Origin of the sequence: Falsihalocynthiibacter sp. CO-5D18 (genome assembly GCF_041205445.1) — a bacterium.
Classification (GTDB): Bacteria; Pseudomonadota; Alphaproteobacteria; order Rhodobacterales; family Rhodobacteraceae; genus Falsihalocynthiibacter; species Falsihalocynthiibacter arcticus.
This window is the reverse complement of the sequence record NZ_JBGFCF010000001.1, coordinates 461,374-519,044: the sequence shown is the minus strand read 5'-3', so window position 1 is coordinate 519,044 and position 57,671 is coordinate 461,374. Positions and strand designations below refer to the sequence as shown.

The 57,671-nt window shown below is 54.7% G+C and carries 53 protein-coding genes, 1 tRNA gene and 1 pseudogene (2 of these 55 only partly in view); 20 read left to right on the top strand and 35 right to left on the bottom strand.

Annotated elements, in window-relative coordinates; genetic code table 11:
• The 3 genes from AB9F27_RS02450 to AB9F27_RS02440 all read right to left on the bottom strand — a co-directional run.
• A protein-coding gene (locus AB9F27_RS02450) for a hypothetical protein (RefSeq protein ID WP_335586729.1) crosses the window boundary here: on the bottom strand, nt 1–60 show its start. It extends 234 nt beyond the left edge of the window; the window shows 60 of its 294 coding nt (coding positions 1–60); the start codon lies at nt 58–60; the stop codon falls past the left edge of the window.
• 81 nt (nt 61–141) lie between these two features.
• Nucleotides 142–984, bottom strand: a complete 843-nt coding sequence (locus AB9F27_RS02445; RefSeq protein WP_335586730.1) for a hypothetical protein — start codon at nt 982–984, stop codon at nt 142–144.
• A gap of 9 nt (nt 985–993) precedes the next feature.
• Nucleotides 994–1,407, bottom strand: a complete 414-nt coding sequence (locus AB9F27_RS02440; protein WP_335586732.1) for a hypothetical protein — start codon at nt 1,405–1,407, stop codon at nt 994–996.
• Nucleotides 1,408–1,501: 94 nt separating this feature from the next.
• Between AB9F27_RS02440 and AB9F27_RS02435 the strand changes: the two genes are divergently transcribed.
• Complete coding sequence (locus AB9F27_RS02435; RefSeq protein ID WP_335586733.1) at nt 1,502–1,720, top strand: TIR domain-containing protein; 219 nt, start codon at nt 1,502–1,504, stop codon at nt 1,718–1,720.
• 544 nt (nt 1,721–2,264) lie between these two features.
• The gene (locus AB9F27_RS02430) at nt 2,265–2,876 is read left to right on the top strand and encodes a hypothetical protein (protein ID WP_335586734.1); all 612 of its coding nucleotides are present in this window, start codon (nt 2,265–2,267) and stop codon (nt 2,874–2,876) included.
• Between the two features lie 542 nt (nt 2,877–3,418).
• Here AB9F27_RS02430 and AB9F27_RS02425 read toward each other — a convergent pair.
• On the bottom strand, nt 3,419–4,693 hold the full coding sequence (locus tag AB9F27_RS02425; protein ID WP_335586735.1) for a hypothetical protein: 1,275 nt from the start codon (nt 4,691–4,693) through the stop codon (nt 3,419–3,421).
• 483 nt (nt 4,694–5,176) lie between these two features.
• Here AB9F27_RS02425 and AB9F27_RS02420 point away from each other — a divergent pair.
• Nucleotides 5,177–5,289 (top strand): annotated as a pseudogene (locus AB9F27_RS02420) (integrase); the annotation flags it as partial.
• Here AB9F27_RS02420 and AB9F27_RS02415 read toward each other — a convergent pair.
• The gene (locus AB9F27_RS02415; RefSeq protein WP_335586744.1) at nt 5,282–6,019 is read right to left on the bottom strand and encodes a hypothetical protein; all 738 of its coding nucleotides are present in this window, start codon (nt 6,017–6,019) and stop codon (nt 5,282–5,284) included. The pseudogene AB9F27_RS02420 and the gene AB9F27_RS02415 overlap by 8 nt on opposite strands.
• A 1,659-nt stretch (nt 6,020–7,678) precedes the next feature.
• Between AB9F27_RS02415 and AB9F27_RS02410 the strand changes: the two genes are divergently transcribed.
• The 3 genes from AB9F27_RS02410 (at nt 7,679) to AB9F27_RS02400 (ending at nt 10,486) form a co-directional block, all read left to right on the top strand.
• On the top strand, nt 7,679–8,200 hold the full coding sequence (locus AB9F27_RS02410) for a hypothetical protein (protein ID WP_335586737.1): 522 nt from the start codon (nt 7,679–7,681) through the stop codon (nt 8,198–8,200).
• A gap of 501 nt (nt 8,201–8,701) precedes the next feature.
• On the top strand, nt 8,702–9,619 hold the full coding sequence (locus AB9F27_RS02405; protein ID WP_335586738.1) for an acyltransferase family protein: 918 nt from the start codon (nt 8,702–8,704) through the stop codon (nt 9,617–9,619).
• 276 nt (nt 9,620–9,895) lie between these two features.
• Nucleotides 9,896–10,486 (top strand): transposase, encoded by a 591-nt coding sequence (locus AB9F27_RS02400; RefSeq protein ID WP_335586739.1) that lies wholly within the window; start codon nt 9,896–9,898, stop codon nt 10,484–10,486.
• A gap of 146 nt (nt 10,487–10,632) precedes the next feature.
• On the opposite strand, the gene AB9F27_RS02395 is transcribed toward AB9F27_RS02400, so the two are convergent.
• From AB9F27_RS02395 to AB9F27_RS02380, 4 genes are all read right to left on the bottom strand, one after another.
• Nucleotides 10,633–10,995, bottom strand: a complete 363-nt coding sequence (locus AB9F27_RS02395) for a hypothetical protein (RefSeq protein ID WP_335586740.1) — start codon at nt 10,993–10,995, stop codon at nt 10,633–10,635.
• Between the two features lie 1,119 nt (nt 10,996–12,114).
• Entirely contained in the window at nt 12,115–12,330 is a 216-nt protein-coding gene (locus AB9F27_RS02390; RefSeq protein ID WP_369757505.1) for a hypothetical protein, read from the bottom strand.
• Between the two features lie 36 nt (nt 12,331–12,366).
• A complete protein-coding gene (locus tag AB9F27_RS02385; RefSeq protein ID WP_335584846.1) occupies nt 12,367–12,609 on the bottom strand; it encodes a hypothetical protein in 243 nt (80 codons plus the stop codon).
• A 150-nt stretch (nt 12,610–12,759) separates the two neighbouring features.
• Nucleotides 12,760–12,843: transfer RNA gene (locus tag AB9F27_RS02380), tRNA-Leu, on the bottom strand.
• 240 nt (nt 12,844–13,083) lie between these two features.
• Here AB9F27_RS02380 and AB9F27_RS02375 point away from each other — a divergent pair.
• Entirely contained in the window at nt 13,084–13,611 is a 528-nt protein-coding gene (locus AB9F27_RS02375; protein ID WP_335584845.1) for a Hint domain-containing protein, read from the top strand.
• Here AB9F27_RS02375 and AB9F27_RS02370 read toward each other — a convergent pair.
• Nucleotides 13,592–15,112, bottom strand: a complete 1,521-nt coding sequence (locus AB9F27_RS02370) for an NAD(P)H-hydrate dehydratase (RefSeq protein WP_335584844.1) — start codon at nt 15,110–15,112, stop codon at nt 13,592–13,594. The two genes, AB9F27_RS02375 and AB9F27_RS02370, sit on opposite strands and share 20 nt — an antisense overlap.
• A gap of 246 nt (nt 15,113–15,358) precedes the next feature.
• Here AB9F27_RS02370 and AB9F27_RS02365 point away from each other — a divergent pair, with 246 nt between their 5' ends.
• Together AB9F27_RS02365 and glnA are read left to right on the top strand one after the other, a co-directional pair.
• Entirely contained in the window at nt 15,359–15,697 is a 339-nt protein-coding gene (locus tag AB9F27_RS02365) for a P-II family nitrogen regulator (protein ID WP_335584843.1), read from the top strand.
• 59 nt (nt 15,698–15,756) lie between these two features.
• Entirely contained in the window at nt 15,757–17,163 is a 1,407-nt protein-coding gene (gene glnA / locus AB9F27_RS02360; protein ID WP_335584842.1) for a type I glutamate--ammonia ligase, read from the top strand.
• Between the two features lie 20 nt (nt 17,164–17,183).
• Here glnA and AB9F27_RS02355 read toward each other — a convergent pair whose 3' ends face one another.
• Complete coding sequence (locus tag AB9F27_RS02355) at nt 17,184–17,444, bottom strand: hypothetical protein (RefSeq protein ID WP_369757504.1); 261 nt, start codon at nt 17,442–17,444, stop codon at nt 17,184–17,186.
• Nucleotides 17,445–17,596: 152 nt separating this feature from the next.
• Between AB9F27_RS02355 and AB9F27_RS02350 the strand changes: the two genes are divergently transcribed.
• Nucleotides 17,597–18,820, top strand: a complete 1,224-nt coding sequence (locus AB9F27_RS02350) for an alpha/beta fold hydrolase (RefSeq protein WP_369757503.1) — start codon at nt 17,597–17,599, stop codon at nt 18,818–18,820.
• On the opposite strand, the gene AB9F27_RS02345 is transcribed toward AB9F27_RS02350, so the two are convergent.
• Entirely contained in the window at nt 18,789–19,220 is a 432-nt protein-coding gene (locus tag AB9F27_RS02345) for a DUF6314 family protein (protein WP_335584839.1), read from the bottom strand. The genes AB9F27_RS02350 and AB9F27_RS02345 overlap by 32 nt on opposite strands.
• A 105-nt stretch (nt 19,221–19,325) precedes the next feature.
• Between AB9F27_RS02345 and purB the strand changes: the two genes are divergently transcribed.
• Both purB and AB9F27_RS02335 read left to right on the top strand, forming a co-directional pair.
• Nucleotides 19,326–20,633, top strand: a complete 1,308-nt coding sequence (purB, locus tag AB9F27_RS02340; protein ID WP_335584838.1) for an adenylosuccinate lyase — start codon at nt 19,326–19,328, stop codon at nt 20,631–20,633.
• 163 nt (nt 20,634–20,796) lie between these two features.
• On the top strand, nt 20,797–21,930 hold the full coding sequence (locus AB9F27_RS02335) for a FliG C-terminal domain-containing protein (protein WP_335584837.1): 1,134 nt from the start codon (nt 20,797–20,799) through the stop codon (nt 21,928–21,930).
• On the opposite strand, the gene AB9F27_RS02330 is transcribed toward AB9F27_RS02335, so the two are convergent.
• Nucleotides 21,927–22,634, bottom strand: coding sequence for a DUF1223 domain-containing protein (locus AB9F27_RS02330; protein ID WP_335584836.1), 708 nt, complete (start codon nt 22,632–22,634; stop codon nt 21,927–21,929). The genes AB9F27_RS02335 and AB9F27_RS02330 overlap by 4 nt on opposite strands.
• Nucleotides 22,635–22,874: 240 nt before the next feature.
• Between AB9F27_RS02330 and acnA the strand changes: the two genes are divergently transcribed.
• Entirely contained in the window at nt 22,875–25,559 is a 2,685-nt protein-coding gene (gene acnA / locus AB9F27_RS02325) for an aconitate hydratase AcnA (protein WP_335584835.1), read from the top strand.
• A 320-nt stretch (nt 25,560–25,879) separates the two neighbouring features.
• Here acnA and AB9F27_RS02320 read toward each other — a convergent pair whose 3' ends face one another.
• From AB9F27_RS02320 to yajC, 9 genes are all read right to left on the bottom strand, one after another.
• A complete protein-coding gene (locus AB9F27_RS02320) occupies nt 25,880–26,416 on the bottom strand; it encodes a DsbE family thiol:disulfide interchange protein (protein ID WP_335584834.1) in 537 nt (178 codons plus the stop codon).
• Nucleotides 26,409–26,585, bottom strand: coding sequence for a heme exporter protein CcmD (gene ccmD, locus AB9F27_RS02315; protein WP_179946740.1), 177 nt, complete (start codon nt 26,583–26,585; stop codon nt 26,409–26,411). The genes AB9F27_RS02320 and ccmD overlap by 8 nt, the downstream gene beginning before the upstream one ends.
• Nucleotides 26,582–27,310: a heme ABC transporter permease gene (locus AB9F27_RS02310; RefSeq protein ID WP_335584833.1), complete on the bottom strand. Its 729-nt coding sequence runs from the start codon at nt 27,308–27,310 to the stop codon at nt 26,582–26,584. Before AB9F27_RS02310 ends, ccmD begins: the two co-directional genes overlap by 4 nt.
• Nucleotides 27,311–27,365: 55 nt before the next feature.
• Nucleotides 27,366–28,022: a heme exporter protein CcmB gene (gene ccmB, locus AB9F27_RS02305; protein WP_039001272.1), complete on the bottom strand. Its 657-nt coding sequence runs from the start codon at nt 28,020–28,022 to the stop codon at nt 27,366–27,368.
• Nucleotides 28,019–28,639, bottom strand: a complete 621-nt coding sequence (gene ccmA / locus AB9F27_RS02300) for a heme ABC exporter ATP-binding protein CcmA (protein ID WP_369757502.1) — start codon at nt 28,637–28,639, stop codon at nt 28,019–28,021. The genes ccmB and ccmA overlap by 4 nt, the downstream gene beginning before the upstream one ends.
• A gap of 42 nt (nt 28,640–28,681) precedes the next feature.
• Nucleotides 28,682–29,035, bottom strand: a complete 354-nt coding sequence (locus tag AB9F27_RS02295) for an Mth938-like domain-containing protein (protein ID WP_039001270.1) — start codon at nt 29,033–29,035, stop codon at nt 28,682–28,684.
• A gap of 92 nt (nt 29,036–29,127) precedes the next feature.
• Nucleotides 29,128–30,087: a protein translocase subunit SecF gene (gene secF, locus AB9F27_RS02290; RefSeq protein ID WP_335584831.1), complete on the bottom strand. Its 960-nt coding sequence runs from the start codon at nt 30,085–30,087 to the stop codon at nt 29,128–29,130.
• 2 nt (nt 30,088–30,089) lie between these two features.
• The gene (secD, locus tag AB9F27_RS02285; RefSeq protein WP_335584830.1) at nt 30,090–31,754 is read right to left on the bottom strand and encodes a protein translocase subunit SecD; all 1,665 of its coding nucleotides are present in this window, start codon (nt 31,752–31,754) and stop codon (nt 30,090–30,092) included.
• A gap of 49 nt (nt 31,755–31,803) precedes the next feature.
• Nucleotides 31,804–32,124: a preprotein translocase subunit YajC gene (gene yajC, locus AB9F27_RS02280; RefSeq protein ID WP_052274717.1), complete on the bottom strand. Its 321-nt coding sequence runs from the start codon at nt 32,122–32,124 to the stop codon at nt 31,804–31,806.
• 174 nt (nt 32,125–32,298) lie between these two features.
• Here yajC and AB9F27_RS02275 point away from each other — a divergent pair, with 174 nt between their 5' ends.
• Together AB9F27_RS02275 and serS are read left to right on the top strand one after the other, a co-directional pair.
• Nucleotides 32,299–32,637 (top strand): hypothetical protein, encoded by a 339-nt coding sequence (locus AB9F27_RS02275; protein WP_335584829.1) that lies wholly within the window; start codon nt 32,299–32,301, stop codon nt 32,635–32,637.
• 47 nt (nt 32,638–32,684) lie between these two features.
• Nucleotides 32,685–33,977 (top strand): serine--tRNA ligase, encoded by a 1,293-nt coding sequence (gene serS / locus AB9F27_RS02270; RefSeq protein ID WP_335584828.1) that lies wholly within the window; start codon nt 32,685–32,687, stop codon nt 33,975–33,977.
• A gap of 115 nt (nt 33,978–34,092) precedes the next feature.
• On the opposite strand, the gene der is transcribed toward serS, so the two are convergent.
• From der to AB9F27_RS02255, 3 genes are all read right to left on the bottom strand, one after another.
• A complete protein-coding gene (gene der, locus AB9F27_RS02265; protein ID WP_335584827.1) occupies nt 34,093–35,559 on the bottom strand; it encodes a ribosome biogenesis GTPase Der in 1,467 nt (488 codons plus the stop codon).
• 100 nt (nt 35,560–35,659) lie between these two features.
• Complete coding sequence (locus AB9F27_RS02260; protein ID WP_335584826.1) at nt 35,660–37,081, bottom strand: PQQ-binding-like beta-propeller repeat protein; 1,422 nt, start codon at nt 37,079–37,081, stop codon at nt 35,660–35,662.
• 75 nt (nt 37,082–37,156) lie between these two features.
• Nucleotides 37,157–37,816 carry a hypothetical protein gene (locus tag AB9F27_RS02255; protein WP_335584825.1) on the bottom strand — a complete coding sequence of 220 codons (660 nt, stop codon included), beginning with the start codon at nt 37,814–37,816 and terminating at the stop codon, nt 37,157–37,159.
• Nucleotides 37,817–38,167: 351 nt separating this feature from the next.
• On the opposite strand from AB9F27_RS02255, the gene AB9F27_RS02250 reads away from it, so the two are divergent.
• Together AB9F27_RS02250 and AB9F27_RS02245 are read left to right on the top strand one after the other, a co-directional pair.
• Nucleotides 38,168–39,442: an efflux RND transporter periplasmic adaptor subunit gene (locus tag AB9F27_RS02250; RefSeq protein WP_335584824.1), complete on the top strand. Its 1,275-nt coding sequence runs from the start codon at nt 38,168–38,170 to the stop codon at nt 39,440–39,442.
• Nucleotides 39,442–43,311: an efflux RND transporter permease subunit gene (locus AB9F27_RS02245; RefSeq protein WP_335584823.1), complete on the top strand. Its 3,870-nt coding sequence runs from the start codon at nt 39,442–39,444 to the stop codon at nt 43,309–43,311. Before AB9F27_RS02250 ends, AB9F27_RS02245 begins: the two co-directional genes overlap by 1 nt.
• A 115-nt stretch (nt 43,312–43,426) precedes the next feature.
• Here AB9F27_RS02245 and AB9F27_RS02240 read toward each other — a convergent pair whose 3' ends face one another.
• Nucleotides 43,427–45,253 carry an ABC transporter ATP-binding protein/permease gene (locus AB9F27_RS02240; RefSeq protein WP_335584822.1) on the bottom strand — a complete coding sequence of 609 codons (1,827 nt, stop codon included), beginning with the start codon at nt 45,251–45,253 and terminating at the stop codon, nt 43,427–43,429.
• Between the two features lie 75 nt (nt 45,254–45,328).
• Entirely contained in the window at nt 45,329–47,023 is a 1,695-nt protein-coding gene (locus tag AB9F27_RS02235; protein WP_335584821.1) for a LysM peptidoglycan-binding domain-containing protein, read from the bottom strand.
• A 36-nt stretch (nt 47,024–47,059) separates the two neighbouring features.
• Here AB9F27_RS02235 and AB9F27_RS02230 point away from each other — a divergent pair, with 36 nt between their 5' ends.
• Nucleotides 47,060–47,641 carry a TIGR00730 family Rossman fold protein gene (locus AB9F27_RS02230; protein ID WP_335584820.1) on the top strand — a complete coding sequence of 194 codons (582 nt, stop codon included), beginning with the start codon at nt 47,060–47,062 and terminating at the stop codon, nt 47,639–47,641.
• Here the strand turns inward: AB9F27_RS02230 and rarD are convergent.
• The 8 genes from rarD to AB9F27_RS02190 all read right to left on the bottom strand — a co-directional run bounded on the left by rarD (nt 47,563) and on the right by AB9F27_RS02190 (nt 55,924).
• Entirely contained in the window at nt 47,563–48,501 is a 939-nt protein-coding gene (gene rarD / locus AB9F27_RS02225) for an EamA family transporter RarD (protein WP_335584819.1), read from the bottom strand. The two genes, AB9F27_RS02230 and rarD, sit on opposite strands and share 79 nt — an antisense overlap.
• 167 nt (nt 48,502–48,668) lie before the next feature.
• Nucleotides 48,669–49,271 (bottom strand): superoxide dismutase, encoded by a 603-nt coding sequence (locus tag AB9F27_RS02220; RefSeq protein WP_335584818.1) that lies wholly within the window; start codon nt 49,269–49,271, stop codon nt 48,669–48,671.
• 188 nt (nt 49,272–49,459) lie between these two features.
• On the bottom strand, nt 49,460–49,864 hold the full coding sequence (locus tag AB9F27_RS02215) for a hypothetical protein (protein ID WP_335584817.1): 405 nt from the start codon (nt 49,862–49,864) through the stop codon (nt 49,460–49,462).
• Nucleotides 49,865–50,086: 222 nt separating this feature from the next.
• A complete protein-coding gene (locus AB9F27_RS02210) occupies nt 50,087–50,530 on the bottom strand; it encodes a hypothetical protein (RefSeq protein WP_335584816.1) in 444 nt (147 codons plus the stop codon).
• Between the two features lie 164 nt (nt 50,531–50,694).
• Complete coding sequence (locus AB9F27_RS02205) at nt 50,695–51,288, bottom strand: sarcosine oxidase subunit gamma family protein (protein ID WP_335584815.1); 594 nt, start codon at nt 51,286–51,288, stop codon at nt 50,695–50,697.
• Nucleotides 51,281–54,292, bottom strand: coding sequence for a sarcosine oxidase subunit alpha family protein (locus AB9F27_RS02200; protein ID WP_335584814.1), 3,012 nt, complete (start codon nt 54,290–54,292; stop codon nt 51,281–51,283). The genes AB9F27_RS02205 and AB9F27_RS02200 overlap by 8 nt, the downstream gene beginning before the upstream one ends.
• Entirely contained in the window at nt 54,289–54,642 is a 354-nt protein-coding gene (locus AB9F27_RS02195; RefSeq protein WP_039001253.1) for a sarcosine oxidase subunit delta, read from the bottom strand. Before AB9F27_RS02195 ends, AB9F27_RS02200 begins: the two co-directional genes overlap by 4 nt.
• Nucleotides 54,643–54,676: 34 nt before the next feature.
• Nucleotides 54,677–55,924, bottom strand: a complete 1,248-nt coding sequence (locus AB9F27_RS02190; protein WP_335584813.1) for a sarcosine oxidase subunit beta family protein — start codon at nt 55,922–55,924, stop codon at nt 54,677–54,679.
• A 240-nt stretch (nt 55,925–56,164) separates the two neighbouring features.
• On the opposite strand from AB9F27_RS02190, the gene ccmI reads away from it, so the two are divergent.
• On the top strand, nt 56,165–57,415 hold the full coding sequence (ccmI, locus tag AB9F27_RS02185; protein ID WP_335584812.1) for a c-type cytochrome biogenesis protein CcmI: 1,251 nt from the start codon (nt 56,165–56,167) through the stop codon (nt 57,413–57,415).
• A protein-coding gene (ruvX, locus tag AB9F27_RS02180) for a Holliday junction resolvase RuvX (protein ID WP_335584811.1) crosses the window boundary here: on the top strand, nt 57,412–57,671 show its 5' portion. 214 nt of this gene lie beyond the right edge of the window; only the first 260 of its 474 coding nucleotides appear in the window; its start codon is at nt 57,412–57,414; its stop codon lies beyond the right edge, outside the window. The genes ccmI and ruvX overlap by 4 nt, the downstream gene beginning before the upstream one ends.

The following is a 57,671-nucleotide window of genomic DNA, read 5'->3' as shown; positions in this document are numbered from 1 at the left end:
TTGCGCCAAGTAGGTTTTAGTCGGGCTTTGGCCCCGCTGGTCGCATAGGTCATCAGTCACATCGGCACTCCGTGTGTTCGGGCGCGCTCTAGCGCCAAGGTTGGTGTCAGGATTGGTTTGGGGGACTGGCCCCAGGCACGCCTAGAGCGTTTGCGCCTCGGCGACGGCCGTCGCGCTCTCGGCATAGGCCCAGTCGACGGCCTGCAGAACGTCATCGCATGTGGTCGCCGCCAGCATCCGCCGCTCGGCTTCCTGCCGGATGCCCTCGGAGCGCATCACCACCCAGTTTTCAAAGGCGACTTTTTGGCCAATCAGCGCCAACTCGTCCGCCGTGGAGGTGCCGGAATATTTCACCGCCTGCTCCAAGGCCACTTGATCGGAGGCGCTCAGCGTGCCGGCAAGCGCGCGGTCATAGATCGCCCGTTTCAACAGCCATCTTTGGCGGGTTGTATCATCCGGATTGCCCAGAACCGCCCGCGCGACCGCTTCGCTTTCCCCATAAAGCGCCGTGATAAAAGTGGCACGGAAGTCATTGATATCCGGCGCAATCACAAAGCCTTCAGGCAGAGAAATCCCTTCCGGCACCGCCGTCACTTCAAGCGTTACCGTCACCGATCGCAAGGGCCACGCCTGTTTGAGCGTCACCTCATAAACCCCAGGCTGGGCAAAGACGACCCGAGGGGCTGTGACGTTAAAACGCCCGTTCACATAGGTCGATTTGATCTCCAGCTCCAATGGATTGAGCGCGTCGACATCGGGCAAAATCACGCCAAACCAGCGGATCGCGAGGTCCGGAGGTGCCGGACGCGGCACCGGCTTGCCGTTGACAAAATACCATTCCTCGTCGCCATATTCCAAGGGGATCATCGCGTGATTTGTCGGCAAGTTGGCCATCATAGCCGAGATCGCGTCGGCCTGTGTTTCCCCAACTTCCAGACTTCGGCCCGCCGCGATGTCGTAAATTGTGTACCGAATGTTATCCATCGGAAGTCCTCACTTTTTTGTCTGTGTGATTGCGAGATATCGCTGTTTTGCGGCTATGTAGGGACCGTAGCCCTCAACGGTGTAGGTGGTTGAGCCGCCCGATGTATTTCCATCCTCATGAACCACATGCACCGTCGCGCTTTGGAGCGTGTTCGTTCCGGTGCCCGTTGGCGGAATGGTCACAGAAACCCCTGTGCGGATTTCCACGCCATCGCGCTTGATCTTGAAGGTTGCAATCCTTGCCGTCGGCCCAACCACACTCGTAATTGAGCAGTTGAATTCAAGGATGGATGTGTAGCCCGCAACACGGGTGATGGTTTTGGTGGCCACAGTGCTGTAGCTGCTGGCGATCGCGACCTCCCCAGAACTATAGGATCTCGCCGTCGTCGTGACCGCCGATCCCGCGATTTGCAGCGTATCCACGGCGAGATTGCCGATCTTGGCGGTGGTGATCGCATTCCTCGATGAAATGTTATCTTCATTTTCTTTTTACAAACATTTTTGGGGATCAGTGATTATGGCTAGGCACAGAGTTTTCATCAACTATCATCCTGCCAACGATCAATGGGCAAAAGACGAACTTCAGAAATGGAACGAACAAGGAAATTTGTTGGTAGATTTGTCCGTGAACAGTAAAGATGTCGATGACTCGCGGCCTACCGAAACTATTCGAAAAGTCATTCCAGACAACGCCCTTAGAGTTTCCAAGGTCACGATCGTTTTGGTTGGCATGTAAACTTGGGGACGCAGGCACGTGGATTGGGAGACTTACTCCAGTATGTTCGACGGATCTGTGAATAAAAAGTCAGGTTTACTCGTTGTGCAGCGACCTTCGGCGGACCCGAAATATATAATTGCAGCGCCTGAGATAGAGAAAAAGGCCATCTACCCCGAGTACACGAGTTGGACATTTTGAAGCGTGAACCATTTCAGGACGTGTTATGGCATCGTCTTTGCGCTTCTGACGTTATGGTCAATTTAGACACGCCAACATATTTTGACAGCAAGTGGACCCGTCAAGAAAACGGGTGCGCAGAAGCGAAAGACAATCACGTGCTGAGGGATATTTGACCTGAGTACAAACCAATTAGGATGACCAATCTTGCCGAAAAGGCGCTACGATCTGATCAGGCTGGAGCCCCAGTTCTGGTTTACGATCACATCGGTATTCGCGAAACTTGGGGTGCCCATTTTCAATGGTTAGATGATCACATTGCAGCCGTTCACTCGATTAAGGCGTCAGAGGCGGCTTGGTCACTGTCGGGTCGGGAGGCGTAATCTTGTCTGCTTCAATTTTCCTTTCCGCAGGGGTGCCTGATCCAAAACGTGGCCCAGAGCATGCAGCCACCGCAGACACAGTGGCCATTAATGCCGCCATCTCTGCGCTTGTCCACGTGACGCTTGGAAGGAGACCGTTTGTTGGGAGCGGCCATCCCGCTATTACACCCATGGTATTAGAAGTGGCAAAAAGCCCGGATGTCGATTACGGAAAGTGGGTCATGCGGGACCAATTGGGCTTTTTCAACGATGAATACCTTGAGGAAAACGAACTATTCAAAATCGTTGTTTACACGGACGGGGTCGACCGCAACTTGGGGGCAAGCCTGTTAGGAATGCGCCGTCGGATGTTCTCAGAGCATGAATTTAGCGACGCTGTATTCCTTGGTGGGATGGGCGGCATCCTAGAAGAATTTGACCTATTCAAAGAACTCCAGCCAAGAGCGTCTCTAGTACCAGTGATTTCAACGGGCGGCGCTGCAAAACTGTTAGCCGATCAACTGAGCAACGTCAGCAAGGATCTTTTTACGGGTTTGGACTACGTTGCATTGCTCCACCGCCATCTTGATATTTCTACGCGGGAAAGGATAGCACTCCTGACGAGCAACCTTTAGTGCAGGAAGACCGTTTTTGGGGGAACGACGGCGTTAATGATTGAGGCTCTAAAAACTAGGGTCCAATAATGCCCGCTTTTCACTACTGAATTGGCTGCGGCGCTAGTGGAGCGAAGGTCTCCATTCCGCCCTTTTTACCCGCGAGGCGAAGGGTTTAGCATCAAAGGCCTAGCGGTCCACGACAGTTGCCATTTCAAACTGGCGCCCGATCCCGTCGATCCTTTTTCGCTGAACTTCTGTCCAAGGTCGTCTGTGTAAAATAGCATCTACTGCATGTCGCACGCGATCTATAGGGTGCTGGGGGATGACTTTAAGAGACATCGCACACTGTATTTTTGAGCATATCCGAGCGGGTAAAAACAAAGAGCTCGGGCTCCTCGCTCTACACATCGTTAAGCTATCGGCAAGAGGCGGCGCCTTGTTCTACGCCGCCACCTACCTTTTATAGTTCCTAGGCGCTCAACTTGCAAAAATCGTGCTTTTCCACACGGTTTTCACGTACGGCCCAATCCGCGATGAACTTCCCCTTTTGAGGCAGATGTTTACCAAGCGCGCCCCAAACCTTTAGACATGGTCCACACGTTAAATCTTTGCATCCTAGAGCTTTGGTAAACGCCCTTGGCCGAGGCCATGCCAGGAATTTCAATTCTTGATTTTTCGATCAACTGTTGCGATTTTTTAATCACTGGATCAATTGCATATTTCAGGCGCAGCGCCTCTTGCTGCCAGTTCTGCTTGCCCATGTTCTCAAAGTTGAAATCCATGATGCTCGAATGGTCCTGAATCGAGACATAATAACAGCCCAAGATTGGGCAGGTCTCAAAGAGCTTTAGGTCGAATTCCTTGGCAGCGATAAGCTCGTTGGCCGCCTCCATTTCTCGGACGTCAGCAACAAAATCGGCCAGCTGGTTTAACAAAACAGCGACGGTTTCGCATGCCCCGGCCACCGTGTTTGTGGCAGCGCCACCATCGATTAGGAGGCCAAGACCTTTCGCAGCGAATGCGCCGGAGTGGATGCCGGCTTTTCTTGCTTTGTAACTGATTTGTCGGTCCAAAATTTGACTGATTGCCGTCAGAGCTTCGGAGGGGTCCCCCATGCGGATAGAGGGGCGAATCTTCATCATTTTTTCCGCGCTATCGATGGTTTTAATAACGTCATTCCAACCAAGTACAGCTTTTCCACCGGATGTAACCAGGCCAAAAAGTGGCGCCGCACTGATCGCGAATTCTTGGGCACTTGAACCGAACACGGCTCCGATGATCTCTTTTTTGGGGCCGTCGGAAATACCTGTGGTTATCAACTCGATCGTGTCCTCGATCTTACTTGCAAGGCTTCCAAACTTTTTAGTCGCTTTGGCTGCCTTATAGCTAACACCAGCTGAAGACTTAGCAACCGCCTCCGTTTTCGACCAGAAATCATCTTTTTTGGCTCGGGCCACGCCAAAAACGCTGTGTTTCAGTTCCAGCTTCTTCCCATCGAACATCTTCGCCTTGGCCGCGTTTTGGAGCTTGCGGATCTCGTTCTTGGCGAAAAAGTCTTCCCACTCATCCCCCAAACTATCAAAACTTACCTCAGAACCTAAAACGTTAAGCTGCTTGTAGAGGTCCGCCACCGCGCCTTTAGAATTCCTGACGCTTTTGTGCCAATTCTGTTTCTTTGAGTTCTGCGCATTTATCCAGCTAACCAGCGCAAATTTTGCCTGAGATTCATTTCGAACCATCAATGCTTGATCAATCGCTTTGAGCGCAGCACTCCGTGGACTCGTTAACGAATATGTATTCTTCATCCAATCGGCGTGCGACATAATCAATGCCATATTTCCTCCTAAACGTTTTAATTCTAAAGATTAGACGCTCCATTTTTTAAGAATTTTGCAGCCTAAAACTGAAGGAGTTCTGCATTTTCGGGCGGGAAATGGGTCGCTGACATGTCAATATGTAAATATTCATACTGTTTGGTTCTGTTGTGTCAAGGTGATGAATACTCTGTGATTTCTAGACACCTTATTTGAACGGCTTAGGCGAAGCGAACAGCAGAGTCTCCGGCGGCATTTGGATCAAAGAGGACACCAACGCGCCAGCCCTTGGTTTGCGAATGACAGAATTATTTACAACTGGCAGGTCTACGCAAATAGGCACAACGACAAGGCTGTAGATCGATACTTTGCCGCCATTCGTTATTGCGAAAACAAAACGCAAGGAAAAGACTTCAGCAGCGTCACGGTCGAAGATCTCTGCAAGGAGCGGAACGATTTAAAACGGCGCGCACGCGCAGATGCAGAGGATCAATTATGGTGGATTACGGCACGCATTCCATGCGGCGAACAAAAGTCACCCAGATTTACAAGAAAACGGGCATCCGGCGCGCCGTTCAGCTCTTGCTAGACAAACCAAAATGGGCAGCACTATTTGATTTCACGACCTGCCCACCACAGGCGATCATCGATCATGAAAAGGACTACGCTGTCTTTTTTCTCTGAGCGATCGAAAGCGATGCTGAGGACAGCGGTGTTCGTCCGCGCCCACTTTCGGGTTAGGTCTTCGCACTCACTTCGAGACCCATCTGTTTGCGCTCGGCACTCCAGAAATTTTTCACTTTGGGCCGCTTGAATGTTCGCATTATCGCGGGGAGTTATACCGAAATATGTTGGCCTTGAAAAAGCCATTCCCTCGACGGAAATTGTGGCTGAGCCAGCGTGGGTAATTCCGCCACCCATATCGTGTAGGAGTATGTATCCTCCGGTAGAAAACGGTCCTTCATCGTCGTCGGCGGGGGTTTCAACAAGAAAACCACACGCGCTTGGCGCATGCCAAAGCACATAACGATCTGTGTTTACTGTTTTAGAATTAGTTTCCCAAAGAGAAATATTTCCTTGCTCGGGACTCTCCTGAACATTCGCCAACCTCAGTCTGGGATATTCGTCCCCGCAGGTCTTTTGAATGCCAAAGGGAAAGTAGGGTTCCATTCGCAAAACTATACTCTTCGCAAAACGGGTATCTGGATAAAGGTCGGAATTATCTAGAGGTGCTTCTTTGGCGGGAGCTTCGGCCGCGTTTGGAACGCAAGCGCTCAGCACAGCCACGGCGATCACGGTCAGGGAGAGTCTTGCCCAAACTCCACGCGACCAAAGTATCCTCAACATAATGTCCCCCAACAAATTTATTCGCAAAAATCGTAAATATCAAATAACCGGCCCTAAAAATACCCACAATCGATTTAGTCTCAATAAGGATGGTTCCGCATCGATTTTTGTTAGCTTAATTCCGTTCGGACCTGCGGTAGTCTTGCAGTTTATAGCGAAGGTCCATAATCCGCCTTTGACGCTAATGCGAGGAAAATGCCAGCTCGATTCTTGTTTTTACGTCGCTGGAAAAGTCTGGCATTCAAGCGGTATAGAAAAATAATCCGTCAAATATATCAACGATCAATTTACGAAATTTTTCGCAACTCAATGAAATAATTGGCAAAACGTTGCCTCTCCTCCGCTCTATTTTGATTTTATTAGAAGAAATCTGACAAGTGCTGTTCGTATTTGTTCTGTTCCTCCGCTCCTGTCTGGTCTTGTTGAGTTCTTTCGGGTTGGCTTGGGCGCGATCCTTCTGAACCATCGTCAACACCTCACCTATAGTGCCGATTATCATGCCGAGGGGCCAATACCCCGAAGGCGTTCCAACCGCGCGATGGGACAAGCACAAGGCTGCTCGCCCTCCCCAAACAGTTCAAAAAATTTACAAGACCAGTGATCTGACCATCTCAACGAACCGCAACACAGGTTCGGTACACTTACGACCACAATGATGCCGACGGGGTACCCCTAAGTTTTCCCAACCTCATCATCACAACAATTCCTGTGTTCCTAGGCGGCTCTGAGCTCAAATCGGAAGTGGTGATTAGTTTGGCATTCCGTTAAATTGTATGAATGCCGTATTCAACTTATGCCATTTTCTTCAGCTTTTCTGCCTTGGACAATACATCAATTGACCCTGCCGCATATGAAGAGATGGCCAATGCTGTTATTTGATATTTGGACGCTTGGGCTCGGCCTCATTTTCGCGATATTTACTATTAGTATTTTGATCAGCGATGGCGCCATTCCAAAGAGATTTCGACCGTCAAGTCATTGGTGTTTAGTCCGCACAGCAGGACTTGACGTAGGTTGCAGCTAATGTCCGCCTTCCGCCCAAGTGAACACGTCTACTTCCAGTAGAGACCGACATTCACCTCTAGCGAGATACTGCACAGTAGTTCTACCGCAAGCGAAGATTCACCAAGTGGCGAACGAAATAAGGGAAAAATCGAAAATACTGGTGCGGGTGAGAGGCAACGCTTTGTGAATTATTTCAATTGGTTGCAAATAAATTTCGTGAAAAAATCGTAATTACGTTTGGCAAAATATTTCTGAAATGAACGAAATTCAATCCTGCCCCGCTATGAAACGTGCCCGCATTTACCCACAATTTACTCGATACGTTGCAAACGATGCGTATATAGCAGCACCAAAATTGCTGGCCGACACAAGAAATCCACCCCGCCCAAACAATCGAACTTGCGACCGACAGCTCCCAAAACCATCTGAAGGCTTGGCATGGCGACCTTCCCTTTATATAGATCAATGGGTTATGGATGGTGAAAGGTCATTGTTTTCATTTCTAATATTCAATCCTGTCTTCGAAGCTGGGCCACACGGGTTGAACTCTTAGAGTTTTTACACTTCGTCAAAAAAGAACAGAATACGAGCCGAGTTTAAGGACGCATAGTGAAGAAATTTTTACGCATAGTTGACCTCAACGATTGATTTGGCGTGCTGCTTCTCATGCTTGCTCCTGGACTAACCGTAGCGTTCCTCAATTTGCTGTCCCCATGGATCAATCTATTGCCGGTTCAGTCGGCAGCAAAGGCGAGAACGTGGCTTTCAAAATTTGATGCAGATTATGCGACAGTACAGCAGTATTACTCGGCAGAATTGGCGGAAAACTTTGTCCTGAATGAGGCGAACCTTATTGTCGTGATGATTGCCGTGACATTGAGCTTTACTTTGCTCAAATTTGCCCGACCTGGCGCTGATTTACCCTCCCCTGCAATGAAGGCACGTGGGAAACCGCCGATAAAAATCATTCCAGTAATGATAATAATGAATGCGCTTACAATTCATTTCGTGTTTTTTAACGAAGCCACATTTTACATAGAGCCAAGTAACCTTCGTATTTCCTTCACGCCTGGTATCTGGGGATTTATTCTCATGAGCCTCATGGTAAGTGGCTGCGGGTTTTTCTTATATATGGCAGTCACAATTTTTTTCCTAATGCTGAGTAAATGGGATTAGTGCGCTTGCCTGCCTAAGGTTTAGCACGCGCCTTGAAATTCAAAAAAACTGGTACTTAAAAGTATCTTCGATAAAGCACTGAATTAAGAGTTTCTTCAGGCGCTGTTGTCCCAAATGCAAACGCGTTCGGTCCAAGAATAACATTCTGCTAAACAGCTCTAAAGTCGCCTTCGGGCTCTGCCGCTGAATTCGCTACGCCAAACACGAACGGCTGTAATTTCAGTCCCAATGACAACGACTGTCGTTGGCAACGCAGGCAAGTGCTGGTCACGCAACGTTTTTCGGGATTCGACCGCAAATGGGCGCAACGGCAGGCATCATTTAGCTCTTTGAGCCCGGTGTGCAGCATCACCGCATGGCCGGTTTGAGCGCAAACTGCTGTCCCGACTGCAAGCTTTACCCACCATCTTTCATTCTGAAGCCATTAGGCAGGCTGTGGTCTTACTAGAATAGTCGGAAAGTTGTATGCTTTAAGAGCAGGAACTCAAAGAGGTGGAGCATTTGGAAGCGAGAAACAATCTGCCAGACATTGCACGCGGGTCACTCATTCTGTTGGTTGTTTGGGGACATCTGCTTGAGAGTGAGGGCTATGGCGGCAGTCTTTATTTTGCAATCTATACGTTTCACATCCCTGCTTTTGCGATGATCAGCGGCATGATGTCCAAGTCGAGCATGGATGCGAGAGGCTTGTTCAAAATTTGTAGGCGGCTACTCGTGCCTCTCCTCATTTTCCAAGTGGTCTACTTTATTGCGCTTGGATATTTCGCACCGGAAAGGGTAACCAACTTTTTATCGCCGGTTTGGATAGTCTGGTTTCTGTTCAGTCTGTTTATCTGGAAACTTCTATTGCCACTGGCAGTAAAACTACCATATCCACTCCTTCTCAGCGTCGCTTTCGCGTTAGCCGCAGGGTTTATTGACGAAATTGGATTGGAATTCGGCATGTCCAGAACTCTGGTTTTCTTTCCCGCATTCATATTTGGGCATCTATATGGCAAACGAATTTTTAGAGCCGTGCCGCAATACCGCGTTCCCCTCTGCATTCTGTTCGTCTCAATATTTTTGGTCGCTGTTTTCGTTTCTGACTACATTTCAATACGGTTGCTGTGGGGTTCCCATCCGTATTCGAATTTACCGCTCCACACACCTGGCATCGGTTACCGTGCGGTTATGATTGCCGTCGGGATCATTGCATCAATATCATTCCTTGCCATGCTGCCAACGCGTTCCAGACCATTGGCGTTGTTGGGCCAAGAGACAATGCCCGTCTATCTTTTGCACGGCCTCCCAGTCATGCTCTTTTGGGCCGGTGGGTTTCAGATGGATACCAGCTTCTTGTTTCTATCTGTCACGGCTTTGTTGTCATTGGTTATTTCGTTCTCGATTGCAATTTCTAGCATGTTGTCTTCGCGAGAATAATCCTTCCTGAGACAATTTGGCTAAAGGCAGCTTTGTCCGGAGGGTGTGTGAATTGACAAACTCATTCTTGCTGCGTCTTTCATGAATGGCTGGTTTTCCCGCTGCGCAGCAGTATCAGATTTCTCGCTCACGCGGCATTTCTCGTGCTGCGAACGCATGCAACGCAAAAATTCAATTCACAGTATGGGCCCAAAGCATGCGTAATTGGGCTACCCTCTGCTCTGAGGTCGAGCTCCCGATAAGATCACAGGATGATGTGAACAAGGGAGATGAGAAATGGAATATTTTGCCGGAATAGACGTATCGCTGCGATCCTGTGCGGTTTGCATTGTTGATGGCAAGGGTGCGGTGCAGCTTGAACGCGAGCTACCGTGTGAGATCAAGGACATAGCGGAATGCCTTGCCGCGTTTCCCTATCCGATTGAACGGGTAGGCTTTGAGGCGGGCACTCTGAGCCAACATCTGCTTTTTGGATTGAAGACAGAAGGTTTTAACGTCGTGTGTATGGAAGCACGTCAGGTCAATGCAGCGCTGTCGGCAATGCGGAACAAAACAGACAAGAATGATGCACGTGGCATCGCTCAAGTCCTGCGCACCGGTTGGTTTAGTCCGGTGCATATGAAGAGCCGAGAGGCGCACGGTGTGCGTGCTTTGCTCAGCACACGCAAGGCATTGCTGAAGAAAACGATGGATCTTGCCAACGAAGTCCGTGGGTTGCTGAAAATCTTCGGCATTCGTCTTCCGATGACCGTAAAGCACGGCGGCTTTGGCGGTGTCGTCAGACCGTTGATCGAGATGGATGACGTTCTGACACATGCGTGCAGCGGTGCCATCAAGGCATCAACTAGACTGCAAAGAGAAGCTTGACCCAGATGAGCGACGCGCCAATGGCCACTAGCGACTTCATATATCTATTGGCCTCAATTCGGGAGATCGGCCTTCAAGTCGAGATAATCCTGCCGTCCTCAACATGCACGGTGACCAATAATAATATTGGTCACCGCATTTTTTGATTATACTTCAGCCAATCGCTGCGCGCATTCTTCCGCAACTCCTGGTGTTGGCTCATCACTTCCCGAGAAGGTCGCCCAACCAGCGTCCTCCAGTAAATTGTCCCTTTTGTAGCTTGATTCAGCCAAAAGCTCCGTCATGTTGGCAGTTGCCTGAGAGTCGGCTTGGAAGTTTTTAACGCAAATCGGCGCCAGAGCGGCGACGACCGCAGCAGACGTTTCGGTCGCACTTTGCTCAGCGGCGGTGCTGCCCAAAGTCCAGCCACCCCAACCAAATCCGACACCTATTGCGACAACTGCACCAAGGCCGAAGCCCTGTAATAGTCGTGTAAGTGACTCGCCTTGGATCGCTGCTGGAAGTTCCATGTAATATACCTTTCGTCCGATTTCTCGGATCATCTGGAGAAGCAGCCGTAAAGCGTGCCAAACCAAATTTATTTGGAATTAGTCATGCGTGCCAGATACGACATCGCATCTCCAAACGCCTACCGCGAATGCTCGACAAAGTACACCACAGCGCGATTTTCGGAAAAATTGTTTAAGATACTGTTTCAAACGGAGCCAGCCATGATGCTGCGTGATGCACGAATGGCTGGTTTAGAAAAGCTGCGTCGCGGCATAAGATCTACTTGTGACAATGGTGCAGGTTTCAGCCCTCCTTCGAGATCATTGATTAGGGCTTTGCAAAGGGCGATTTCTGCGCATAGCAGACCTTGATGCCGAGTGCAGCGAATGGCGGCTCACCGCCCTTATTACCGAAATATGCGTGATGCAGCAATTAGGCCAACTCACTCGCACATCAATGTCGTGAACGGCCCAAACCGGACCTCGGTGCATTGTGCAGCGAACGGCGGGTCCGAGCCCACTTTACCAGTTTTCTACAATGCAGCGAATGTCAGCTCTTGCGACTTGCTCGCCCCCCCCCGGCAGCACGACATCAACCATGCCCCAAGAGGCAAAGCTGGCGCTCGGAAGCACGCTGGTTGCTCAATAGAAGCATCATGGCACCCCGATCAAATACAGCCCTGTTTCTTCGCCATGCCAATTTTCAAGGCCTCGGAGCACCTAACCAAGTCGGCATTTTTTGTAGGCCTAACAAAGAAACAAATCCAATTCTCTGGAAATTGCCCAGAACGCAAAATCCCCCCTTCGCCAGTTAAGGCGAAGGGGGGATGACACAGGAGGCAAAGATAATTGAGCCGCACTGGTAGCCTCAAAAATGTTTACAGGCCATTTTTCAATGCAGAGGCCATTGCTCTGCCTTATGTTCTGTTATTTTCAGCCGTTGCGTGCCCCCCGTCTTCTCCAACGCCGGCCACACGGCTGGCCGATCACATCCGGAAGCCGCAGGGAATTGTAAATCGCCTCTGCCTGGTCAGCCTTCTTACTATCGATCGGCAGATCACAAATCGGCGTTTCCCCCGCTTTGAGTTTTTCCTCCCAATCAAGGCAAGCAAAGGGAAAATCTATCGCCACCTCGGCCCCCTAATGTTTGAATTCTGAATAACTCGGCAAATGCGCCGCAACCCCGCCCTCGGCGGTGGTGGTGATCTCGCGCGCGTCTTTGCTTTGTTGCCCCTTTTTGCCCAGCGGTTTCCCCTTGGCTTTGCCGTCGCCGCGCGCTTTGCCCGCCAGACTTTCTAGCTCGCTGCGCTCTGCCTGCTTGAGCAGTTCTTTCATCGCGGCGACGTTTGCGCGCAATGCTAAACACGCCCGACAAGAGGGTCATTTCGCGATTTACAGTTCCGGCTCCCACTTCGCGCCCCGCTTTGACGGCGAGACTTCCCGCGCATATCGCAGCAATGCATCGCGCATGGTCTCAGTCGATCCCGAAACCTCCCCTTCTCGAATCAAAAACTCTTGGCGCGCCGCCCAGTCTTTAGCATCAACGCGCTTCTCAAATGACTTGGATTTTCGTATACCCTGCATGGCGACTTGCGCCTGCCATTTGCCGGTTTGCAGCTTTTTAATAGACGCCATTTCAAATTCTCCCGCTCGGAAAATTCGTAATTCGTCGTAATGACATGTCAATTTTAATGGATTTTAGCGCATTCCAGTACGAAACGCCCACCATAAACCCCTGTATAACCTTATATAAATAAGGGATATCACTGCATAAGGGAAAAATATTGGTGCGGGTGAGAGGACTCGAACCTCCACGCCTCGCGGCGCCAGAACCTAAATCTGGTGCGTCTACCATTCCGCCACACCCGCACTCATGGGGCCGAGGCCACCATTCGCGCCCTTCTAGCCTAGAGGTTTCCCCTATGCGAGTGGAAAATGCGCCATTATTAAAGTTTTTTCGCCGTCCTGCCAAAACAGCTGCCCCCAATGCGAGTCTTCGGGGCAACATCAATCAAATATTAACGAATTTCCGCCAAAAAAAACCTCAGTCTCCCCCTTTGTGCCCTAGGTTGAGGAAAACCTTGAGGCAGGTTAAAAGAGAGCACGTCTATGAAACCGAAAACGGTCCGGCGCGCGCAAACAGGGAACGCTCCCCAGGCGTGTCTTGTGATGAATCTTGCGCGGAAAATTGAAGACACTGGGCCAACTTTGCCGTCCGGCTTTGCGACGGGAAGTATTGTCCTGACGCTGAAGGGCGAAATGCTGGTCGAGCATCTGCGCGCGGGGGACCGCATTATCACGCGCGATATCGGCATGGCGCAGCTCAAAGCCGTCACCACAACCCGCTCCGACTCGGCCTACCGCATTCGCGCCAGCGTCTTGGGGCATGATCGTCCCGCAAGCGAACTTCTGGTCGCCGAAGGGCAACGCATTTTGTTGCGCGACTGGCGGGCAAAAGCGATGTTTGGCGAGGCCGAAGCTTTGGTGCCCGTAAGCCGCCTTGCGGACGGTCACTTCATTGCACGCGAAACCGCCACAGAGACTGTATTCTTTGTGCTTGAGTTTGAAACGCCGCATATTCTCTATGTGGACGGTCTCGAAGTCGCCAGCGCGCCGCCTATCCGTGTAAACGCTTAAGAACGCTCGGTAAAACCTCCGGCAAGTCCTCGGAAATCAACCCCGCTCCAAAAGTGCGGGCGCAGTCCACATGCAGCCAAGCTGCCGTCTGCGCCGCCTCATAGGGCGCAAATCCGCGCGCCAGAAGCCCTGTGATAAACCCCGCCAAAACATCTCCCGACCCCGCCGTTGCCAACCACGGCGCCGCGCGTTCATAGGCGGCTGCGTTAATACAAGCCCGCCCCTCTGGGGTCGCAATCACCGTATCCGCCCCTTTCAACAAAACCACACATCCCGCTCGTGCAGCAGCCTCTCGCACGGCATCAACCTTGGTACATTCTGCCGACAAATGCTCTGCGATATCCGGAAATAACCGTGCAAATTCGCCCGCATGGGGCGTCAAAACACATGCCTCATGCAACATCTCAAACAAATCCGCAGGGGCCGTTGCAAACGCCGACAAGCCATCGGCATCCACCACGCTCGCGCGCCGCGCCAAAAGCACCGCCCGAACCAGACCCCGCGTCTCGGCGCGGCTCCCGAGCCCCGGCCCCACACAAAGCGCGTTGATCCGGCTATCTTCAAGGATTTCCGTCAACCCCGCCCTATCCGCAACCCGCGCCAGCATCACCGCATTAAGCTGGCAGGCGTTTTCCAAAATCGCCGCCGGAGGGCACCCGAGCGTCACCAACCCCGCGCCAATCCGCAAAGCCCCGCGCGCCGCCAACCGCGCCGCGCCGCCGTGGCCAACACCCCCGCACAGCACAAACGCATGTCCATGGGAAAACTTATGCCCTTCGCCTCGTTTTTGGAGCCTTTCCGCATTCGGGCTCGCCAAACGGACTCCCTCCCCAGACACACAAAATCCGTCCAAACCAATATCCTTGACCACCAACCGCCCGCAGGCCGCAGGGCCATCCGCCAAGTAATGCCCCGTTTTGGCCCGATGAAAACTCACCGTCAGATCCGCAGAAATGCGCCCTTCAACGGCGATTTCCCCCACATAACGGCCACTATCCGCACTCAAACCACTTGGCACATCCACCGCGACAACCTTGGGACGCCCTGCTGCCCCCCTGTCCTTCATCGCCAATGCCGTTTTCTCAAGCCCTTCTAACTTCCGCGTAAGTCCCGTGCCAAACAGGGCATCCACCACCAACTCTGCCGCCTCAAATACCGGCTCCCCCAATGGATGCACCGCGCCAAGTTCACACCAACGCACATAGTTCGCCTTGGCGTCGGGCGGAAGCCGCGCAGGACCGCCCCACAAACAAACCTCCACCTCCCAGCCCCACTCCCGCAACAAACGCGCAATCACAAAGCCGTCGCCGCCATTATTTCCCGGCCCACAGAGCACAACTGCGCGCCCGCCGGACTGCGCAAATTCTGGCCATTCCTCAAAAATGGCCGCCACTACGCCGCGCCCTGCCCGCTCCATCAACTCAAGCCCTGTGACCGCGCCCGACGTGATCGCAGCTTGTTCGACACCGCGCATTTGCGCCGCTGTTATAAGGTCCGTCATAACTTCACTTTCAAACTTATTCCTGAGGAAATCAAAGTCACCAGTCCGAAACCTCTGGACCTGCATTGCCCCAAAAGTTTTCATACTGCCCTATTTTTAATCAAATCGCACAATTAACGAACTTAACGCCCAGATTCCCCGCCCCCACCGTGGATGCGTCAGCATAGCCAATTGTTCCCTGATTAGGAAAGTGTTCTGAACACTTCGACAGCGGAGATTCCCCGACCCATTCAAAGGAGACGCACAATGAAAAAAATTGAAGCCATTATCAAACCGTTCAAATTGGACGAGGTAAAAGAAGCGCTCCAAGAAGTTGGCGTTCAGGGTCTTTCGGTAATTGAAGTCAAGGGTTTCGGCCGTCAGAAGGGCCACACGGAGCTTTACCGTGGCGCCGAATATGTTGTCGATTTCCTGCCCAAAGTAAAAATCGAAATCGTGCTGGCCACCGATCAGGTAGATGCCGCAATCGAAGCCATTATCAATGCTGCTAAAACCGACAAAATCGGCGATGGCAAAATCTTTGTGTCCTCCATTGAACAGGCCATCCGCATCCGGACCGGCGAAACCAACGAAGACGCATTGTAAGTTAACAACGCCGCGCAAGCGGTTCTAATCTAACACTAAACCAGAGGGAAGAGAAACAGATGAGCATAGCTGCCGTTCTCAAACTTATTGCCGACGAAAATGTTGAATATGTGGACGTTCGTTTCACAGACCCACGTGGCAAACTCCAACACGTCACCTTGATCTCAGACATCGTCGACGAAGATTTCTTCGAAGACGGGTTCATGTTTGACGGCTCGTCCATCGCGGGCTGGAAAGCGATCAACGAATCCGACATGAAATTGATCCCAGACCCAAAATCGGTCTATATGGACCCGTTCTATGCGGAAAAAACACTCTGCATTCACTGCTCCGTTGTTGAGCCTGATACCGGCGAAGCCTACTCCCGCGACCCACGTGGCACCGCGGAAAAAGCTGAAGCTTACCTCATCGCTTCCGGCGTAGGTGACACGTCCTATTTCGGCCCAGAAGCTGAATTCTTCCTGTTTGACAATGTGCGCTTCTCCAACTCGATCAACAAAGTGTCTTACGAAGTTGACGCGCTGGACGCTTCTTGGAATACAGACGCAGAAGTCGAAATGGGCAACATGGGCCACCGTCCTGGTCTCAAAGGCGGCTACTTCCCCGTCAACCCAATCGACGATGCCCAAGACATTCGCTCCGAAATGCTTTCCACTATGAAGCGTATGGGCATGAAAGTTGACAAGCACCACCACGAGGTTGCCTCCTGTCAGCACGAGCTTGGCCTGATCTTTGGCACGCTCACCGAGCAAGCCGATCACCTGCAAAAATACAAATACATTGTGCATAACGTCGCGCACGCCTATGGCAAATCCGCGACCTTCATGCCAAAACCAATCTATGGCGACAACGGCTCTGGCATGCACGTAAACATGTCGATCTGGAAAGACGGCAAGCCGCTCTTTGCGGGCGACAAATACGCGGATCTCTCCCAAGAAGCTTTGTACTTCATCGGTGGTATCCTCAAGCACGCCAAAGCTTTGAACGCCTTCACAAACCCATCGACAAACTCCTACAAGCGTTTGATCCCTGGTTTTGAAGCCCCCGTTCTGCGCGCCTATTCCGCGTCCAACCGCTCTGGTTGTGTGCGTATTCCGTTCTCGGAATCCCCCAAGGCAAAACGCGTTGAAGCGCGTTTCCCTGATCCCGCAGCAAACCCCTACCTTTGCTTTGCAGCCTTGTTGATGGCTGGCCTTGACGGCATCCTCAACAAAATCGATCCCGGTGCGGCGTCCGACAAAAACCTCTATGACCTGCCACCAGAAGAGCTTTCTGGCATCCCGACGGTTTGTGCGTCCTTGCGTGAAGCGCTCGAAGAATTGGCAGCGGATCACGACTTCCTGCTCAAGGGCGACGTGTTCACAAAAGACCAAATCGAAGGCTACGCAGCCCTCAAATGGGAAGAAGTTTACACTTTTGAACACACACCACACCCTGTGGAATTCCAAATGTACTACAGCTGTTAATATTTAACGGTTTCAATATCTTAAAGGGCGTCTTCGGGCGCCCTTTTTCGTTTTTCGAATGCCTCTGATTGCGCCAGAGTCGCCAAAGGCGGGGCTCGAGCCACCGCAACCTGTGCCAAAACCAAATCCAACAACTCCCGCCGCAACGCCATCTGCGGCCCGTAAACCTCCGAAATCTGAAGCCAATCCGTAAACCCAAGCGGCGCAAGTCCTGGCATACGCGGCGCACAGGCGCGCGTGGCTTGCTCGGGCGGATGGAACGTATTCAAGATCTCGATCATAACGCAAGTTTAGGCGACCCCGCCCCGAACACCGGCCCAATTTCGACCTCACAAAGACCCGCGCCGCCTCACCAATGCGTGAGGTGCCCCCGTCCCCCCTTGCCCAAATCGCCCCCGCACCCCATTCTCAAATCCTGCAACAAGGAAGTCCAATGCCCCCCCAAAAACTCACTTTTGTCGGCCATGATGGCGACAAGCTCGCCGCCCGTTTTGATCGACCCGACGGACCGCATTTGGCGACCGCGATTTTCGCGCATTGTTTCACCTGTGGCAAAGACATCCCCGCCGCCCGTAGGATTTCTGCGCGCCTTGCCTCAATGGGCATTGCCGTTTTGCGGTTTGATTTCACGGGCTTGGGACATTCAGACGGTGAATTTGGCAATACAAACTTCACCAGCAACGCCCAAGATCTCCTCGCTGCTGCGGCCCATCTTGAGAGTATCGGCTCCCCCGCATCCCTCCTCATCGGCCACTCTTTGGGTGGCGCGGCGGTCCTGCGCGCGGCGCTCTCCTTACCCAACATCAAAGCCGTGGCCACCATCGGCGCCCCTGCCGACCCGTCGCATGTGGCGCATTTATTTGAGAACGATCTCGCGACAATCAACGCCCAAGGCTCCGCCCAAGTCGAACTTGGCGGCCGTCCGGTTACCATTGGTAAAACCTTTATCGACGACATCGCCAACGCCCCCATCCTGCCCGATTTGGCCCAGCTCAAAGCCGCGCTCATGGTGATGCATGCGCCCCGCGATGAAATTGTCAGCATCGACAACGCCGCCGATATTTTCACCGCCGCCAAACACCCCAAAAGTTTCGTCACATTAGATAGCGCCGACCACCTTCTGACCCGCCCCGAAGATGCCGAATATGTCGCCGAAGTGATTGCTACATGGGCCTCGCGCTACCTCAAACTCGCGCCCCCTGCCCCGCCGATTGGCGCGCCCGAAGGGATTGTGCGCGTCTCGGAGGCCGATCCATCGGGCTTCCTGCAAGACGTCACCTCTGGCCCGTTTCATCATGCATTAGCCGATGAACCCCACGCCTATGGCGGCACAAATCAGGGCATGTCGCCCTATGGCTTCCTCGCCGCCGGCCTTGGCGCCTGTACCTCCATGACCATCCGCATGTATGCCCGTCGCAAGAGCTGGCCGCTGGACTCGGTTCAGGTCGACGTGACCCATAATAAGGTCCACGCCCAAGACGCCTGTCAAACGACGCCGCAAAAAATTGATAGTTTCCACCGCGAAATCCACCTCACGGGCTCCCTCGATGCGACCCAACGCGCGCGCCTTCTCGAAATTGCCGATCGCTGCCCCGTGCATCAAACGCTCGAGAAAAAGTCCCAAATCACGACGGCTCTGGGCGCAAAACGGGACTAAAGCGGCTGGTCATCACATAGTCTTTGCGCGGCCCTGAAACGCGCCAGCGCGAAGACCACTGCGGCCACTTCGAAAAATCATAGGCCACTTGATACACGTCAGGATCGCAAAAATGCGTGGCCACCGTTTGGGCGGGGGTGAAGCTGTGAAACGGACGCCCATCGGCAAACAAAACCTCAATCTCGCCCGCCGCCTCGCGCCAAAAATACCGCCGCTCCGCCTGAAGCACCGCCGCCCCAAGATGCAGCTTCCCAACCTCGCGATAGGCCAAGCCCCCCTCGGCCGCGCAAAACCACGCCCGCCCCGAAAACCGCCCCGCCTGACCCGCAATTTCGCTCTGAATATCGCGTTCCAACGCCCATTCGCCGCTAAAATCCATTAAATCTGGTGAAAAACTCACTTTGTCGCACCCCTTTGCGCCGCGCGGCCTTGCCGCCTGTGCCCCGTCAGTCTATGAGAAGCCGCGCGCCTCTGCCATGTCTGTTTCCCTAAAAAAGGCTACCCCATGATCCCTCGTTATTCTCGCCCCGAAATGGTTGCCATTTGGTCACCTGAAACCAAATTCAAAATCTGGTATGAAATCGAGGCCCACGCCTGCGAAGCCATGGCCAATATTGGCGTCATCCCGCGCGAAAACGCCGACGCCGTTTGGAAAGCCAAAGACGTAGAATTTGACGTGGCGCGGATCGACGAAATCGAAGCCGAAACCAAACATGACGTCATCGCCTTCCTCACGCATCTCGCCGAACATGTCGGCGCAGACGAAGCGCGTTTCGTGCATCAAGGCATGACCAGTTCCGATGTTTTGGACACCTGTTTCAACGTCCAACTTGTCCGCGCCGCCGACATCCTGATCGAAGACGCAAAAGGCCTGATGGCTGCCCTCAAACGCCGCGCGCTTGAGCATAAAAACACCATCCGTATAGGCCGCTCGCACGGCATCCACGCGGAACCCACAACAATGGGCCTTACCTTCGCGCGTTTCTACGCCGAAATGGACCGCAACTTGCGCCGCCTCAAAACCGCCCGCGAAGAAATTTCCACAGGCGCGATTTCTGGCGCGGTCGGCACTTTCGCCAATATCGACCCCGCCGTAGAAGAATATGTCTGCGCCCAACTCGGCCTTGAGCCCGAGCCCATTTCCACCCAAGTCATCCCACGCGACCGCCACGCTGCTTTCTTCGCCGCCCTCGGTGTTGTCTCCTCAACGGTTGAAAATATCTCCACCGAAATCCGCCACATGCAACGCACCGAAGTGCTTGAAGCGGCTGAATTTTTCTCGATGGGCCAAAAGGGTTCTTCTGCGATGCCGCACAAGAAAAACCCCGTTCTGACGGAAAACCTCACAGGCCTCGCGCGTCTTGTCCGCATGACCGTGATCCCCGCTTTGGAAAACGTCGCCCTCTGGCACGAGCGCGATATTTCGCACTCCTCGGTCGAGCGCAACATCGGCCCAGACGCCACAATCACCCTCGATTTCGCCCTCGCGCGTCTGACAAGTGTGATCGACAAACTCTTGGTTTACCCCGAGAATATGCTCGCCAACATGAACAAATTCCCCGGCCTCGTGATGTCGCAACGCGTCCTTCTTGCCCTCACCCAAGCAGGCGTCTCGCGCGAAGATTCCTACAGCATGGTGCAACGCAACGCGATGAAAGTCTGGGAAACGGGCTGTGATTTCAAAACTGAATTGCTCGCCGATGACGCCGTCGTAAAAGCCCTTGGCGTTGAAGCGATCGAGGAGAAATTCGACCTCGGCTATCACACAAAACACGTCGATACGATCTTTGCGCGGGTCTTTGGCAAAAGCTAATCCCGCGCTAATTTCGCTCCTTATCATCCCGCCAGACACCCTCTGGCGGGATTTTTCATACCCACGCGAAAAAACTGCTGACAATTTTCGTAAACTCGTATTCTTAAAGCCTCTCTTAACATCTGTGGTGCATTCCTAAGACATCCAGAATGGAGAGACACACATGAGCACAGCCCTAGCCCCCATCGGGGATTTCCCCCTAGATCTACCGCGCATGGACGATTCCTTTGGAAGTGATTTTCCCGCGTCACCGTCTTTCCCCGCAACGCCCCCCCGTGCGGGCCTCACGCCCAAACTCTCCCGCGCGCAAAAAGCGGCGATCATCGTACGCCTCCTCCTCTCGGATGGCGCGAAGCTGCCAATTTCGGATTTTCCCGAGGAATTACAACACACGCTGACCCGTTCCATGGGCAGTATGAAAAGTATCTCTCGCGAAACCATGATCTCCGTCATTGAGGAATTCCTCTCGGAAATCGAAAGCGTCGGCATGTTTTTCCCCGGTGGCCTCGACGGCGCGCTCAAGGTTCTAGAGGGCGCCCTTTCCCCCTCGATGGTCACGCGCTTGCGCCGCGAAGCGGGGGGTGTTTTCTACGGCGATCCTTGGGAAAAAGTGGTCGATTTACCGCTGGATGTCCTTTTGGGGGCGCTTGAAACCGAAGCAATTGAAATTTGCGCGGTGATGATTTCAAAACTCGCCGTGCCCCGCGCCGCGGAACTGCTTGGCATGATCGCGGGCGAACGCGCCCGCCGCATTGCCTATGCGATTTCCCAAACCAAATCCGTCACCCCAGAGGCCGTGCGCCGTATCGGCGTGTCCCTCGCGACCCAACTTAATAATCAGCCCCCCGTCGCCTTTGATGACGACCCCGTTGACCGCGTTGGCGCAATCCTGAACTTCTCGGCCGCCACGCGGCGCGATGAGGTTTTGGACGGGTTGGACGAGGATGACAAGGAGTTCGGCGCCCTTGTGCGCAAAGCGATTTTCACCTTCGCCAATATTCCCCAACGCATTCACCCCCGGGACATGGCCAAGGTTTTGCGCGGCGTAGATCAGGCCGATCTTGTGACCGCACTGGCCGCGGCCAAACAAGGGGGAGACAATGCGACCGTCGACTTTGTTCTCGCAAGCATGTCCAAACGACTGTCGGCAAGCCTCCTCGAAGAAATGGAAGAAGCGGGAGTTATCAAAGCCAAAGATTCTGATGAGGCCCAAACCAAACTTGTGGCTTCGGTCCGTCAACTTGAGGCGGCGGGCGAAATCTTCCTGAGAATGGATGATGATCCGCCCGAAGATTAGTCCAAACGCGCCGCGGCCAAAATCTGGCCATGCCCCGCGCGCTGAATGATGATCGCATGATGCGCGCCCTTGGGATCAACTTTTACCGTAAAAGGCGTTGCGCCGTTCCACTTCTTAAGCACCCGCCAATCGGTCACGATATTGGAATACGACACTTCCCGACCATTGTTCTCGCCCCCGCGAATTTTTACCGATTGATTTGGCACGAACCGCACCAATTGCACCACCATATCCGCACGTTGCTTGGACTGCGCCTCGATCACGAACAGCGGGCCGTTTTTAACCACCGAAAGCGTGACAGGGGAAACCACGCCCATGGCTTTCTTAATCGCTCGCTCAACATCGGCAGGTTTGTTGCCAACCACATGTTCAACCCCGCCAATCACCATTTGCGGGGTATACACAACCGTCGTTCCCGCCGCGCGGCTATAATTGCGCTGGCGTTCGGTAAAGGCGGGGTCGCCAAAGACATCTTTCCATCCGATGTAGTCCCAATAATCGACATGCAGCCCCAAGGCGATAATGTCGCGACGCTGCGCCAATTGATCCAAAAGCGCATCCGCAGGTGGACAAGACGAGCACCCCTGAGAGGTATAAAGTTCCACGACAACAGGTCCAGACTGCGCATTGGCGGCACCGCAAATCGCACTAAAGCCAAGAGAGAGTGCAAGGGCGCGTGCTGCGCGTGTCCAAATTGCCGTCATAAAATCTTTCCGATACATCTGTTTCTTAACCTTGTATTGAAACACCAGTAAAAGCGCCAATCAACCATTTGCGAGCGCCGCGTGTGGTGCCCGCGCGTCAAAATCGGGAAAAAACCCTCTCTTGGCGTAAAAATCGTGTACAATGGTATACAATAGACGTGCTCCCCTCTTGATTATCGAGTCAAACTGGTCCAAAACCCCTCCAGCGATACCCTATTTTCACTATAAAGGGAGGCCAACATGCCCATCACCGTCGGACACGATTCCTCAAAGACCCGCAAAACACTCACTGTGGGCGACAAGAGCATTTCCTACTATTCCATCCCAGCCGCCCAAGCCGCAGGCCTTGGCGATTTCTCCAAATTGCCAGCCGCGCTGAAAGTTGTTCTTGAGAACATGCTGCGCTTTGAAGATGGCAAAACCGTCTCGGTTGACGACATCAAAGCTTTCGCCGAATGGGGTGCCAACGGTGGCAAGAACCCCCGCGAAATCGCCTACCGCCCTGCCCGCGTTTTGATGCAAGATTTCACCGGCGTTCCTGCCGTGGTTGACCTTGCCGCGATGCGCGACGGGATTGTCGCCCTCGGTGGTGACCCTGAGAAAATCAACCCGCTCAACCCCGTTGATCTGGTGATTGACCACTCCGTGATGATCGACGAATTTGGCAACCCACGTGCGTTCCAAATGAACGTCGACCGCGAATATGAACGCAACATGGAGCGCTATACCTTCCTGAAATGGGGCCAATCCGCCTTTAACAACTTCCGCGTTGTTCCTCCAGGGACAGGCATCTGTCACCAAGTGAACCTTGAGTATCTCTCGCAAACTGTTTGGACGGACACCGACCAAAATGGCGACGAAGTTGCTTACCCCGACACGCTCGTCGGCACAGATTCCCACACAACTATGGTCAACGGTCTGGCTGTTCTTGGTTGGGGCGTTGGTGGCATTGAAGCCGAAGCGGCGATGCTCGGCCAGCCAATTTCGATGCTCATCCCAGAAGTTGTTGGCTTTGAGCTGACAGGCGCGATGGTCGAAGGTACAACCGGCACCGACCTTGTGCTCAAAGTTGTCGAACTGCTGCGTGCCAAAGGCGTTGTTAGCAAATTCGTCGAATTCTATGGCGCGGGTCTTGATCACCTGCCCCTCGCTGACCGCGCGACAATCGCCAACATGGCGCCAGAATACGGCGCAACATGTGGCTTCTTCCCAATCGATGACGAAACGCTCCGTTACCTGCGTGTTTCTGGCCGCGACGAAGACCGGATTGCCCTCGTAGAAGCCTATGCCAAAGAGAACGGCTTCTGGCGCGACGCGGATTATTCCCCGATCTACACAGACACATTGTCCCTCGATATGGGCACAATCGTTCCTGCGATTTCCGGTCCAAAACGCCCACAAGACTTCGTGGCACTGACAGATGGCAAAACCGAATTCCGTCGCGAAATGGAAGAGACCTTCAAACGTCCAATGGGCAAAGAAGTGGTTGTCACAGGCGAAGATTACACCATGGAATCGGGCAAGGTTGTGATCGCCTCGATCACCTCCTGTACCAACACTTCCAACCCCTACGTGATGATCGGTGCAGGCCTCGTTGCACGCAAAGCACGCGCTTTGGGTCTTAACCGCCAGCCTTGGGTCAAAACGTCCCTCGCGCCCGGTTCGCAAGTTGTTTCTGCCTACTTAGAGGCGGCTGACCTGCAAGAAGACTTCGACGCGCTAGGTTTCAACCTCGTCGGTTACGGCTGCACAACCTGCATCGGTAACTCCGGACCGATCCAAGCGGAAATCTCTGCCGCCATCGCCGAAGGCGACCTCGTGGCAACCTCCGTTCTGTCTGGTAACCGCAACTTTGAGGGCCGTATTTCCCCCGACGTGCGCGCCAACTATCTGGCCTCGCCGCCCCTCGTTGTGGCCTATGCCATCGCCGGAACCTTGGACATTAACCTTGCAGCAGACGTGCTTGGCCAAGACCAAAACGGCGACGATGTCTACCTAAAAGACATCTGGCCATCGACCCAGGAAATCGCGGATTTGGTTGAAAAAACCGTGACCCGCGAAGCCTTCCAAAGCAAATATGCCGACGTCTTCAAAGGCGACGAAAAATGGCAGGGCGTCAAGACCACAGATAGCGTCACCTACGACTGGCCCCCAACCTCGACCTACGTGCAAAACCCGCCGTATTTCCAAGGCATGAGCCCCGAACCCGGTGTGATCACCAACATCCACGACGCCAAAGTTCTGGCCGTTTTGGGCGATATGATCACCACCGACCACATCTCTCCAGCGGGTGGTTTCGCGACCACAAGCCCTGCGGGTAAGTATCTGATCGAGCGCCAAGTCGCCCCACGGGAGTTCAACTCCTACGGCTCGCGCCGCGGCAACCACGAGATCATGATGCGCGGCACTTTCGCCAACATCCGCATCAAAAACGAGATGCTGCACAACGTTGAAGGCGGCTATACCAACGGTCCCGACGGCAAAGAAACCTCGATCTACGACGCGTCCATGGCTTACCAAGATGCCGGAACACCGCTCGTTGTCTTTGGCGGCGAACAATACGGTGCTGGCTCTTCGCGTGACTGGGCGGCCAAAGGAACGGCCCTCCTCGGCGTCAAAGCTGTGATTGCGGAAAGTTTTGAACGTATTCACCGTTCCAACCTCGTTGGCTTCGGCGTGATCCCGTTCGAATTTACAGGTGGCGATACGCGCAAAACGCTTGGCCTCACTGGCGAAGAAACGGTCTCAATCAGCGGTTTGGACAGCATTAAGCCCCTCCAAGAGGTGCCCTGCACGATCACGATGGCGGACGGTTCCGTCAAAGCGATCATGCTCAAGTGCCGGATCGACACTGCGATTGAAGTTGAGTACGTCGAACACGGCGGCGTGTTGCACTATGTGCTGCGCAACCTTGCTAAGTCCTAAGTTTCAAAGGCTTAACGACCGAATCTAGACAACTTAAGCGCCTCGCAGGTTTTGCGGGGCGCCTTTTTACATCTTAAAGGCGAAAGTGCCCTTTGTTGGAAACAGTGAAATTCCCAAGAGACCGCCTATGGAGCCATTGGCGTTCTAGCCTTGTTAATAAATAGATGCGACAGTCTAGGTATGAAAATTTCCAAGATAAAATTGATTCCCTTAGGACTGCCATTTTCGTGGCCATTGCTCGAAACAGCCGGATTTCTATTATTAATTTTTCTGACGCACGCCCCTCACTAGGGTTGCCGAGCGTTCTCGGGCCTCCCCCCTTAAGGGGTGGCCTCTTCTATGGCGGGAAGGATCGTTTCCTTCATCACGCGCTGGGTAATCGGGCCAGCAAACCGTAAAATCACCTCGCCGTCGCCATCGATCACGAAGGTTTCCGGAACCCCGTATACCCCCCAATCACGCCCCGTGCGCCCCGTATCATCCGCGCTAATTGTCGCAAAGGGATCGCCAAGCTCCGCTAGGAATTTTGCGGCGGCCTCTGGTTTGTCTTTGTAGTTCAAGCCGTGGATTGTAACGCCCGATTGCGCCATCTCCTCAAGCTGCGGATGTTCCGCGCGGCACGGCACGCACCAACTGGCCCAGAAATTCACCAGCTTTACACCTGGCAGCGCGAGGGTCTCGACGGAGAGCACGTCGCTGCCTTCAAACGAGGAAAGCGTTAACACGGGCACCTCTTTGCCAATAAGAACGCTTGGCAAAGCACTCGGGTCCTCGCGGTACATGCCAACATAGAAAACGGCCGCTAACCCCGCAAAAAGGAGGGGGGGGACAACGGCCCAAGGTGATATTCTAGCCATTTTCATTCCCGTTTTTAAGCGCTTCACGCCGATTTTCAACTTCACGCAGCGCATCCGCAACGCGGCGGCTTTTCACCACGGTCATGGCAATCAACACCGCCAATAAAACCGCCGTGGCGGCATAGGCCGCCATGACTTCACTCGCATATTTTCCAAGTTCTGGCATCATACCGAACGCTCCCTTGCCAGCAACGCATTCAACCGCCGCACACGAATTTCGGTCCGTGTACGCATCAAAACAAGCGCCACAAACAAGAGGATAAAACCGGCCATACAAAGGTACAGCGGATAGGCAAAAACATCAGAGACATTCTCTTCTTTGTCCAACGACAAGCTCGCCCCTTGATGCAGGCCTTGGTTCCAAAACAGCACCGCATAGCGCGACAAAAGCGCGAAAACAGATCCGACAAGGCACAAAACGGCCGTTAAATCGGCAGCGGTATCAGGATTGTCGATGGCTTCCCAAAGGGCCACATAGCCAAGGTAAAACAGCAGCAAGATAAGGAAAGACGTCAAACGCGGATCCCATTCCCACGCGGTCCCCCACATCGGTTGCCCCCAAATCGCGCCCGTAATCAGCGCAATCAGCGTCATGACAATGCCGATCGGTGCCGCCGCTTTGGCCGCCAGCGCACTCACATGGTGCCGCCGCACCAGCCAGATCAAACTCGTAACCAACATCATCAACCACGCATTGATCGCCATAAGCGCCGCTGGCACGTGCAAAAACATGATTTTCACCGTCGCGCCTTGGCGATAATCTTCAGGCGTAAAGAAGAACCCCCAAACAAGACCGCCGACCAACGTCACGACCGCAAGCGCAATCACCCACGGCAAGATAGTGCCGGAGGTTACCATGAATTTTCGCGGATTTGCATATTCCCAAAGTGACATGGCCGGACCCTAAATTGAGTTAAACATTTGCGCAATCACCCTACACGGGTTTGTGTTAACGCAGGTTGATACGGATTGCCGCAGCCGAGGCAAAAGGCAGGATTGCCAAGGACGCAAGCGTGATGGCCGCGAGCAAAAGCAGAGGCGTTTGTACCTCCATGCCACTCGCTCCACGGCGCAGAGTTTCTGCCCCAAAAATCAACGTCGGCACATACATCGGCAACACCAGAATCGACAACAGCAACCCACCGCGTTTCAACCCCACCGTCAGCGCCGCGCCAAACGTGCCGATCACCGAAAGCGCAGGTGTGCCAATCGCCAGCGTCGCCACCAACCACACAAATGCCTCCGGCGTCATATTCAAAAGCACCGCCAAAACAGGCGCAACCAGCGTCAGCGGCACCCCCGTCGTCACCCAATGCGCCATGGCTTTTACCGCCACAACCCCTTCAAGCGGCAGGGGCGATGTCGCCATAAGATCAAGCGAGCCATCCTCGTAATCGAGCGCAAAAAGGCGATCAAGCGACAGAAGGCATGCCAAAAGCGCCCCGACCCACAAAACCCCCGGCGCGATCACCCGCAGCACACTGGTCTGCGGTCCCACCCCGAATGGAATCAACACTACCACGATCAAAAAGAACGCAAGCCCAAGCCCAAAGCCGCCCCCAGACCGCACCGCAAGGCGAATATCCCGCCAGAAAAGCGCCCTCACAGGAAAGCCTCATCAAAATCTGCGTCGCTCATGCGGGCCGCCTTAAACGGCGCAAGTTCAAGGGTTTGCGCGTCAAAACCAAGGTCGATATGGGTTGCAATCACCGCCGCGCCGCCCTGCGCCAGATGGCTTTGCACCGCCTGTGCAAAAAGCGCCGTGCTGTCACGATCCAGCGAGATTGTCGGCTCATCCATCACCCAGATCGGCCGCCCCGTCACCAGCATCCGCGCCAGCCCTAACCGCCGTTTTTGTCCCGCTGACAACGTATGCGCGGGGCGATCTCGCAAATCTAGCAGGTTCATCTGCTCAAGGGCCGCGTCAATCTCCACCGTGCCAAAAACACGCGCCCAAAACCACAGGTTCTCGGCCACAGTCAACGTCGGTTTCACCCCATCTGCGTGCGAGGCATAGGCGATCCCCTCTGGCCAATGCGCGCCCGAAATCGCCCCCGTCACGGCGGGTTGCAACCCCGCCAACGTGCGCAAAAGCGTCGTCTTCCCGATCCCATTAGGACCGCGCAAGAAAACGGCCTGACCCGCGTCCAGCGCAAAGGAAACCCCCGCCAAGACCGCGACGCCGCCGCGCTGCACTGTAAGATTTTCAACCTGCAATATCATAGGGAAAGGCCTAGACTATTGCGCCCAACAAAGGCAAGGAATTCAGACAGGCAAGGCCGCAAGCCCAATGCGCCGCCCCTCGCTCAAAAGCACATTATACGTCCGACAGGCCGTGGGCGTCGCCATCAGTTCCACGCCAATGCCAGCCCCCTCAAGGGCGGCGCGCACACCCGCAGGAAGCGCGGCAATCTCGGCCCCAACGCCCACAAACAATACGTCCAAATCATCGGCAGCCTTGAGCAGCGGCGCAAGGTCATCAAACCCTTGCCATTCAACAACACCGCTCGGCATCAAGGCCATAGGCCCTGTATGAACCTCACCCAAAATGCGGAAAAACCCGGGGCCGTAACCGTCCACAGGAACCACATCACCATATGTTACTTCGGTAAATTTCATAACGTGTTTTTACCCCTAATTCGTAAGTCCGACAAGTCTGGAGACCGCCAAGGCAAAAAAAATGCCAGCCCGTTATGGGCCAGCACTGTGTTTTAAGCTTCCGCTTGTTCTGCGGCGGGATCACCTTGTTCTTTTGACCAATCGCGTGTCACACCAAGGCGCAACAGGATCGCGGAGGCCACGAAAATCGAGCTATATGTCCCGACTACAACGCCCCAAATCATCGCGAAAACAAACCCGCGGATCACGTCGCCACCCAAGATAAACAGGGCAATAAGCGCGATTAATGTGGTTACCGATGTCATCACGGTACGGCTCAAGGTTTCGTTGATTGACTGGTTCAAAACGTCCCGCAAGGGGCGTGTTTTATAGCGGCGCAAGTTCTCGCGCACGCGGTCAAACACAACCACTGTGTCGTTGAGAGAATACCCTACGATGGTCAAAAGGGCCGCAATAATCGCCAAATCAAACCGGATTTGCACAAGGCTAAACACCCCGATCGTCAGCACCACATCGTGGACAAGCGCCACCACGGCTCCAACCGAAAACTGCCATTCAAACCGCAGCCAGATGTAAAACAACACCGCCGCCATCGCCGCCACAATCGCAAGAACCGCCGTTTGCACCAACTCGCCCGAGACCTTCGGGCCTACCGAATTGACCTCTGGAAACGTCAGGGTGCTGTCGGTCGCAAGAAGCGCCTCTTTCACCGATGTGATCATGTCGATGGACACGCTTTCCGCGCCCTCTTGCGCTTGGATGCGGATTTGTGCCGCATTCAAATCGGCATTGGTTGGATCAAAGATTTCCGTGATCGAAACGTCGCCCAAATTGAGCGGCGTAAGGGCGTCCCGATAGGCGCCCACGTCCACCGAAATATCGGAATCCGTGCGGATGGTTGTGCCACCCTTAAAGTCGATTCCGAAGTTCAGACCCATGGTGAAGAACAAGATAACCGACACCACCACCGCGAGCGCCGAGGCGCCCAAAGTGATTTTGGTGGTCGAAAAGAAATCCCAATTGCTTTCCGAAGGAACAAGTTTCAAACGCATCTTTATACCTCGATCGTTTTGGGACGTGTACGTTCAAACCATATCACGATGATCAAACGGGTCACGAAAATGGCCGTAAAGACCGATGTGATAATGCCAATACCCAGCGTAATCGCGAAGCCTTTGACGGGGCCAGAGCCCATGGCAAACAGGATAAACGCCGTAATCAGTGTGGTGACGTTCGCGTCGATAATCGCACTCAGCGCTTTTTCATAGCCAAGTTCAATCGCCCGCACAGGCCCGCGCGCCGCCTTGAGTTCCTCGCGAATTCGCTCAAAAATCAACACGTTGGCATCAACCGCCATACCAATCGTCAAAACGATCCCCGCAATCCCGGGAAGGGTCAGCGTCGCGCCAAAGACGCTCAGAATACCGAAAATAAGCCCGACGTTGATGATCAGCGCGATATTGGCAAACAGGCCAAACATTCCATACGATAGCATCATAAAGATCAGCACACCCGCAAAGGCGATGATGCAAGCAATCCGCCCCGCATCAATACTGTCTTGGCCTAATTCTGGCCCAACGGTGCGTTCTTCGAGGAACGTCATCTTGGCTGGCAACGCCCCCGCCCGCAGCAAAATCGCCAGATGCGTGGTTTCGGCAATATCAAAGTTCCCCGTGATAATCCCCGATCCACCTGGAATGTGGCTTTGGATGGTCGGCGCCGAGATCACCTCGTTATCGAGGACAATCGCAAACGGCGACCCGATGTTTTCCAGCGTATAATCGCCAAATTTGCGCGACCCAGACCCGTTGAACGTAAAGCTCACGGCGGGACGGCCATTTTGGTCAAAACTCGGTTGCGCATTGGTCAGGTCTTCACCCGTCACAACAGCCGTTTTCTCGACAATGTAATAGACACCCTCTTCGTCAACCGACTTAAGGACTTCGTTGCGCGAATCCGTCCGTGCATCGGCGCTTGTTGCGCGCCCAGTCACAGGTTTGAATTCCAACTTCGCGGTCGAACCGATCAGTGTTTTCAACTCTTCCGCCGAACCAATTCCGGGCACCTGAATAAGGATACGATCCTCGCCAATGCTCTGAATTGTCGGCTCGCGCGTGCCTGCCGCATCCACACGGTTGCGCACGATTTCAAGCGATGTTGCCATGGTCCGCAAATCGGTTGCCACACGTTCGGCCTCCGACAGCTTCACAACAATAACGTCGCCTTCACCCGTCACTTCCAGATCGGTGTGGCCGATACTTGTAAGGCTTACAACGGGTTGCGCCAATGTCCGCACAATCTCAATCGCCCGTTGCAATCCGGCGGGCGTGTTGATCTGAACGTGTAATTCGCCCTCGGGCGCGTCTTTTACCTGACGCACACCGCCAACAACATCGCTCTCAACCCGCAACGCATCCCGCACATCGGGCCACATGCCCTCCATCCGCGACGCGTAAACTTCCGCGAGGTTCACTTGCGCCAGCAAATGCGCCCCGCCGCGAAGATCAAGCCCCAGATTGACCAGATTTGACGGCAGATAATCAGGCCAAAGCGCCGCTTCTGCCTGATTTTCGGGTGTATTAAACCCAGCCTCAATCGCCGCAACGGCGTCGTTGTGGCGCTCTACCCGTGGGTAAAACACATTGGGAAGCGCAAGGACCACACCAAGGGCAACGAGTCCCCAAATGGTAATCCGCTTCCATAAAGCGATACTCAGCATCTTTTCCGCCTGTTCTTAGACAATCGTATTAGGATATTGTTTTTGTTGATTATTTAGCTGGTTCTGTCTTGTTCAAAACCTGCGCGATCGTCGATTGAACCACGCGCACTTTTACGCCCTCGGCCAATTCAACTTCAACTTCATTGTTATCTTTAACCTTGGAAACCTTGCCGATCAAACCGCCCTGTGTGACCACTTGGTCGCCACGGTGCAGCGCCGCAACCATCGCTTTGTGCTCTTTGAGCTTCTTTTGCTGGGGGCGGATCATCAGGAAATACATGATGGCGAAAATCGCGATGAGGGGCACAAATTGCAAGATAGCACTGGAAGAGCCACCAGCGGCTTGGGCATATGCAGGGGTCACGAACATTTGGTCGTCCTTTTCTTGGGTTTAGTGGTGCATTTGCACCGTATTGGCTGGCGGGCACCCTAAAGGCGCGTTTACAGAATCACAAGCTAAACACCCGACCCCACAGGACATATGCAGCCTGTTGTCCCAATGCCAGTGCAGCGCTAACACTATTGCAACTGAATTGAGGTCTTAATGCGTGATTCTGAGAACAACCCGAATATCCTTCAAGCCCTTTGGCTGCGCCTAAAACGCGTGGGTTCGTCGATCGCGACCTATAAACCGGGCATCTTTGTAAAAGTTGTGATGACTTTTTTAGTATGCTGGTATTTCTATCGGAACTCGCAATCAATTTGGAGCCCCAAACTGGAAAGCCTAGACCCAGACATTCGAAGACTGGGCTACGTTGAACTCTGTGTCTACACCGCCAGTCCTGTCCTATCTTGGCTAGTGTTGCGCCTCTTTGATCTGATCCCAAATCCCTTTGAACGATTTGCGAAATCCCGCAAAACCAAAGGTTCCCCTCCCAAATAAAACACGCTAAAAGCCCCCAAGATCACCCCACATGAAGGACACATCCCATGCACGACATTCGCCAAATCCGCGAAAATCCCGCCGCTTTTGATGCCGCTATGGCACGTCGGGGCCTGTCGTCTTTGTCCTCCGAAATCCTCGCCGTTGATACCGCCCGCCGTGAGAAGATCATGGCCGCCGAAGAGGCCCTCGCGACCCGCAACAAGGCCAGCAAGGAAGTCGGCGCGGCCAAGGCCCGTGGCGACGACGCCGAATTTGAACGCCTCCGCGCGCTGGTCTCCGAGAAAAAGGCCGAAATTGCCACCCTCGAAGAAGAATCCAAGATTGAGGACGCCCGCCTGCGCGACATGTTGATGGTCATCCCCAATATCGTGGCCGACGATGTGCCCGAGGGCGCGGACGAGAACGAAAACCAAGAAATGCATACATGGGGCACCCTCCCCACCTATGATTTCACGCCCAAGGAACACTTCGAGTTGTCCGGCACCGCGGCCTCCCTCGATTTCGAAACCGCTGGCAAAATCTCGGGCGCGCGTTTCGTGATGCTCAAAGGTGCCGTCGCCCGCGTCCACCGCGCCCTTGCCCAATTCATGCTCGACACCCATGTCGATGAAAACGGCCTGACCGAAATCAACCCGCCCGTTTTGGTCCGCGACGAAGCCATGACAGGCACCGATAAATTGCCCAAATTCGGCGAGGACAGCTACCAGACAACCAACGGCTGGTGGCTCGTCCCAACCGCCGAAGTCCCCCTCACCTATAGCGTCGCCGAAGGCACCCTCGCCGCCGAAGACCTGCCCCGCCGCATGGTCGCCCACACGTTGTGTTTCCGCTCCGAAGCAGGCTCCGCAGGCCGCGATACTTCGGGCATGTTGCGCCAGCACCAGTTCGAAAAAGTCGAGATGGTCTCGATCATGCATCCCGACGAGTCGGACGCAGAACTTGAGCGCATGACAAAATGCGCCGAGGGCATCCTAGAAAAACTCGCGTTGCCCTATCGCACCGTCAAACTCTGCACAGGCGACATCGGATTTGGCGCAAAACGCACCTATGACATTGAGGTGTGGCTCCCCGGTCAAAACGCCTACCGCGAGATCAGTTCCTGCTCCACCACAGGCGACTTCCAAGCCCGCCGCATGAACGCCCGCTTCAAGCCAGCGGATGGCGGCAAACCCGAATTCGTCCACACGCTCAATGGCTCCGGCCTCGCCGTCGGACGCTGCCTGATCGCGGTCCTAGAAAACGGCCAACAAGCCGACGGCTCCGTCACCCTCCCCGCCGTTTTGCACTCCTACCTTGGCGGCAAAACCCGCATCACCTCCGAGGGCGCTTTGGCCTAAGCCACTTGCGACAAGACACGAAAAAGGGGCCCGTTGAGACCCCTTTTTTTATTCCAGAATGTTTAAACTTTTTAAAAAGTGCCTCTCAGAGGTTTTAAACTTTTTAAAAAACGCCCTACCAAGTCTTCTTAGCGGTCGGTTTCCCAAGGTGCTTGCGCAAACGCGACGGCGTCGACTTCTTCTTATCTTTAAACGGATTCTGCGACGCCTGACTGCGCATATGCAACCTAATCGGAGTCCCGGGCATTTCAAAGTCGAGCCGCAATCCATTGACAAGATACCGAGAATAACTTTCGGGCAATTTTTCCGGCAAGCTACACATCACCACAAACCCCGGTGGGCGTGTTTTTACCTGTGTCATATAGCGTAATTTGATCCGACGACCCGACGGTGCGGGCGGCGGATGCGCCTCAACCATCGCCATCAACCAGCGGTTCAAATGACTTGTCGTAATCCGTGTGTTCCAAACATCATGGGCCTTCATGATCGCTTCGTGCAGACGGTCCATGCCCTTGCCGGTTTTGGCCGAAATTGTCACCATCGGCACGCCGCGCAATTGCGGTAGGTGCAATTCAAGGCTTTCACGTAACTGCTTGAGTTTAGCCTGTTTATCCGGTTCCGTATCCCATTTATTAACCGCGATAACAACCGCGCGCCCCTCGCGTTCCACAAGGTCAGCAAGCTTCAGGTCTTGGGTTTCAAACGGGATTTCAACATCCAGCAAAACCACCACAACTTCGGCAAATTTAACGGCGCGAATACCGTCGGAAACCGAGAGTTTCTCAAGCTTTTCCTGCACCTTAGCGCGTTTGCGCATGCCTGCGGTATCAAACACGCGCACAGGCGTGCCTTCCCAAACGGTCTGCACCGAGATCGCATCGCGCGTGATCCCCGCTTCTGGACCAACAAGCATCCGCTCCTCGCCCAAGAGTTGGTTCACAAGGGTGGATTTCCCCGCATTGGGACGCCCACAAATTGCGATTTGCAGCGGCTGTTCTTTTGTGGGAACGCGGGGACCTTCTTCTTCGTCATCATCCGATACGTCAACATCGACTTCTGGCTCGGCCGAATAGGTCTTGGCGGCAAGTTCCTCGGAAATCGGCAGCAACATCGAATACAAATCCGACATGCCTTCGCCGTGTTCACCAGATAGCCGAAGAGGCTCGCCAAGGCCCAAAGAATAGGCCTCGAGCACGCCCCCTTCGGCGGCGTTTCCCTCGGCCTTATTCGCGGCAACAATAACATGCGCGTTCTTTTTGCGCAGGATTTCGGCGAAAACACGGTCGGTTGAGGTCACGCCAACCCGCGCATCAATCACGAACAGACAGATGTCAGCCATACTGACGGCACGTTCAGTGAGCGCACGCATGCGTCCCTGAAGGCTCTCGTCCGTGGCTTCTTCAAGGCCCGCCGTATCAATGACGGTGAAATTCAAGTCGCCAAGCCGCGCGGCACCTTCGCGCAGGTCTCGTGTGACGCCCGGTTGGTCATCCACCAACGCAAGACGTTTACCGACCAAACGGTTAAACAAAGTGGATTTGCCCACATTCGGGCGGCCCACGATGGCAAGGGTAAAGCTCATTTTATGCTCCAATGCACGGATCAGGCGCGTCCGTAACATGATTTGCGCAGGAACGGAAAGCCCCTGCGTAAAGAATTCCTAAGATATCGGGGTGCCGCACCTAGCGATAGGCGCGCAAAGCCCCATCGCCGGTGACGATATAGAGTGTGTTGTTGACGACGATTGGCGCTGTGGTTGCCCCTTCAGGCAGCGGGACCGTCGATAAAAGCTGGCCGTTTTGCGGATCAAAGGAGCGTAGCACGCCATCGCTCGACCCCACCCAAAGGCGTCCGCCCGCAAGGACAGGGCCGTAATGGGCATAGATTGTTTTGCGTTTCTTGATCTTTTCCTCAACAAAATAAGGCAGATCAACTTTCCACAAGGTTTCGCCCGTCGCCGCACTCAAACGCACGAGGGCGGATTGATCGTTGACCAGAAACACCGAGTTGCCCTCAGGCCAAACGGGACCATAAGCCCCCTCTTGCGCGGTCCAAACGACATCGCCGTTGGCGCGGTTGAATTTAATCGTGCGCCCAGAAGCATTCCCCGCATAGACCGTATTGCCAAGGATCACAGGCTCGCTGGTGATATCAGTGATGCCCGCGTAGGCCGAGTCGACGCGACGGCCAGAAATCGTCGTGCTCCACAGACGGACGCCGCCTTGCGGGAAGGTGGCGATCATTTCGCCCGTGCTGAACGGGAAAATCGCGACATCATTAGTTGCCGCTGGGGCCGCGCCGCCAATGATGCCGGAATCGCTTGGCGCGTTGGCCAATTGCCATTTAACGCGCCCGTCGCTCAGATTGACCGCCCAAGCCACATTGTTGCGCGAAATGGCATAGACCAAGCCGTTATAGATTGTCGGAGGGCTTGCGATATTTGCATCCACCCGTTGCGCCCAGACTTCGCCACCGGTTTTCACATCCAGTGCCACCATCTCGCCAAATCCCGTCGTGGCGACCAAGATGTCACCCGAAATCGCCAGGCCGCCGCCGGAAACATCCTCTGGCGAATCTGTGATCGGCGTGAGGTTGCGCTTCCATAGGAGCGCGCCGCTAGTGTTATGCGCCATGACCAGTGATTGGCTGTCCATGGTGAAAATACGGCCGTCTTTGGCGACGGGGGTGGTTGAAATCCGGTACTTGCGACTGTCACCCTCGCCGATATCCACACTCCAAAGGGGGCGGATGGTTTGGGCCAAGGCGGGGTGGTCAATGTGGTGTTGTGGGGACCCGTTGGAATGGGTCCACGCGCTGTTGGTCACGGGGCGACGTGCGGAAAAGCTGGGCGCTGGCGGAAGCGTGACTTCGGCGCGGGTTTCGACAACCATTGCCGTCAAAGGCTCTTGGGCACCAAAAGGCGCGCGCAAACCAATCCGCTCGCCCGGAAGAATAACTTCATCCTTGGCACAGGCCGCCAACAAAGCAACCACAGCAAGCCCCGCAAAAAGATGCGCGGCCTTTTTGAGTCCGAACCGTGAGGGCGCGAAAACAGAAGTTGTTTTGGCGGACTCGAGTGCAAATTTCGGTAGCACTGGGTTCATGTTAAGCTCCACTCAAATTCCTCGTCCCTAGTTCACGGCGCAAATAGGCCATTCTCAAGCGGTGACGCGTTTTCTCTAGCCTGTCGCCGTTTTCACGCCCAGAACCAATTTCCATTGCTCCACACGTTGACGCAAACTCGACGTCAGTTCGGCATCTTGAGAAATGGCGTTCAAACGCGCGATCGCCGCGTCCTTGTCATCCATTTCGACCTCAATAAGGGCCACTTGCTCTTCGGCCAACAGGCGGAACGCGCTGCCTGGAACGATGAGAGCCTCAAAAGCCGCTTTGCGATCCGCAGCAGGAACGCCCGCACCCAAAAGCAATGCCGCCTTGAAACCTGCAAGGTCCCGATAGACCTGCGCAGACTCGGGGCTCGCTTTGATGACATCAAGGGCTGCAATGGCGGCATCTGAGCCTTCACTGCCCAAAGATTCTTCACCACTTTGCAAAAACGCGAGAATGACGTTAGCCTGTGGGGAAGGCGCTTGGATGACCGCAAGTTCGGTGACTCGGGCTGCGGATTCATTGTTGAGCATCGCGGTAATCACTTCGTCGCCAAAGCTCTCGGCTGACGCTTGGGCTGAGGCGCGTCTCGCCTCATTAACGGCGGTTCCCCCAACCAAAAGCAAAACGAGCGCACCTGCGACCCACCCGTATTTACGCATATATCCGAAGAGTCGATCCTGACGGACCTCTTCACTTACCTCGTCAATAAAACTGTCTGTATCGCTCACGTCGTTCTCCTGCCCGTCTGCCCACCCGTCTGTGCGGGGGCATTTCGTCTTCCCGAATGCGTCCGGTATGCCCCCTCATACCCCGAAGCGGAACGCCTTGCCAAGACCCGCCGCGTCGCTCTTTATAAATGCACGGGCTTGGTTGGGAATATCTGGGCGGTTCGATGCAACATTTTCCCCCAGCAATCATTTCTTCATCACTTGCAATCATTGTGCCGCATAAATAAACTAAACCGAACAGTTCAGGTAAATTGACGTTAGATTTCAGTTGTAATCTAACCAAAACCACTTATGTGAACGTGATTAACACCTGTCCGACGGGCAGCCATAGTATGTTTTTAAGAGGGTTCCATGCGTCCATTACCCGTGATTTCTGCCATTTTGGTAAGTTTATTTTTATTTTTGCTCGTATTTGAGCGCGACAGGCTCTTGGGATTTGCCTTTAAAGATGACACCCCCGTCGTTGTAGAAGAAACGGTTGAGGCAGGCGACCAACCCACCTCCGTGGCCCAAATCGAAGCCGTAGACGAAGTCACAGACACGCAAAACGCTAGCCCGATGGTCTCTGTCGTCGCGTTGCGCTCTGTTGCCCAGCCTGTTGAAAATGCGGTCTTACTGCGTGGCCAAACCGAAGCGGCCCGCAAAGTTGAAATCCGCTCCGAAGTCACTGGATTGATTATCTCCGAACCCCTGCGCAAGGGTGGCTATATCGAAAAAGGCCAGCTTTTGTGCGAAGTCGAGATTGGCACCCGCGCCTCTGTCCTCGCGGATGCCGAGGGCAACCTAGAGCGCGCTAATGCCGCCGTCCCTGAAGCCAATGCGCGCCTCGCCGAGGCCAATGCACGCCTTTCTGAAGCAAAAATTAACGACACCGCGGCCAAACGTCTTTCTGAGGGTGGATTTGCCTCCGATACACGGGTGGCCTCCAGCGCCGCCGCGTATGAAAGCGCGCTCGCGGGTGTTCAGGGCGCAAAAGCCTCCGTTTCCGCCGCCGAATCTGGCATCAAATCGGCCGTGGCCCGTGTGGTTGCCGCTGAGCGGGATATCGAACGTCTGCGCATTTTGGCCCCCTTCTCGGGCATGTTGGAAACAGACACCGCCGAGCTTGGCACCCTGATGCAACCGGGCGCTCTGTGTACAACGGTCGTATTGCTTGATCCGATTAAGCTGGTCGGGTTTGTTCCGGAAACCGATGTGGAACGCATCAAAGTTGGGGCCATGTCGGGCGCACGTTTGGCCTCGGGTGTGGATGCCGTTGGCCGCGTGTCGTTCCTGTCGCGCACCGCCGATAGCGCGACCCGCACCTTCCGCGTGGAGGTGATCGTGCCGAACGCAGATCTCGCCATCCGCGACGGCCAAACGGTGGAGATCGTGGTATCCTCCGCGGGGTCGGACGCGCATTTATTGCCCGCCTCGTCCTTGACCCTGAATGACGAAGGTGCCCTTGGGGTTCGGGTTGTCGAAGACCAAAACGTGGTGAAATTTTTGGAAGTGTCCGTTTTACGCGATAGCGTCGATGGGATTTGGGTCTTGGACCTTCCCCAAGAAGTGAGCGTGATTACGTCAGGCCAAGAATATGTTATTGATGGTGTGACCGTCGCGGTGACCTATAGGGAGCCAAGCTGATGACTGGTTTAGTCGATTGGGCCGCCGAACGCGCCCGCATGGTGGTTGCCTTTATCGCGATTTCCCTGATCGCGGGGGCTGCGGCTTACATGAACCTGCCCAAGGAGGGCGAGCCGGATATTGAAATTCCGGCTCTTTTTGTTTCTGTCCCCTTCCCCGGAATTTCCGCCGAAGACAGCGAAGCCCTGTTGGTTAAGCCGATGGAAAACGAACTGTCTGATCTGGATGGCCTCAAGACCATGACCGCCACCGCCTCTGAGGGCTATGGCGGCGTGGCGCTGGAGTTTGAATTCGGCTGGGACAAGACCAAAATCATCGCCGATGTGCGCGACAAGATGAACACCGTTGAGGGGAATTTCCCCGCTGGGGCCGATAAATACTCCATCACCGAGATCAACTTTTCCGAATTTCCGATCATCATTGTAAATCTATCTGGCGATTTACCAGAGCGCACCTTGGTGCGTGTTGGCAAGCAGCTTCAGGATAAAATCGAAGCCCTTGAGCCGGTGCTGGAAGCGGCCCTCGCAGGGCATCGCGATGAGATGGTCGAAGTCACAATCGACCCGTTGCGCCTTGAGGCCTATAACGTGACCGCGCCCGAATTGATCAACGTTGTGGTTAACAACAACCAACTGATCGCAGCGGGCGAAATCGAAACGCCTAATGGGGCGTTTTCCGTGAAAATCCCCTCAAGCTTCAACGATGCCAAAGATATTTTTGACCTGCCCGTCAAAACCAACGGTGACCGTGTTGTGACCCTTGGCGACCTCGCGGATATCCGTCTGACGTTCGAAGATCGCACAGGAACCGCCCGCTTTAATGGCGAAACAACCGTCGCGTTACAGGTCGTGAAACGCAAAGGCTATAACATTATCGACACCGCCGCGCAGGTGCGTGCCGCCGTTGAAGAGGCCCGCGCTGAGTGGCCCGAACAGTTGCAAGCCGCCGTCCATGTCGGCGCGAGCAACGACCAATCGCGCACCGTGGGCTCGATGGTGAGCCAGCTTGAAGGCTCGGTTCTTACAGCGATTGCGCTGGTGATGATTGTGGTCCTCGCGTCGCTTGGCACCCGCTCCGCCCTTCTGGTGGGCTTCTCAATTCCCACGTCGTTCCTATTGTGTTTCGTGCTTTTGGGCGCGATGGGGATCACCATTTCCAACATCGTGATGTTTGGTTTGATCCTCGCCGTGGGGATGCTGGTGGATGGCGCGATTGTGGTGGTGGAATACGCCGACCGGCGTATCAAAGAGGGCGTCGGCCCGATGCACGCCTTTACCGAGGCCGCCAAACGCATGTTCTGGCCCATCGTCAGTTCCACCGCGACCACGCTCTGTGCGTTCCTACCGATGCTGTTTTGGCCCGGCGTTCCTGGCCAATTCATGGGCATGTTGCCCGTCACTTTGATCTTTGTGCTTTCGGCCTCGCTTGTGGTCGCGCTCATCTACTTGCCCGTCCTAGGCGGCGTTTTTGGCCGTGGCTCGCGGATCATTGAACACGTCTCGGCGTGGCTGATCACCAAACTCCCGTGGTTTGTGCGCGCGGCCTTCGTGCCTTTCGCGCTCTACGGGTTGTTCTTGGGCATGATGCAAATGCTCAACCCCGGATATCTGTTTGGCGGCACGGCCCCAACCGAGGGCGTAATGGCCATCCTTCCAGGAGCTTTGCTGTTTATGATCTCGGCCTTTGCCAGCTCGGCGTTCCTCGGAGCTGCGGCCCTGCCCAAACGCGAGAAAAAAGTGCGCGCAGGTGTTCGTCGCTCGCCCTTTGGCCTGTTCATCAAGTTCATTGTGGGCAACCCGATCATGCCCTTGGTGTCGGTTGCCGCGGTGATTTTCGTTGTGATGACAACCTTCCAATACTTTGGCGAAAACAACAAAGGCGTCGAGTTTTTTGTTGAAAGCGAACCCGAGCAGGCGATCATTTACGTGCGCCAACGCGGGAACCTGTCGCTTGAGGAAAAAGACGCCGCCCTGCGCGAGGCCGAAGAGGTTATTATCAATGAAACTGGTGTGCAAAGCACCTTTGCCTTCGCAGGTGACGGCGGCCTGACCCAAAACGACGGTGGCGCGGGCGCACCGCGTGACGCCATCGGTCAGGTGCAAATCGAGCTGATCCCGTGGGAAGACCGCCCCACCGTCAAAGTGCCATGGTTTTGGGGCATCGAGCGCAACGCCGTCGACCCTGAATATGATGGCAATAAGGTGCTGGAGCGCCTCGAAGTCAAACTCGCTCAAATTCCGGGTATCAAAGCCGAAATCCTGAACTTGTCACGCGGTCCGGGCTCTGGAAAACCGGTGCATCTGCGCCTGAAATCCGACAATTGGGAATCGCTTCTTGTTGCAACAGAAATCGCACGCGCGAAGTTTGAAGACACGGCGGGTCTGGCCGATATTGACGACACGCTCCCCCTTCCGGGGATTGATTGGCAGATCGACGTGGACGTCCAAAAAGCCGGCCGTTATGGCGCGGATGTGGCCACCGTTGGCGGCATGGTTCAGCTGGTCACGCGCGGTATTCTGCTCGACACCATGCGGGTCGATACCAGCGACGAGGAAATCGAAATTCGGGTGCGTTTACCCGAAGCGGACCGCGTTCTTTCGACCTTGGATAGCCTGCGTATTCGCACCTCCGAAGGCCTTGTCCCCCTGTCGAATTTCACCACCCGCAAGCCCGTGGCAAAGCTGGCACAGATCGACCGGATTGATCAGCAACGGTATTTTGATGTGAAAGCGGCGGTTGATTCAAACCTCGTTAAACTGGTCCCTCAGGACACCTCGCAAGAGAGCATGGAAACCGTCGTGATAAGCGAGGACCAACTTGAATTGACACGTTCAAACGGGACCACCTATCAGTCCCAGATTGACGCGGGTGATTACAAGTCAATCCCCGTAAACCCCACCGAGCGCATCGAAGTCCTTACAGAATGGCTCGACGCTGACGGCAATTTGCCCGAGGAGGTTGCATGGGAGTGGACGGGCGATCAAGAAGAGCAAGCGGAGTCCGGCGCCTTCCTGATGAAAGCTTTTGCGGGCGCTTTGGCCTTGATGTTTGTGATCCTACTGGCGCAATTCAACAGCTTCTATAACTCCATTTTGGTGCTCATCGCAGTGGTACTTTCAACCACGGGCGTGCTCATCGGGATGCTGGTGATGGGACAAGCGTTCTCGATTATTATGACCGGAACGGGGATCGTGGCCTTGGCGGGAATCGTGGTGAACAACAACATTGTGTTGATCGACACCTATCAGGAATACGCGCGCTACATGCCGCGCATTGAAGCGATTATCCGCACGGCGCAGAACCGTATCCGCCCTGTGTTGCTGACTACAATCACCACGATGGCGGGCCTTGCGCCGATGATGTTTGGCCTGTCGCTCGACTTCATCAACGGTGGCTATTCCGTCAACAGCCCCACTGCCCTTTGGTGGAATCAGCTGGCGACGGCGGTGGTCTTTGGCCTTGGGATTGCAACTGTTCTAACGCTTGTGTTCACCCCGTCCATGCTCGCCATTCGGGTGTGGTTCTGGACCTATGTAAGCTGGCTCGCGCGCCTGTTTGCGATGCTGTCGATGGGGCGCAGCAGCAAGGCAGCACAGGATTGGGCCCTCCAATCCGCCGCCCGTAAAATCCACGCTCCTGAGCTGGACTGGACCCGCCTGACCTTGCCACAAGGCGACGGCTTTGAAGGAGAACCCGCCGAGGATATCGACCTCAGCGAACTTGAAAGCGTCCTTGAGAAAACCGGCAAAGCGCCGGAAGCAACTCAGGAATACCTGCGCAAACGGGACGTGGATGCGGCAAGCAATGACGGCGAACACCAGAACGGGATCGCCAAAAAAGATGGCCCCCCGTTAAAAGCTGCTGAGTAATGTAAAATGCAAAAGACCGGAGATTATCTCCGGTCTTTTTTTGTCTGCGTGACTTGCGGTCTCCTCCTTAGGCATTCCACAATAGACGGGTTCGGGTCACGTAAAAACGGTGCTCTTAGGCCACGTCTTCTTCTGTTTGCTGGCGATACCACATCGAGGCATAACGCGCGTTACGCACGAGTAATTCATCGTGCGACCCTTGCTCGATAACCTCGCCCGCCTCCAACACAACAATCCGATCCGCATCCACAACAGTCGAGAGACGGTGGGCAATCGTAATCACCGTCCGCCCCCGCCCCATGGCCGCGAGGCTGTCCTGAATGTCGCGCTCTGTTTCGCTGTCTAGTGCACTGGTGGCCTCGTCAAGCAACAGGATCGGTGGATTTTTGAGCAGGGTCCGCGCAATGCCGACCCGCTGCTTTTCACCGCCCGAAAGCTTCAAACCGCGCTCACCAACGGGAGTGTTATACCCATCGGGAAGCGACGTGATGAAGTCGTGGATTTTAGCACCGCGTGCGGCCTCAAAGATTTCTTCCTCACTGGCATCCGCACGCCCATAGGCAATGTTGTAATAGATGCTGTCGTTGAACAATACGGTGTCTTGTGGCACGACGCCAATCTGGGCATGCAGGCTTTCTTGGGTCACATCGCGCAGGTCTTGACCATCAATGCGCACCCCGCCGTCGCTCACATCATAAAACCGAAACAACAGACGCCCAATGGTGGATTTTCCACTCCCTGAGGGGCCAACAATCGCCACGGTTTCCCCCGCTCCAATCGTCAGGCTCACGCCCTTCAAAATCGGCCGCTCGGCGTCATAGCCAAACTTCACACTGTCCAAAACAACTTCGCCGCCGTTGATCTTGAGGTCGGGCGCATTTGGCTTGTCGACCACCTCTGCCGGTTGTCCCAAAAGGTCGAACATATCGCCCATATCCACCAAGGCTTGGCGGATTTCACGATAGACCGATCCAAGGAAATTGAGCGGCATGGTGATTTGGATCATATAGGCATTCACCATCACAAAATCGCCAACCGTCAGCGCGCCACTTTGCACGCCCATGGCCGCCATCACCATCACAACCACAAGGCCGGCAGTGATAAAAAGCGACTGGCCAAAGTTCAGAAACGCGAGGGAATAGTTGGTTTTGAGCGCGGCAACTTGATAGAGCGCCATGGACTCGTCATAGCGCGCAGCTTCGCGCTTCTCTGCGCCAAAATACTTCACCGTCTCAAAGTTGAGAAGGCTGTCTATGGCTTTTTGATTGGCCTCGGTATCTTGTTTATTCATCTCTTGGCGGGCGCGCACGCGCCATTCGGTCACCGCGAATGTGAACCAGACATACAGGGTAATAGTCACTACAACGGCAGCTAAATACCAGACATCAAACACAAAAAATAGAATGATGGCGACCATCAACAACTCTAGGATCAAGGGCCCGATCGAAAACAAAAGGAAGCGCAGGAGGAAATCAACGCCCTTTACGCCGCGCTCGATAATTCGTGAGAGGCCGCCGGTTTTACGCGCGATGTGATAGCGCATCGAGAGTTGGTGAATATGGGTGAACGTCTCAAGCGCGAGAGCGCGCAACGCTCCTTGGCCAACCTTGGCAAAGATGACATCGCGCAATTGGTTCATCCCGACCGTCATCACCCGTGTCATGCCGTAAGCGACGGTCAATCCGACCGCGCCCATGCCCAACATCCACGCCGCGGACTGCCCTTCGCCCGCGAGGTTGTCCACCGCTTCTTTGTACAAAACCGGCGCGAGAACCGCGACGAACTTAGATAGAATAAGCATGGTCATGGCCGCGACCACACGACGTTTCACCCAGAGCTTATCTTTGGGCCAAACATAGGGGGTGACGCGGCGGATCACATTCCACGCTCCGCCCTTTGGGCCGCCTTTTAGGGCGGCATCTGTGGGGGTCAATCGACGCATGGCTTCCTCCGGCTAGCTGAACTTCGCAAAGTAGACAGACGCGCGGTGGATGGCCAGAGGGGAGCCGTCAGAAACCTAGTTTTCTTTTGATGCTGGAACCGTAAAAACCTGCCCGGGATAGATGAGGTCAGGATTGCGAATGGCGTCCTTGTTTGCCTCAAAGACCCGCACATAAAGCACCCCGTCGCCGTAGCTTGCCTTCGCGATCCCCCAAAGGGTATTGCCCGGTTGCACAGTGACCGCCTTGACGGTGGCCACTCCGCTTTCGGGGGCAGAGGGCGCGGTTTGGGCCAGAAGTTCTGGCGCCTCACGCTGGAACGGTGTCTCAACGCGCGCACTGACTTTTCCCGCCGTGTCGACCTGATCCGCGCGCAAAGTGTACAGCCCCGCGCTGATCTGTTCCAAGTCAAATGACCACGCACCATCAGAGGCAATCTCGCCCTCACCGACGGACTTATTGTCGAGATAAAGGCGCACGAATTCGCCCGCCTTGCCGCGCCCTGTGACCTGAACGTCGCCCGTGGTCGCATAGGTGATGGCGTCAATCGCAATGTTTTTGATGGCGGAGGCCCCGCTTGTTTGCAGCACTTTCACGCCCTCCTCCGTCGCCAAAAGGATCGCAGGAGCTTGGGCGACAGGCTCCGCCACGGCTTCGGTTGTCGTTTGAGAAGCGGTCGGCGTGTTTGTCTCTGTGGGCAACTCCGGAGCCTCAACTGTTTGAGAAACCACCTCTTCTATTCCAGCAGCCTCGATTGCGGTCGGCGCGGAATCAGGAACAACAGAGGTTTGTGCTGTGTCGACTTGCGCGACACCTTCAAGTGCCGCCTCTGCGACATCCTCCTCAGGGACTGCCGGTGTCGCCGCAGCCTGCGCTGAGGACAAAGGAACCTTCTCTTCCTCAATCTGTACTTTTGCAACCTCAACGGACTCGGCAGGCACGACCCATTGTGTACTTTGCGACGTGCCAAGTGTAGTGCTCAAATTCGTCGTTTCCTGCGAAGGGTCCACGGCCACTCGTGCGTTTTGCGGTTCCTTTTCTGGCAACGGTGCTGGCGTTTGTGTGGCCTCTGCAACAACCACAGGTGCCTCGGGCGGCGCAAGGATCACCGTATCAACGGACGCCACAGACGAAGCGCCGCTTCCTTGAAGGAGGGACACGACTTTGGCCGCCGATGTGAGGTTGATGGTGAAAAGGCTGACGAAATTACCCGCACCATCTGCTTGTGCGCGCGCGACTTCTTCTCCGTCGACCAGAATGGCTATTTCTTGCCCCGCAACGCCCCGCCCCGCTACAAGCGCATTGCCGTCGGCATCAACTCGCACCACATCAAACGTCGGCGGCGCGAGGCCTTGGTCGGCGAGTGGCTCGGGATCAGCGGGCGCGATTTCCACCACGTCGGTCTCTGCCTGCGCAGGTTCAGGCTGCTCTGATACTTGTTGTTCTGGCACTTGGGCCTTGGTTTGAGCTTGCGGCTCAGGCGCAACCACATCCGTTTCGGAGACAGTTTCGATTGCATTCTCAACCGGTGCCGCGACCTGCGCGGGGGCAACCACGGCGGACTCTTTGATCTCTGTCTCTACGGGGTGTTGCGTTTGCGCGTAATAGGCCAAATAGCCGACCATCGCGACAATCAATGCCGCGCCTCCGCCCAAAACCACGCCTGTCGCGCCCGTTAATCCTGATTTGCCCTGAACAGCCATGTATTCCATTCCCCAATGGTCTTGCACCCGTCCCATGAACAAGCGATTGTGCAGGCGCAGCGCCCACATTGACGCTCAAGAAACCCTAACCAAAGGCCGTTGTCCATGACTTCCACTTTTTCTGCATCAATTTGTGTCTATTGTGGCTCGCGAAACGGGGTAAATCCCGCATATACAGAGGCGGCAAAACAAACGGGCAAGATGATCGCCGAGGAAAACTGGCGCTTGGTTTATGGCGCGGGGGATATCGGATTGATGGGGGCCGTGGCCAACGCCGCACAATCCGCTGGCGCTCAAACCTTTGGCGTTATTCCGACCCATTTGATGAAACATGAAGTCGGCAAGCGCGATCTCACCAATTTTATCATCACCGAAAACATGCACGAGCGCAAAAAGGTGATGTATATGAACGCCGATGCCGTGGTGGTGATGCCCGGTGGTGCGGGGTCAATGGATGAGTTTTTCGAGGTCTTGACGTGGCGCCAGTTGGGTCTGCACAGTAAGCCCATTTACCTCTTGTCGGTCGACGGATACTGGGCGCCACTTATGACCCTCATAGATCACATTATCGACCAAGGGTTTGCCGACGCCTCGTTGCGCGATTTCGTTCACGTTGTCGAAACCGTCGCCGCATTGCGCAGCGCTTTACGCGACGACCTTTCCTCAGAGAAGCTCACGACGGAATAAAGTGCCAAAGCAATCCATATGACGGGGAAAGCGATCAAATGTGCGGGCGTCATGATCTCGCCAAACAGAAAAACTGCCACCAAAAACTGAAGCGTTGGATTCACATAGGTCAACAACCCCAAAGTCGCCAAGGACACGCGTTTGCTAGCATAGGACAGAAGCAGCAGCGGCACCGCCGTCAAGACGCCAGAAAAGATCAACAACAGGCTGTCCTGCCAGTTTTTGCCAAACACACCGGGGGTTTGCGTGCCAATCGCCTGCCAACCCTGCGTATGCGCACCCCAAAGCCAGATCACGCCAAGAGGCAGGAGAATGAGCACCTCTAAGGTCACTGAAACCACGGGGCCGGCATCTAGCTGCTTCTTGATCAGGCCATAAACCGCGAAGGTGCTGGACAATACCAGCGAGATCCAAGGCGGTGCCTCAAGCGCGTAGGTCAGCCCCATGACGGCCATCGCAGCCAGCGCCACAGCCGCCCATTTGAGCGGCCCCAAACGCTCTCCCAACACAAAGGCCCCCAGCAAAACAGCAAACAGAGGGAAGATAAAATAGCCCAGCGAACTTTCAACCGCGCGCCCCGATTGAACCGCATAGATAAACAAAAACCAATTAATTGAAATCAGCAAGGAAGCCGCCGTAATCCACAGCATTTTGCGGCGATCCCGCAAGATCGGCCACAAGGTCGGCAACCGCCCCTGCACCGCCAGAATACCAAGCAAGAACGCAAGCGACCATAGGCTTCGGTGGCTCAAAACTTCCAAGGGTGCCACGTGATCTATCGCTTTATAATAAATCGACGAAAAGCCCCAGACAACACAGGCCAAGAGCATCGCAAGACTTCCCTTAATATGCTCGGGCATGGGGGATCACCTTAAATTTATTGGGGTAACCCGTGTCAAAAACGCACGCGTATCGACGTCAGCGTTTCACAGCAGCGCCGTAACGTAAAGGAAAATTCCCTTGTGGTAAAACGAAAAAACCCGCTAGAATTACTCCTAGCGGGTTTTCAAAAATTATAGGACGAAGCTTAGCCCAGACGGGATGCAACATTTTCCCAGTTCACGAGCTTCTCAAGGAAGTTCGAGAGGTAAACTGGGCGTTTGTTGCGGAAATCGATGTAATAGGAATGCTCCCACACGTCGCAACCCAAAAGCGCGGTTTGGCCAAAGCAAAGCGGGTTTACACCGTTTTCTGTTTTGGTGACTTTGAGGCCCCCATCAGCAGCTTTTACCAACCAGCACCAGCCAGAACCGAATTGACCAGCACCAGCGGCTGCGAATTCAGTTTTGAATTCGTCGACCGAGCCAAAGCTCTCAACCAAAGCTTTTTCAAGCTCGGAGGGCATAGCGGTCGTGCCAGGGGACATCATTTCCCAGAATTGGTTGTGATTCCAAAGCTGGCTGATGTTGTTGAAGATGCCGTTTTGGGCAACAGATTTGGCGTTGTAAGTGCCGGTGATGATGTCTTCGAGGCTCTTGCCATCCCATTCGGTGCCCGCAATCGCCGCGTTGCCATTGGTGACATAAGCGTTGTGGTGCAGGTCGTGGTGGAATTGGAGCGTCTCGGCGGACATGCCGTTGTCGGCAAGGGCGTCGTGGGCATATGGAAGATCGGGAAGCGTAAAAGCCATGGTGAACCTCATGTTTTGAGCGCAAATTGGCGCATGTTCGCGGATATTGTCCCCTGATGAATGGCCCCGTCAATGGGGGGAGGTCAAGGGTGTTTTGCAGGTTTCGTGTCCAAATTCGAAATTTTCATACCTCGGTCAGACACCTTTCATAAAACAAGTTCCCTGTGCAAGACCTTGTTTTTTTCCAATTAAAACGTACAGGACCCTTTGCCAGTAGCAGTACGTCCAATCCCCATCGCCTTAGCCGTCATGCTTAGCTGGTGGTCTTTCTTTTCATAGTTCAGACGGTATTCAATCGTGGCGTTTTGGAGCGACGTGTCTTTAATTCTTTGCTCCCAAACAAAGGTCGTTCGTGTGGAACTGTCACTTTTAACCCGACCGATTGCAATTCCGGAACCATATTTTAGAATGAGTTGATCGGAAACCATTGCCAGCTCTGATCCGTCCTCATATTCAATCTCAATGTTGTCCGCGATCCACCCTTTTGACGAGCCTGCATTCGAGACGTTGCATTTCAGAATTAGTGCGGAAGCCGGTGCGACGCCCCCAATAATAAGAGCCAGAGTGGCGGCGGCAAAAGTCAAAGGTTTCACAAAACTTCTCCATAATTTTCAAATACTACGCGTCTCAAGCCTAGGGGTTGAGAGGTTGATGGACAACAGCATTCCCTAAATGGGACGAAATTTCCTCAATAAAGCACAATAAAATGGAGTCCGAGCCGCATAAAAACGGTTGGTCGTAGTAGCCCACGGCCCCGCCCGATGACGCGTTAGACAGCGTGTCAAACGCGTCTTGCGCCACGCTTCGGAACAAAACTATGCTGATCCCAGTATAGGAGCGCGTTTTAGCTCACCGTTGGCGTACAGATACCTTTGCCAGTCACGTCGCCGCGATATCCTAAAGGGTTTACTGTCAACCGCAGACCGTGGTTCTTCTTTAGAAACGTCAATCGGTATTGCATTGTGGCGTGTTGGCGCTTGGATTCCGTAACCTTTACTTCCCAAACAAAAGGTCCGCTTTGCATTATCGGTTTCAACCTTCCCCACCGCTGATTCAAAACCATAATTGGAAATCACACGATCAAAAACTTGAACATTCTTTTTGCCTTCCTCATAGGCAATTACGATTTTGTCCGAAATCCAACCTCGTGACGCGCCAGCATTTGAGGCTTTGCACATGAGCAGGTTGGCGGCGGAAGCGGGTGCTGCGATCCCGAGGGTTAAAGTCGCAGCAACCACTGCGAAAAACGAAAATTTCAAATGACTTCTTCAAATTGAAAAAACAATATCCAACATGGGTAGCGTGATAATAGTTTTATCGCAAGGCGTGTGGAGGCTTTTGTCTTGTGGTCATAACTATTTGTAAACAAACGAATTATGATACCTCATTCGGCCCGCCCCAGCCCCCAACGATCACGCTCCTTTCAAGAATAGAACTTGACCGGCCCGCCACTACTGGCGTTAGAAAGGACATCGAACGCGTACTTCGCAACGCTGCGAAAGACAACGATGGTCATCTCTTCATGGCGCGCGGAGGCATCCCCCGACATCCAAAACGCCGCCGGAATTTGCGCCAGACGGCTGCGACGGATTTCCCCTTTGGCAAAGTTGTCATCCGAGAGATCAACAGGGGAAAGTTTGGCCAAAACATCGCGGGCGGCGGGGCCGGAAACCGTAAACACCGCCCGCGCGTCGGAGACATTTTCTACCAGCGCATGGGTGCCCGCTAAGGCTTTGTCCAACGCAACCGATGCCTCAACGGCCTTAGTATAGGGCAGCAAAATTAGCAGTTCGTCGGGCGACATCCATGCCACCCCTGCGCCTTTTGAAATCGACACGCGCCGAGGCTTTGGAATTGCCACTTGCGTCAAGGCTTTGACCGCAGCCTTGACCACTTTGCTCGACAAATCGGCGCGCACTGTCAACATGCCCTGCAGGCCCATCTCGCGCACTGTCACACAGCCCGTGGAGGTCGCCCCCTCAAGGGCGCTCACGGCGATTTCAATTGCTTCAGACATCTTGTTTGGCCCCTTCTTTGTCATAGAAAACCGGATCGACAACCCGCGCGGCGATGGTTTCGCGGCCCAGATTGCCAACTTCGACAACGTCCCCAATCCGCGCCAAGCCGCCCTCAATAAGGCCCATCGCGATGCCGTATCCAAGGTTGGGCGAATGATAGGTGGAGGTGATCCGTCCCTGCATCACTTGCTGGTTATTTTCGTTTTTACCCGTGCCCAGAACATAGGCGCTTTCGGGCAAAACGGACCCGTCAACCGATTGGAAGCCCACAAGTTTCCAGCGATCCTCACGCAGCATATCCTTGCGCGCGTGGGCGCGTTTACCGATAAAGTCGAGTTTCTTCTTGGACACCGCCCAACCCAAATTGAGGTCTTGCGGGATTACGGTTCCATCGCTTTCGTCACCCACGATAATAAAGCCCTTCTCTGCGCGCAGGATATGCAAAGCTTCGGTGCCATAGGGCATCAGGCCAAATTCCTGCCCCGCCTCATGCAAAGCTTGCCAAAACGCCAAACCCTGACTGGCAGGAACGGCGATTTCATAGCTCAATTCGCCCGAGAAACTGATGCGGAACACCCGCACGTCAAATCCCGCGAGCGTGCCCTGTGCCCAAGACATAAACGGCAGCGTTTCCTTGGAAACATCCATACCGCCAAGTTTTTCCAACAGGAGCCGCGCCTTGGGACCCACCACAGCAATTTGCGCAAATTGTTCGGTGATATTGGCCGTATAGACCTTCATATCCCACCATTCACATTGCAACCAATCCTCGAAATGCGCGTGGATAGATTCCGCGCCGCCGGTTGTTGTGTGACAAAGGAACGTCTCCTCATCTATGCGGGCAACAACACCGTCATCGATCAGGAATCCATTGTCGTTGCACATCAACCCATAGCGACATTTGCCGGGTTTGAGCGTCGACATCATATTGGTGTACATGAGGTCAAGGAACGCCGCGGCGTCGGGGCCCTTAACGATAAGTTTGCCCAAGGTACTGGCATCCAAAAGACCGATGTTATCACGCGCGTTTTTGGTTTCGCGCATGACGGCCTGATTGGAGGTTTCTCCCGCCTGCTCATAGGCATAGACGCGGCGCCACGTGCCGACGGGTTCCCATGTTGCACCGTGGTCTTGGTGCCAATCGTGCATCGGCGTACGGCGCAAAGGTTGGAACAAATCTGCGCGCGCTTCGCCCGTGATCGCGCCCATGGAGATCGGGGTATAGGGCGGACGGAAGGTGGTCGTGCCAACGGAGGGTATCTCTTGACCCATCGCTTGAGAAAGCACCGCCAATCCGTTGATATTACTCAACTTACCTTGATCAGTTGCCATACCCAAAGTAGTATAGCGTTTGGTGTGCTCAACGCTTTCATAGCCCTCACGGGCGGCCAGTTGCACGTCGGAAACTTTGACGTCATTCTGGAAGTCCAACCACGATTTAGCGCGCATATCTGCGGTGGCTTTGGCGGGAATAATCCACATGGCTTTTGGCAGCGCGGTCGCAATTTCTGCGCTGGTAGGAGCCGCCGCGTCGGTGGGGGTAAACCCCGCCTCCTTGGCCGCGCGTTTGCCTGCGGCATCCGCATCGGCAAGCAGCGCCCCTGTCGCGAGAGGCCCAGAGGCCGTGCCCGCCGTGAGCACAAAACCCGTGCCATCCGCGCCAAGCGGCGGGCGGGAAGGATCGGGGGCGAAGTGAATTTGCGTATCATCCCAGAGCAGTTTTCCACCACAATGGGACCAGAGGTGGACGACGGGCGACCAGCCGCCGGACATGGCCACACCGTCGCATTCGAGAAGTTCGGCCTGGCTACCATCACTATCGACGGCACAGATTTTAAGGCCTGTCACCACTTTGTGACCCATGGTTTTGGCAATGCCGGTGGCGAATTTAATGTCAATCCCGAGCGCACGCGCCTGATCGATCAAGTCCCCCGTAGGGGCATCCCGCACATCCAAAATTGCGGCAACCTTCAGCCCCGCTTTGCGCCATGCGATGGCCGTGCGATAGGCGTCGTCATTGTTGGTGATTACGGCTGGATTTTGCGCCGGAGCGACTCCGAAATTGACCAAATAGTCGCGCATTGCCCCTGCGAGCATCACGCCAGGGATGTCGTTGCCCGCGAAGCTGAGGGGGCGTTCCAAAGCCCCTGTGGCCGTCACAATCCGCGCGGCGCGGATGCGCCATAGGCGGTGGCGCGGGGCGGCGGATGCGGTGACGTGGTCGGTTAGACGCTCATAGCCCAAAGCATAGCCGTGGTCATAAACGCCAGAGCCTTGGGTGCGGGTGCGCAATGTCACATTTTCGAGCGTATTCAATTCGTTAAGAGCCGAAGTTATCCAGCTTTGAGCATCCATACCGTCGATAACGTCGCCGTCCACAGGTGCGCGACCACCCCAATTGTCGGTTTGCTCCAACAGCAGAACTTTGGCACCAGAGCGTCCTGCGGCGAGGGCTGCTTGCAGGCCTGCGATGCCACCACCGACGACCAAAACATCGGTAAAGGCATAGAAATGTTCATAGCGATCTGCATCACGATCTTTGGGAGCCGGACCCAGCCCCGCAGATTTGCGGATGATCGGCTCAAACACGTGCTTCCATGCGGGCCGTGGCGAGATGAAGGTCTTGTAGTAAAAGCCAGCGGGAAGGAAGCGCGCGATACTGTTGTTGATCTCGCCCACGTCAAAATTCAGGCTGGGCCAGTGGTTTTGCGACGTTGCCACGAGGCCGTCAAACAATTCCGTGGTGGTGGCGCGTTGGTTGGGCTCGACATGCCCGCCCTGCCCCAAATTGACCAGCGCGTTAGGTTCTTCACCGCCCGAAGCCACGGGGCCGCGCGGACGGTGGTATTTAAAGCTGCGTCCCATGAGCAAGTGGCCGTTGGCAAGCAAAGCCGAGGCGAGTGTGTCGCCGGCATAGCCCGTGAGCGTTTGGCCATTAAAGGTGAATTTCAGCGGTTTGCTTGTGTCAATCAGACGAGCGTCTGTGGTTTGGCGCGTGCTCATGCGGCACCTCCGGCGGGTGTTGCGATGGCGGCATCGAGCGTCCAATTGGGGTGGCGGGCGCGGATTTTGGCGATAATTTCGTCAGGCGGGCCAAAGGTTTGCGCCGGATAGGTGCCATAGACTTCGAGGGTCATGGTATCACGGGCAGCGTGGAACCATTTAGTACAGCCGTTGCTATGCCGCCAGCGTTCAAAATGCACGCCGCGCGGGTTGGCGCGGTGAAAAAGATAGGCTTCAAACGCGGCATCATCGCTGTCTGGGAGCGCACGCGAAAGATGCGCCGCACCACCCGCCGCAAGTTCGGTTTCGTCCGCTTGGACACCACAATAGGGGCATTTGAAGGTTAACATGGGCGGCCTCCGACGGGCTTATTTCTGTGGTTAATCAATGGGCTACCCCTGCAGCGACGCTTTCATCAATAAAGCGGCCTTCGACGAAACGGTTCAACCCGAAGGCGGCGGCGAGCGGGCCTGGGGCACCACGGGCCATCATGTCGGCCATTGCCCAGCCCGATCCAGGGATGGATTTGAAGCCCCCCGTGCCCCAGCCACAATTGATGAAACAACTGCCCAAGGGCGTGGGCGAAATGATCGGCGAGCGGTCGCCCGTCATGTCGACAATCCCGCCCCATTGGCGCAACATTTTCAGGCGCGAGATCATCGGGAAAGTCTCGATCAGGGCGCGCACGGTTTCCTCGACATGGGTGAAGGAGCCGCGTTGGGTGTAGTTGTTATAGCTGTCTGCGCCGCCGCCGATGACCATTTCGCCCTTGTCAGACTGGCTCATATAGCCGTGCACGGTGTTGGCCATGACGACCACATCCATGCAGGGTTTGATCGGCTCGCTCACGAGGGCTTGCAGCGCAACGCTCTCAAGGGGCAGTCGAAAGCCCGCCATATCGGCGAGGTGGCCCGAGTGGCCTGCGACGACAATGCCAAGCTTCCCGCAAGCGATATCGCCGCGTGTGGTGGAAACGCCGGTGACTTGGCCGTTGGCCTGCGAGATGCCTGTGACTTCGCATTTCTGGATGATATCCATGCCCATGCCCGAACAGGCCCGCGCATAGCCCCATGCGACCGCATCATGGCGGGCGGTGCCGCCACGGGGTTGCCAAAGCGCGCCAAGAACGGGATAGCGCGGTCCTGCGATATCGATAATCGGGCATAATTCCTGCACCCGTTCGGGCGAGACAAATTCGGTGTCCACGCCTTGATAGGCGTTGGCTTGGGCTGTGCGTTTATAGCCGCGCACCTCGTGGTGGGTTTGCGCCAGCATCAACACGCCACGCGGGCTGAACATCACGTTCATGTTGAGGTCTTGGCTCATGGTTTCATAGAGGCTGCGGGCTTTTTCATAGATCGCGGCGGACGGATCTTGCAGGTAATTCGAGCGAATAACCGTGGTATTGCGCCCCGTGTTTCCGCCGCCAAGCCAGCCCTTCTCGATCACCGCCACATTAGTAATGCCGTGGTTTTTGCCAAGGTAATAGGCCGTGGCCAACCCATGCCCCCCCGCGCCAACGATCACAACGTCATAACGTTTCTTGGGCTCGGGATTTTTCCATGCGCGTTCCCAACCTGTGTGGTGACGCAGGGCTTCGCGAGCAATTGCAAAGGCAGAATATCGTTTCATAGGGTACTTCCGCAATGAAGGGTCGGCAAAAAGGGCATTCCACCACAAGGACGAAATGGACAAGGCTATCCTTGCCTTTTCTCGCGCAGTTGCCAAGCCATAGGCAGCCAACTTGCGGCAGTTTTCGGCACATCTGCGACATATCACAGGAATGTTGCGTTTTGCGGGCTTGCTGCGGCCACTTGTACCTTTTGCAACCGCCCCAAAGTCGCTAGGAAGGGGGCAACTAAAGGAGCGGCCATGTGGTTTATTTTGACAGTTTTAGTACTCGTAGGGGTTTGTGCGACCTTTGTGGTTCTAAATTTGATGAAGCGCGAGGATCGCGACTCAGCGCCTGATGCCATTAGCCCGCCTTCCGAAGAAGTCGTGTTTTATCAGCGCCAACTCGCGGATATTGACCGTGACGTTACCAGCGGCACCCTTGCAGAAGAAGACGCATCCCGCACCAGAACCGAAGTCTCTCGTCGCTTGTTAGACGCGGACAAACGTGCCCAAAACGCCCCTGTTTCGGCACATGCGCCCAAGGGCGCAAGTTATGCGGTGGCAGCATTGATCGTGGCGCTTTTGTTTGGCGTGGGCGGATATATTTACGCGGAATTGGGCGGCGCAGGTCGCGCGGATGAACCTTTGGCCGAAAGATTTGCCACCGCAAACGAGACCTATGAAAACCGCATGTCTCAACGCGAAGCAGAGGAGTTGGCCCCCGATCGCTCCGTTAAAAACATCAGTGACGCGGATCTGGACCTTCTCAACAAACTGCGCACCGCGCTGGAACAGCGGCCAACCGACGAGGTTGGCCATCGCTTGTTGGCAAAACAGGAAGCCCAACTGGGCAACTATACCGCCGCACGGTCCGCGCAAACCCGCGTTGTAGAACTTATGGGTGCCGAGAAAGTGGACACCAACGACTTGATCCTTTTGGCACGAATCATGGTTTATGGCGCGAACGGTTTTGTTTCACCCGAAGCTGAGGCGCTTTGGGGCGAAGTCATGCGCCGCGAACCTCAAAACGCCGAAGCACGGTTTTATATGGGGTTGATGCTGGCGCAAACCGGACGCCCCGATGCGACTTACGCGTTTTGGGAACCGCTGCTTGAGCGCGCCGATCCAAACGCGCCCTGGACGGATTTGCTCTTTGCGCAATTCCCCGATGTCGCCTATTTCGCAGGCAAAGACTACACGCCCCCAACCGTCCAAACCGCAGGGCCAACAGCGCAACAAATGCGCGACGCAGGCAGCATGTCGGAAGAAGACCGCCAAGAAATGATCTTGGGCATGGTCGAAAACCTCAAAGGCAAACTTGAGAGCGGCGATGGCACGGCCCGAGAATGGGCGCAATACATTCGCGCCAACAGCGTTTTGGGCAAAAATGATGTTGCCAAACAGGCCTATGACACCGCCAAGGCGACATTTGCAGATAGTCCCGAAGATGCCCAAGTCATCTTTCAATCGGGGATCGAAGAAGGGTACGAAGTGGGCGTTACGGAATGATATTAGAATTGATCGAAGAGTTCGCGCCGCAATTGCCGACCATGCGCCCGATTGCGGGCTTGGATTTTGGCGACAAAACCATTGGCGTGGCGCTCTCGGATCGCATGCTCAACATCGCCACCCCGCTTGAAACCATCCGTCGCAAGAAATTCACCCTCGACGCTGAAGCGCTGCTGGCCTTGCTGGCCAAAAACGAAGTCGGCGGCATTGTCCTTGGATTTCCGCGCAATATGGATGGCTCTGAGGGGCCGCGCTG

What these genes read in the sequence shown, in the direction of transcription:
- AB9F27_RS02445 (WP_335586730.1), bottom strand. Translation starts at nt 984, where the DNA reads ATGGATAACATTCGGTACACAATTTACGACATCGCGGCGGGCCGAAGT.
- AB9F27_RS02435 (WP_335586733.1), top strand. Translation starts at nt 1,502, where the DNA reads ATGGCTAGGCACAGAGTTTTCATCAACTATCATCCTGCCAACGATCAA.
- AB9F27_RS02425 (WP_335586735.1), bottom strand. Translation starts at nt 4,693, where the DNA reads ATGGCATTGATTATGTCGCACGCCGATTGGATGAAGAATACATATTCG.
- AB9F27_RS02415 (WP_335586744.1), bottom strand. Translation starts at nt 6,019, where the DNA reads ATGTTGAGGATACTTTGGTCGCGTGGAGTTTGGGCAAGACTCTCCCTG.
- AB9F27_RS02400 (WP_335586739.1), top strand. Translation starts at nt 9,896, where the DNA reads ATGGAATATTTTGCCGGAATAGACGTATCGCTGCGATCCTGTGCGGTT.
- AB9F27_RS02395 (WP_335586740.1), bottom strand. Translation starts at nt 10,995, where the DNA reads ATGGAACTTCCAGCAGCGATCCAAGGCGAGTCACTTACACGACTATTA.
- AB9F27_RS02385 (WP_335584846.1), bottom strand. Translation starts at nt 12,609, where the DNA reads ATGGCGTCTATTAAAAAGCTGCAAACCGGCAAATGGCAGGCGCAAGTC.
- AB9F27_RS02375 (WP_335584845.1), top strand. Translation starts at nt 13,084, where the DNA reads ATGAAACCGAAAACGGTCCGGCGCGCGCAAACAGGGAACGCTCCCCAG.
- AB9F27_RS02370 (WP_335584844.1), bottom strand. Translation starts at nt 15,112, where the DNA reads ATGACGGACCTTATAACAGCGGCGCAAATGCGCGGTGTCGAACAAGCT.
- AB9F27_RS02365 (WP_335584843.1), top strand. Translation starts at nt 15,359, where the DNA reads ATGAAAAAAATTGAAGCCATTATCAAACCGTTCAAATTGGACGAGGTA.
- glnA (WP_335584842.1), top strand. Translation starts at nt 15,757, where the DNA reads ATGAGCATAGCTGCCGTTCTCAAACTTATTGCCGACGAAAATGTTGAA.
- AB9F27_RS02355 (WP_369757504.1), bottom strand. Translation starts at nt 17,444, where the DNA reads ATGATCGAGATCTTGAATACGTTCCATCCGCCCGAGCAAGCCACGCGC.
- AB9F27_RS02350 (WP_369757503.1), top strand. Translation starts at nt 17,597, where the DNA reads ATGCCCCCCCAAAAACTCACTTTTGTCGGCCATGATGGCGACAAGCTC.
- purB (WP_335584838.1), top strand. Translation starts at nt 19,326, where the DNA reads ATGATCCCTCGTTATTCTCGCCCCGAAATGGTTGCCATTTGGTCACCT.
- AB9F27_RS02335 (WP_335584837.1), top strand. Translation starts at nt 20,797, where the DNA reads ATGAGCACAGCCCTAGCCCCCATCGGGGATTTCCCCCTAGATCTACCG.
- AB9F27_RS02330 (WP_335584836.1), bottom strand. Translation starts at nt 22,634, where the DNA reads ATGACGGCAATTTGGACACGCGCAGCACGCGCCCTTGCACTCTCTCTT.
- acnA (WP_335584835.1), top strand. Translation starts at nt 22,875, where the DNA reads ATGCCCATCACCGTCGGACACGATTCCTCAAAGACCCGCAAAACACTC.
- AB9F27_RS02320 (WP_335584834.1), bottom strand. Translation starts at nt 26,416, where the DNA reads ATGGCTAGAATATCACCTTGGGCCGTTGTCCCCCCCCTCCTTTTTGCG.
- ccmD (WP_179946740.1), bottom strand. Translation starts at nt 26,585, where the DNA reads ATGATGCCAGAACTTGGAAAATATGCGAGTGAAGTCATGGCGGCCTAT.
- AB9F27_RS02310 (WP_335584833.1), bottom strand. Translation starts at nt 27,310, where the DNA reads ATGTCACTTTGGGAATATGCAAATCCGCGAAAATTCATGGTAACCTCC.
- ccmA (WP_369757502.1), bottom strand. Translation starts at nt 28,639, where the DNA reads ATGATATTGCAGGTTGAAAATCTTACAGTGCAGCGCGGCGGCGTCGCG.
- AB9F27_RS02295 (WP_039001270.1), bottom strand. Translation starts at nt 29,035, where the DNA reads ATGAAATTTACCGAAGTAACATATGGTGATGTGGTTCCTGTGGACGGT.
- secF (WP_335584831.1), bottom strand. Translation starts at nt 30,087, where the DNA reads ATGCGTTTGAAACTTGTTCCTTCGGAAAGCAATTGGGATTTCTTTTCG.
- secD (WP_335584830.1), bottom strand. Translation starts at nt 31,754, where the DNA reads ATGCTGAGTATCGCTTTATGGAAGCGGATTACCATTTGGGGACTCGTT.
- yajC (WP_052274717.1), bottom strand. Translation starts at nt 32,124, where the DNA reads ATGTTCGTGACCCCTGCATATGCCCAAGCCGCTGGTGGCTCTTCCAGT.
- AB9F27_RS02275 (WP_335584829.1), top strand. Translation starts at nt 32,299, where the DNA reads ATGCGTGATTCTGAGAACAACCCGAATATCCTTCAAGCCCTTTGGCTG.
- serS (WP_335584828.1), top strand. Translation starts at nt 32,685, where the DNA reads ATGCACGACATTCGCCAAATCCGCGAAAATCCCGCCGCTTTTGATGCC.
- der (WP_335584827.1), bottom strand. Translation starts at nt 35,559, where the DNA reads ATGAGCTTTACCCTTGCCATCGTGGGCCGCCCGAATGTGGGCAAATCC.
- AB9F27_RS02260 (WP_335584826.1), bottom strand. Translation starts at nt 37,081, where the DNA reads ATGAACCCAGTGCTACCGAAATTTGCACTCGAGTCCGCCAAAACAACT.
- AB9F27_RS02250 (WP_335584824.1), top strand. Translation starts at nt 38,168, where the DNA reads ATGCGTCCATTACCCGTGATTTCTGCCATTTTGGTAAGTTTATTTTTA.
- AB9F27_RS02245 (WP_335584823.1), top strand. Translation starts at nt 39,442, where the DNA reads ATGACTGGTTTAGTCGATTGGGCCGCCGAACGCGCCCGCATGGTGGTT.
- AB9F27_RS02240 (WP_335584822.1), bottom strand. Translation starts at nt 45,253, where the DNA reads ATGCGTCGATTGACCCCCACAGATGCCGCCCTAAAAGGCGGCCCAAAG.
- AB9F27_RS02235 (WP_335584821.1), bottom strand. Translation starts at nt 47,023, where the DNA reads ATGTGGGCGCTGCGCCTGCACAATCGCTTGTTCATGGGACGGGTGCAA.
- AB9F27_RS02230 (WP_335584820.1), top strand. Translation starts at nt 47,060, where the DNA reads ATGACTTCCACTTTTTCTGCATCAATTTGTGTCTATTGTGGCTCGCGA.
- rarD (WP_335584819.1), bottom strand. Translation starts at nt 48,501, where the DNA reads ATGCCCGAGCATATTAAGGGAAGTCTTGCGATGCTCTTGGCCTGTGTT.
- AB9F27_RS02220 (WP_335584818.1), bottom strand. Translation starts at nt 49,271, where the DNA reads ATGGCTTTTACGCTTCCCGATCTTCCATATGCCCACGACGCCCTTGCC.
- AB9F27_RS02205 (WP_335584815.1), bottom strand. Translation starts at nt 51,288, where the DNA reads ATGTCTGAAGCAATTGAAATCGCCGTGAGCGCCCTTGAGGGGGCGACC.
- AB9F27_RS02200 (WP_335584814.1), bottom strand. Translation starts at nt 54,292, where the DNA reads ATGAGCACGCGCCAAACCACAGACGCTCGTCTGATTGACACAAGCAAA.
- AB9F27_RS02195 (WP_039001253.1), bottom strand. Translation starts at nt 54,642, where the DNA reads ATGTTAACCTTCAAATGCCCCTATTGTGGTGTCCAAGCGGACGAAACC.
- AB9F27_RS02190 (WP_335584813.1), bottom strand. Translation starts at nt 55,924, where the DNA reads ATGAAACGATATTCTGCCTTTGCAATTGCTCGCGAAGCCCTGCGTCAC.
- ccmI (WP_335584812.1), top strand. Translation starts at nt 56,165, where the DNA reads ATGTGGTTTATTTTGACAGTTTTAGTACTCGTAGGGGTTTGTGCGACC.